The 57,671-nt window shown below is 46.8% G+C and carries 54 protein-coding genes and 2 riboswitches (1 of these 56 running past the window's edge); of the genes, 43 read left to right on the top strand and 11 right to left on the bottom strand.

From position 1 onward, the window contains the following. The 24 genes from ACMQ5W_RS08735 to ACMQ5W_RS08620 all read left to right on the top strand — a co-directional run. Positions 1-101, top strand: the end of a protein-coding gene (locus tag ACMQ5W_RS08735) for a Cna B-type domain-containing protein (protein ID WP_419024840.1). 2,935 nt of this gene lie to the left of the window's left edge; 101 of the gene's 3,036 nt are visible here — the last part of the coding sequence; the start codon falls outside the window, past its left edge; it ends in the stop codon at positions 99-101. A gap of 331 nt (positions 102-432) precedes the next feature. Then, positions 433-517, top strand: a riboswitch (cyclic di-GMP riboswitch). Positions 518-568: 51 nt separating this feature from the next. After that, complete coding sequence (locus ACMQ5W_RS08730; RefSeq protein WP_419024839.1) at positions 569-2,740, top strand: sortase B protein-sorting domain-containing protein; 2,172 nt, start codon at positions 569-571, stop codon at positions 2,738-2,740. 323 nt (positions 2,741-3,063) lie between these two features. Beyond that, the gene (locus tag ACMQ5W_RS08725) at positions 3,064-3,327 is read left to right on the top strand and encodes a YabP/YqfC family sporulation protein (RefSeq protein WP_148492639.1); all 264 of its coding nucleotides are present in this window, start codon (positions 3,064-3,066) and stop codon (positions 3,325-3,327) included. Next, entirely contained in the window at positions 3,269-4,297 is a 1,029-nt protein-coding gene (locus ACMQ5W_RS08720; protein ID WP_419024838.1) for a sporulation protein YqfD, read from the top strand. The genes ACMQ5W_RS08725 and ACMQ5W_RS08720 overlap by 59 nt, the downstream gene beginning before the upstream one ends. Continuing rightward, complete coding sequence (locus ACMQ5W_RS08715; protein ID WP_419024837.1) at positions 4,257-5,240, top strand: PhoH family protein; 984 nt, start codon at positions 4,257-4,259, stop codon at positions 5,238-5,240. Before ACMQ5W_RS08720 ends, ACMQ5W_RS08715 begins: the two co-directional genes overlap by 41 nt. Before the next feature lie 2 nt (positions 5,241-5,242). Beyond that, the gene (ybeY, locus tag ACMQ5W_RS08710) at positions 5,243-5,698 is read left to right on the top strand and encodes an rRNA maturation RNase YbeY (protein ID WP_419024836.1); all 456 of its coding nucleotides are present in this window, start codon (positions 5,243-5,245) and stop codon (positions 5,696-5,698) included. A 4-nt stretch (positions 5,699-5,702) separates the two neighbouring features. Then, the gene (gene cdd / locus ACMQ5W_RS08705) at positions 5,703-6,080 is read left to right on the top strand and encodes a cytidine deaminase (RefSeq protein WP_419024835.1); all 378 of its coding nucleotides are present in this window, start codon (positions 5,703-5,705) and stop codon (positions 6,078-6,080) included. Continuing rightward, complete coding sequence (gene era / locus ACMQ5W_RS08700) at positions 6,077-6,979, top strand: GTPase Era (RefSeq protein WP_419024834.1); 903 nt, start codon at positions 6,077-6,079, stop codon at positions 6,977-6,979. The genes cdd and era overlap by 4 nt, the downstream gene beginning before the upstream one ends. Positions 6,980-6,982: 3 nt before the next feature. Continuing rightward, positions 6,983-7,753: a DNA repair protein RecO gene (gene recO, locus ACMQ5W_RS08695; protein ID WP_419024833.1), complete on the top strand. Its 771-nt coding sequence runs from the start codon at positions 6,983-6,985 to the stop codon at positions 7,751-7,753. A 12-nt stretch (positions 7,754-7,765) separates the two neighbouring features. Next, positions 7,766-8,461 (top strand): DUF4342 domain-containing protein, encoded by a 696-nt coding sequence (locus tag ACMQ5W_RS08690; RefSeq protein WP_148492644.1) that lies wholly within the window; start codon positions 7,766-7,768, stop codon positions 8,459-8,461. A gap of 31 nt (positions 8,462-8,492) precedes the next feature. Then, the gene (locus ACMQ5W_RS08685; protein WP_419024832.1) at positions 8,493-9,896 is read left to right on the top strand and encodes a glycine--tRNA ligase; all 1,404 of its coding nucleotides are present in this window, start codon (positions 8,493-8,495) and stop codon (positions 9,894-9,896) included. Positions 9,897-9,908: 12 nt separating this feature from the next. Beyond that, entirely contained in the window at positions 9,909-12,536 is a 2,628-nt protein-coding gene (ppdK, locus tag ACMQ5W_RS08680) for a pyruvate, phosphate dikinase (protein ID WP_419024831.1), read from the top strand. 311 nt (positions 12,537-12,847) lie between these two features. Next, the gene (locus ACMQ5W_RS08675) at positions 12,848-13,183 is read left to right on the top strand and encodes an Hpt domain-containing protein (protein ID WP_419024921.1); all 336 of its coding nucleotides are present in this window, start codon (positions 12,848-12,850) and stop codon (positions 13,181-13,183) included. A gap of 11 nt (positions 13,184-13,194) precedes the next feature. Continuing rightward, positions 13,195-16,251, top strand: a complete 3,057-nt coding sequence (locus ACMQ5W_RS08670) for an EAL domain-containing protein (protein WP_419024830.1) — start codon at positions 13,195-13,197, stop codon at positions 16,249-16,251. Between the two features lie 83 nt (positions 16,252-16,334). Further along, complete coding sequence (locus ACMQ5W_RS08665) at positions 16,335-16,772, top strand: COG2426 family protein (protein ID WP_419024829.1); 438 nt, start codon at positions 16,335-16,337, stop codon at positions 16,770-16,772. Positions 16,773-16,807: 35 nt separating this feature from the next. Further along, complete coding sequence (locus ACMQ5W_RS08660) at positions 16,808-17,263, top strand: NfeD family protein (protein ID WP_419024828.1); 456 nt, start codon at positions 16,808-16,810, stop codon at positions 17,261-17,263. A gap of 13 nt (positions 17,264-17,276) precedes the next feature. Next, entirely contained in the window at positions 17,277-18,224 is a 948-nt protein-coding gene (locus tag ACMQ5W_RS08655; RefSeq protein WP_148492649.1) for an SPFH domain-containing protein, read from the top strand. 158 nt (positions 18,225-18,382) lie between these two features. Continuing rightward, positions 18,383-19,105, top strand: a complete 723-nt coding sequence (locus ACMQ5W_RS08650) for a polyphosphate polymerase domain-containing protein (RefSeq protein ID WP_419024827.1) — start codon at positions 18,383-18,385, stop codon at positions 19,103-19,105. Between the two features lie 17 nt (positions 19,106-19,122). Beyond that, a complete protein-coding gene (locus ACMQ5W_RS08645; RefSeq protein ID WP_419024826.1) occupies positions 19,123-19,791 on the top strand; it encodes a DUF4956 domain-containing protein in 669 nt (222 codons plus the stop codon). A gap of 12 nt (positions 19,792-19,803) precedes the next feature. Continuing rightward, positions 19,804-20,472, top strand: coding sequence for a DUF4956 domain-containing protein (locus ACMQ5W_RS08640; protein ID WP_419024825.1), 669 nt, complete (start codon positions 19,804-19,806; stop codon positions 20,470-20,472). Between the two features lie 83 nt (positions 20,473-20,555). Further along, a complete protein-coding gene (locus ACMQ5W_RS08635) occupies positions 20,556-21,227 on the top strand; it encodes an RNA polymerase subunit sigma (RefSeq protein WP_419024824.1) in 672 nt (223 codons plus the stop codon). Further along, the gene (locus tag ACMQ5W_RS08630; protein WP_419024823.1) at positions 21,217-22,242 is read left to right on the top strand and encodes an anti-sigma factor domain-containing protein; all 1,026 of its coding nucleotides are present in this window, start codon (positions 21,217-21,219) and stop codon (positions 22,240-22,242) included. The genes ACMQ5W_RS08635 and ACMQ5W_RS08630 overlap by 11 nt, the downstream gene beginning before the upstream one ends. A 167-nt stretch (positions 22,243-22,409) precedes the next feature. Beyond that, positions 22,410-22,766 (top strand): type II toxin-antitoxin system RelE/ParE family toxin, encoded by a 357-nt coding sequence (locus ACMQ5W_RS08625; protein WP_419024822.1) that lies wholly within the window; start codon positions 22,410-22,412, stop codon positions 22,764-22,766. Next, a complete protein-coding gene (locus tag ACMQ5W_RS08620) occupies positions 22,756-23,031 on the top strand; it encodes a helix-turn-helix domain-containing protein (protein ID WP_419024821.1) in 276 nt (91 codons plus the stop codon). Before ACMQ5W_RS08625 ends, ACMQ5W_RS08620 begins: the two co-directional genes overlap by 11 nt. A 60-nt stretch (positions 23,032-23,091) precedes the next feature. Here ACMQ5W_RS08620 and ACMQ5W_RS08615 read toward each other — a convergent pair whose 3' ends face one another. The 5 genes from ACMQ5W_RS08615 to ACMQ5W_RS08595 all read right to left on the bottom strand — a co-directional run bounded on the left by ACMQ5W_RS08615 (position 23,092) and on the right by ACMQ5W_RS08595 (position 27,916). Next, positions 23,092-24,084, bottom strand: coding sequence for an aldo/keto reductase (locus tag ACMQ5W_RS08615; RefSeq protein ID WP_419024820.1), 993 nt, complete (start codon positions 24,082-24,084; stop codon positions 23,092-23,094). Positions 24,085-24,125: 41 nt separating this feature from the next. Then, on the bottom strand, positions 24,126-25,484 hold the full coding sequence (locus ACMQ5W_RS08610) for a PFL family protein (protein WP_419024819.1): 1,359 nt from the start codon (positions 25,482-25,484) through the stop codon (positions 24,126-24,128). Positions 25,485-25,504: 20 nt separating this feature from the next. Beyond that, positions 25,505-25,780 carry an ACT domain-containing protein gene (locus tag ACMQ5W_RS08605; protein ID WP_148492658.1) on the bottom strand — a complete coding sequence of 92 codons (276 nt, stop codon included), beginning with the start codon at positions 25,778-25,780 and terminating at the stop codon, positions 25,505-25,507. Further along, positions 25,777-26,820: an elongator complex protein 3 gene (locus ACMQ5W_RS08600; protein ID WP_419024818.1), complete on the bottom strand. Its 1,044-nt coding sequence runs from the start codon at positions 26,818-26,820 to the stop codon at positions 25,777-25,779. Before ACMQ5W_RS08600 ends, ACMQ5W_RS08605 begins: the two co-directional genes overlap by 4 nt. Positions 26,821-27,268: 448 nt before the next feature. Continuing rightward, positions 27,269-27,916, bottom strand: coding sequence for a DUF6873 family GME fold protein (locus ACMQ5W_RS08595; protein ID WP_419024817.1), 648 nt, complete (start codon positions 27,914-27,916; stop codon positions 27,269-27,271). A gap of 238 nt (positions 27,917-28,154) precedes the next feature. Between ACMQ5W_RS08595 and ACMQ5W_RS08590 the strand changes: the two genes are divergently transcribed. The 6 genes from ACMQ5W_RS08590 to ACMQ5W_RS08565 all read left to right on the top strand — a co-directional run bounded on the left by ACMQ5W_RS08590 (position 28,155) and on the right by ACMQ5W_RS08565 (position 36,001). Continuing rightward, entirely contained in the window at positions 28,155-29,513 is a 1,359-nt protein-coding gene (locus ACMQ5W_RS08590) for an MATE family efflux transporter (RefSeq protein WP_148492661.1), read from the top strand. Positions 29,514-29,534: 21 nt separating this feature from the next. Continuing rightward, positions 29,535-30,206: a uracil-DNA glycosylase gene (locus ACMQ5W_RS08585; protein WP_419024816.1), complete on the top strand. Its 672-nt coding sequence runs from the start codon at positions 29,535-29,537 to the stop codon at positions 30,204-30,206. Positions 30,207-30,209: 3 nt separating this feature from the next. Then, complete coding sequence (locus ACMQ5W_RS08580) at positions 30,210-32,090, top strand: sigma 54-interacting transcriptional regulator (RefSeq protein ID WP_419024815.1); 1,881 nt, start codon at positions 30,210-30,212, stop codon at positions 32,088-32,090. 288 nt (positions 32,091-32,378) lie between these two features. Continuing rightward, a complete protein-coding gene (locus ACMQ5W_RS08575) occupies positions 32,379-33,581 on the top strand; it encodes a CaiB/BaiF CoA transferase family protein (protein ID WP_419024814.1) in 1,203 nt (400 codons plus the stop codon). Then, complete coding sequence (locus ACMQ5W_RS08570) at positions 33,581-34,486, top strand: hydroxymethylglutaryl-CoA lyase (protein ID WP_419024813.1); 906 nt, start codon at positions 33,581-33,583, stop codon at positions 34,484-34,486. Before ACMQ5W_RS08575 ends, ACMQ5W_RS08570 begins: the two co-directional genes overlap by 1 nt. Before the next feature lie 69 nt (positions 34,487-34,555). Beyond that, a complete protein-coding gene (locus ACMQ5W_RS08565) occupies positions 34,556-36,001 on the top strand; it encodes an SLC13 family permease (RefSeq protein ID WP_419024812.1) in 1,446 nt (481 codons plus the stop codon). 93 nt (positions 36,002-36,094) lie between these two features. Here the strand turns inward: ACMQ5W_RS08565 and ACMQ5W_RS08560 are convergent, their stop codons facing one another. After that, positions 36,095-37,108, bottom strand: a complete 1,014-nt coding sequence (locus ACMQ5W_RS08560; protein ID WP_148492667.1) for a LacI family DNA-binding transcriptional regulator — start codon at positions 37,106-37,108, stop codon at positions 36,095-36,097. 133 nt (positions 37,109-37,241) lie between these two features. Then, positions 37,242-38,069 carry an MBL fold metallo-hydrolase gene (locus tag ACMQ5W_RS08555; RefSeq protein ID WP_419024811.1) on the bottom strand — a complete coding sequence of 276 codons (828 nt, stop codon included), beginning with the start codon at positions 38,067-38,069 and terminating at the stop codon, positions 37,242-37,244. Between the two features lie 63 nt (positions 38,070-38,132). Between ACMQ5W_RS08555 and ACMQ5W_RS08550 the strand changes: the two genes are divergently transcribed. The 7 genes from ACMQ5W_RS08550 to ACMQ5W_RS08520 all read left to right on the top strand — a co-directional run bounded on the left by ACMQ5W_RS08550 (position 38,133) and on the right by ACMQ5W_RS08520 (position 46,614). Continuing rightward, positions 38,133-39,377 carry an SLC13 family permease gene (locus ACMQ5W_RS08550; RefSeq protein WP_419024810.1) on the top strand — a complete coding sequence of 415 codons (1,245 nt, stop codon included), beginning with the start codon at positions 38,133-38,135 and terminating at the stop codon, positions 39,375-39,377. Between the two features lie 240 nt (positions 39,378-39,617). Next, on the top strand, positions 39,618-40,172 hold the full coding sequence (locus ACMQ5W_RS08545; protein ID WP_419024809.1) for a LemA family protein: 555 nt from the start codon (positions 39,618-39,620) through the stop codon (positions 40,170-40,172). A gap of 1 nt (position 40,173) precedes the next feature. Further along, a complete protein-coding gene (locus ACMQ5W_RS08540; protein ID WP_419024808.1) occupies positions 40,174-42,066 on the top strand; it encodes a DUF2207 domain-containing protein in 1,893 nt (630 codons plus the stop codon). A gap of 167 nt (positions 42,067-42,233) precedes the next feature. Next, positions 42,234-43,133 carry a DMT family transporter gene (locus ACMQ5W_RS08535; RefSeq protein WP_419024807.1) on the top strand — a complete coding sequence of 300 codons (900 nt, stop codon included), beginning with the start codon at positions 42,234-42,236 and terminating at the stop codon, positions 43,131-43,133. Next, the gene (locus tag ACMQ5W_RS08530) at positions 43,114-43,704 is read left to right on the top strand and encodes a stage II sporulation protein M (RefSeq protein WP_419024806.1); all 591 of its coding nucleotides are present in this window, start codon (positions 43,114-43,116) and stop codon (positions 43,702-43,704) included. The genes ACMQ5W_RS08535 and ACMQ5W_RS08530 overlap by 20 nt, the downstream gene beginning before the upstream one ends. 215 nt (positions 43,705-43,919) lie before the next feature. Continuing rightward, on the top strand, positions 43,920-45,095 hold the full coding sequence (locus ACMQ5W_RS08525) for a pyridoxal phosphate-dependent aminotransferase (RefSeq protein WP_419024805.1): 1,176 nt from the start codon (positions 43,920-43,922) through the stop codon (positions 45,093-45,095). A gap of 112 nt (positions 45,096-45,207) precedes the next feature. Then, on the top strand, positions 45,208-46,614 hold the full coding sequence (locus tag ACMQ5W_RS08520) for a YjiH family protein (protein WP_419024804.1): 1,407 nt from the start codon (positions 45,208-45,210) through the stop codon (positions 46,612-46,614). Positions 46,615-46,681: 67 nt separating this feature from the next. Here ACMQ5W_RS08520 and ACMQ5W_RS08515 read toward each other — a convergent pair whose 3' ends face one another. Beyond that, on the bottom strand, positions 46,682-47,368 hold the full coding sequence (locus tag ACMQ5W_RS08515; protein ID WP_419024803.1) for a FadR/GntR family transcriptional regulator: 687 nt from the start codon (positions 47,366-47,368) through the stop codon (positions 46,682-46,684). A 204-nt stretch (positions 47,369-47,572) separates the two neighbouring features. On the opposite strand from ACMQ5W_RS08515, the gene ACMQ5W_RS08510 reads away from it, so the two are divergent. From ACMQ5W_RS08510 to ACMQ5W_RS08495, 4 genes are all read left to right on the top strand, one after another. Continuing rightward, positions 47,573-48,364: an electron transfer flavoprotein subunit beta/FixA family protein gene (locus tag ACMQ5W_RS08510; RefSeq protein ID WP_419024802.1), complete on the top strand. Its 792-nt coding sequence runs from the start codon at positions 47,573-47,575 to the stop codon at positions 48,362-48,364. A 2-nt stretch (positions 48,365-48,366) separates the two neighbouring features. After that, positions 48,367-49,374, top strand: a complete 1,008-nt coding sequence (locus ACMQ5W_RS08505; protein ID WP_419024801.1) for an electron transfer flavoprotein subunit alpha/FixB family protein — start codon at positions 48,367-48,369, stop codon at positions 49,372-49,374. Further along, the gene (locus tag ACMQ5W_RS08500) at positions 49,364-50,767 is read left to right on the top strand and encodes an FAD-binding oxidoreductase (protein ID WP_419024800.1); all 1,404 of its coding nucleotides are present in this window, start codon (positions 49,364-49,366) and stop codon (positions 50,765-50,767) included. The genes ACMQ5W_RS08505 and ACMQ5W_RS08500 overlap by 11 nt, the downstream gene beginning before the upstream one ends. Before the next feature lie 63 nt (positions 50,768-50,830). Further along, a riboswitch (Lysine riboswitch) is annotated at positions 50,831-50,993 on the top strand. A 110-nt stretch (positions 50,994-51,103) separates the two neighbouring features. Beyond that, the gene (locus tag ACMQ5W_RS08495; RefSeq protein ID WP_419024799.1) at positions 51,104-52,300 is read left to right on the top strand and encodes an ACT domain-containing protein; all 1,197 of its coding nucleotides are present in this window, start codon (positions 51,104-51,106) and stop codon (positions 52,298-52,300) included. A 59-nt stretch (positions 52,301-52,359) separates the two neighbouring features. Here the strand turns inward: ACMQ5W_RS08495 and ACMQ5W_RS08490 are convergent, their stop codons facing one another. After that, positions 52,360-53,505, bottom strand: a complete 1,146-nt coding sequence (locus tag ACMQ5W_RS08490) for a class I SAM-dependent methyltransferase (RefSeq protein ID WP_419024798.1) — start codon at positions 53,503-53,505, stop codon at positions 52,360-52,362. Between the two features lie 57 nt (positions 53,506-53,562). Beyond that, the gene (locus ACMQ5W_RS08485) at positions 53,563-54,105 is read right to left on the bottom strand and encodes an N-acetylmuramoyl-L-alanine amidase family protein (RefSeq protein WP_067539945.1); all 543 of its coding nucleotides are present in this window, start codon (positions 54,103-54,105) and stop codon (positions 53,563-53,565) included. A 550-nt stretch (positions 54,106-54,655) separates the two neighbouring features. Between ACMQ5W_RS08485 and typA the strand changes: the two genes are divergently transcribed. Both typA and ACMQ5W_RS08475 read left to right on the top strand, forming a co-directional pair. Next, positions 54,656-56,527: a translational GTPase TypA gene (typA, locus tag ACMQ5W_RS08480; protein WP_419024797.1), complete on the top strand. Its 1,872-nt coding sequence runs from the start codon at positions 54,656-54,658 to the stop codon at positions 56,525-56,527. 127 nt (positions 56,528-56,654) lie between these two features. Beyond that, entirely contained in the window at positions 56,655-57,491 is an 837-nt protein-coding gene (locus ACMQ5W_RS08475; protein WP_419024796.1) for a mechanosensitive ion channel family protein, read from the top strand. On the opposite strand, the gene ACMQ5W_RS08470 is transcribed toward ACMQ5W_RS08475, so the two are convergent. Beyond that, positions 57,461-57,671: hypothetical protein (locus ACMQ5W_RS08470; RefSeq protein ID WP_419024795.1), on the bottom strand; the 211-nt coding region annotated here is incomplete at its 5' end. The genes ACMQ5W_RS08475 and ACMQ5W_RS08470 overlap by 31 nt on opposite strands.

The following is a 57,671-nucleotide window of genomic DNA, read 5'->3' as shown; positions in this document are numbered from 1 at the left end:
AGACTGGAGACGAGTCATCACTAGCTCTTTATCTAATTCTTACTATAGGTGCGTGTGGCGCATTGACGATTACAGTGAGAAGAAAAAGAGGACAAAAATAATATTAAATATCATAACTTTAGATGCCGCCCTGTCTTACCGCAGTGCGGCATTTTTATGTTTAACAAAGTGCGCTGTAAGTTACTATGCCGTGAACAATATTACAGAATACAGATTCTAAATTAATATACTGGTTATTTTTAGGTGAGTTTTAGAAAAATAACTTAAAACAAAAAACAATTAGGAAGGAAGAACTTGTCAAAAATGCTCGGGGAGAGGTATAATATTTATAGAAAATAAAGCAGTGATGAAACTCGCAATGAGTCGATGAATCGTTGTGCTTTATTATCAAATGTCAGATGCGGCATGCTCGTATTAAAATCTGAAAGTAAGGAGGAATCTTGCCAAAGCCGGCGAAAACCGGTGACGGAAAACTAAAGGGCCTTACCATCCCCATGGTTGGCAGCCAGTTGTCCGGGTACAGACAGATACCCGGTAAAAGCGGGAGAACCCGTAAGATGGGGAATTTATGAAAAAAATGAAAAAGCTGATGACACTGGTACTAGCAGTGTCCATGGTCTGTATGACAGGTGTGACGTCCTTTGCAGACGTACAAGGACCCAATGGAGATGAGAATGGAAATGTTTCATGTCTGACTTGCAAAAATGAAGAAGAGGGACATGTTCACGATGCAAGCTGTTACAATCATACCTGGGATAATGGACAGGAGATGACACCTGCAACTTGTACAGAAGCTGGTGAGCGATTGTACACTTGTACAGTTCCTGACTGTGGTAAAACAAAGACAGAATTCATTCCAGCAGAGCACGCATGGGATGAAGGCGAAGTTACCATAGCGCCGACTTGTACAGAAAAAGGGGAAACGAAGTATACTTGTACCAGAGGAGGCTGTGCGGAGACGAAACTAGAAGCTGTGGAGGCATTGGGACACAACTGGGATGAAGGAACCGTTACGACACCAGCCACAGATACATCAAACGGCGAAAAGCTGTTTAAGTGTCAGCGCGAAGGTTGTGAAGCAACAAGAACCGAAGTGATTCCTGCGAAATATACTTATGTATCAGGGCAGAGCAAGTGGAAAACCAACGTAATTTCCTTTGCGCCGACAAGCGAAGGAATCACTTACGAAATTTCTTATCAAGATAGTAAGGAAAACGTATACACGCAGGAAGAAGTCAACAACATGAATCAAGCGGAAATCAAGTCACACCGTTTGTTCATCTCAAAAATCACGTATACTATTCCTAAAGATTACGAAGAAAAATCGGTAAATATCTTTGTTGGAGATGCCATTAACGACGCTGCAAATTATATGCTCTATGTTCCTGGCGATGCAGCACCGATTCAGTTTGCCATTGTGAACCTCTCTTCTCATGATTATGCTTATAAAAAGGGAAGTTTCGCAGTGACAACAGAGGAATATCAACAGTATTTCGATAAAGGTGGGGCAACACCAACTGATACTATTGGATTTGATGGACAGAGCATTCCTCGTGAGTACTTTGCATATCGAAGCGGAAACTGGGCAATTGCCAAACTTTATGATGCATTTAGCTTAAGCAGCATAAAAAATTCACAGTTGACTGATGAAGAACTAGGCAAAAAACTGGTTGAGGCTGGATATGAGAATGGCATTGCTGATCTGCATAAGTACTATCTGGACTACTACAATGATAAAAACGACACCTCTTATACGGCGCTTGAACAATTGCCTGATAAAGACATCGCAACTCTGGTAACTAGCGGATATACAGCTGATACAAAGGAAACAAATATTGAAGTATCAGAATTGCTGTATAACTATTATTATAATCATCTGTACAGTCTGGCACCAGTAGAGACTGGCTACCCAGGTAATACAAACAATGATTATACTATTGGCGAACATATGCGTAATTACAACAGTGGTAAACCTAGCCTATTTGATGGCTCAATTTCCGAAAGTTGGAGCGATATTGCCGCATCTTCTGATGGAAAATCCATGACATATGTATGGGACGGTTTTGAGGCCTGGATTAATGGGCCAGATACGCAAAATCCATATCAAAATTACAACTATGGTTTCACTGCAGGTTTTTCACTAGAGCGAACTGATACAACTTACAGTGTCATGACGAACTATTATACATCTACAGATGGAGGTGCTCCGGTTCTAGATGGCTCTGTGAACAGGGTAGAACAGATGGCGACTAATGTGGGAGAAACAGTTAGCGTAATCCCTGTGGATGAATGGAATTTGTATGACGAAAACAAGTACAAGCTTGAGGATTCAGCAAAGCTGAGTTTGACAGCTGTGGCTGATCCTGCTGCCAACGTAATAACACTTAACTATTATCGTAATGTGTCAGGTCAGGTGATTATTCCAACTCCACCAATTGTTCCGGTGGATCCGATTCCGCCGGTAGACCCGCCAGTGGATCCGGACAACCCGCAGCCGTTACCACCGGATGAAAACCTGGAGGATCCCGAGGAACCGGATAACCCGACAGACAATCCGAACCAGCAGCTTCCGCCGGACGAACATTTAGAAAAAGACGACAACGTAAAAGGGGCGAAGTCAGAGAATCCAGATCAGCCGAAAACCGGTGACCAATCACAGTTGGCTCTCTATCTGCTTCTGGCTGCAGGTGCCAGTGGTGCATTGACATTAAAAGTGAGAAGAAAAAGAGCGAGCAAATAAAATTTAAAACGATGTTTGATTTAGCCGTCGTACCGCTGATGCGGTGCGGCGGTTTTTTGCTGTCCTTTTTAAAACCGGGTTACGCGGGGTCAGCAGACCTGATCCAGGAACTTGGACTAAAGGGGGCAGTTACGCATAAGCTGGTGCCCAGCGGCAGACTGCTTAACGAAAGAGGCCAAATCAGCCGAAACTGCGTAACAGTGGCAGCTCAAGAACTCAAGAGCGCCCGGTCAACTAGTTGTTTTCACGGGTGCTGAATCAATCTGACGTCTTTTTACCCACTAACAAGTCATATCGGCTGGCCATACGGCATACATTCTAACATGAAACTGATAAACGAATTTACCTTTGACTTCGATATTACCGGACCAAAGGTTACGGCTTCTGCAAATGCAGCCATCATTGAAAATGTACTCAGAGTAGTTTTGATCAGCGATACTTCGGTGACAGTTGATACGGGACGCTTTTTTGTCACTGTCAAAGGAAGCAGATTTGTGATAAGCGAAATTTGGGAAGGACGAATGGAACTTGAAGGAAAAATCGAGGGAATCGAATTTTATAAGGCATTGGGTAAGGATCAGGCTTGAGGGGTTTAAGCCTGAACGGATTATTTCGGAGGCCATTGCCCGCGGCATTGCCATACGCCAAATAGATTACAAAGATGAGACGGAAGTCTGCATGACAATGGCAGAAGAGGATTTCCGAGTAGTCAAGAAAATCGCTAAGAGCAAGTACAAATTTACCATCATCGACGAGGGAGGTGCGCATCCTGTTGTCAAGAAAATCAAGGCAGGCAAGATGATGATTGCGGGAATGGCGATTTTCCTCCTCTTTTTTTGTGCCCAGAATCTTTTCGTGCGCGAAATCAACGTCATCGGCTGTAAAAGCATTACAGAGACCAGCGTCAGGGAATGCCTCAAAGAAGTAGGTCTCTACGAAGGCGGAAGAAAGAATTTTGACTGCGACGCAATCGAACGCAGACTTTTTAAGGAATTTGACAATATCGTATGGGCAAAGGTGGCCTATGAGGGAAATTATGTTGAGGTCAAAATCTCTGAAAGCAAACAAGTTCCCAGCGACAAAGTCGACAAAGACACGCCGTGCAATATCGTGGCGGAAAAAGACTGTTACATCGAAAGGATTTTATCCTATAGAGGAAGAAGTGTCGTAGCAAAGAATGATTTTGTGAGAAAAGGGGATATACTGATTACAGGAACCATTCCGATTGAACATCCTTCCTATGAGATGGGAAAGGATGATGCAGCGGAGCATTACGTCCACGCTGGAGGTAAAATTGTAGCCAGAGTACCTTATTATTATTCCTTCTACATGGAGGAAACAGATGATGTCAAAGCCAAAGCAGGATCCATGCTCAGAGAGTGGATTGCAGAAAATATCCCAGAAAATGCGCAAATTTTAAATAAAGACTTTCATTTTGACAAGAAAAAAAATATAATAAGAGTATATGGTACGGTAGAAACTCGCCAGCAGGTGGGGAAAGAAAAGGAGATTGTAATTGACAAACACAAACGAGGAACTAAAGAAGATACAGATTGAGGACGATGTCGATAGGATAGAATTATTCGGCAATATGGATGCCAACCTGAGTTTAATACAGGAAAGCACAGGCGTAGAGATTTTTCAAAGAGACGACTGCCTGCTGCTGCGCGGCGACAAGCTGGAACTGGCAGAAGGCATACTCAATGAACTGATGGACATTATCAGAGTAGGAGAAAAACTGGACGTTCAAAAGGTCAACTATATCATCAGCCTCAAGGAACAGGGCTTATCTTATCGTGAGAATAACGTGAGCAAGGATATCATCTGCTTTACTTGCAAGGGAAGACCGCTGAAGCCCAAGACCATCGGACAGAAAAATTATGTAAACAGCATCAGAAAGAGAGACATTGTCTTTGGCATCGGACCGGCAGGAACAGGGAAAACCTATATCGCCGTAGCCATGGCAATCAACGCTTTTAAAAATAAAGAAGTACAGAAGATCATTCTGGCAAGACCAGCAGTGGAAGCAGGGGAACGGTTAGGCTTTCTGCCTGGAGATCTGCAGGAGAAAGTAGATCCTTATCTGCGCCCCCTGTATGACGCCTTGTACGATATCCTGGGAAGGGACAATGCCTCCAGATTAAAGGAAAAAGAAGTGATAGAGGTCGTTCCTCTTGCATATATGAGAGGCCGGACTTTGGACAACTCTTTCATCATCCTTGACGAGGCGCAGAATACCACCAGGGAACAGATGAAAATGTTTCTCACCAGAATGGGATTTGGCTCAAAAGTAGTCGTCACCGGTGATATTACGCAGATCGACCTGCCGAGAGGGAAGAAAAGTGGTTTGATCGAGGCGGAAAGGGTACTAAAGAACGTAAAGGATATTGATTTCTGCTATCTGAAAGACGTGGACGTGGTCAGACATGAGCTGGTCAAACAGATTATCAACGCCTATGATCAGTTTTACAAGAAGTACCCAGAAGAAATCGAGGAATAAGTATGAATATCTATTTTGAAGATGGACAAGCGGTAGCGGATACGATTTTAGACACGATGATCAAAGCAGCGGAATACTGTCTGGATTTGGAACAGGTGGATAAGGAGCGCGCAGAAATCAGTGTGACATTCGTGGAAGCAGAAGAGATCAGAAATCTGAACCGAGAATATAGAAATACAGACAAGGTAACGGACGTTCTCTCTTTCCCTCAGTTCGACGACCTGAACGAGATTCCGGAGTTTGGAGAAATCTGCCTGGGAGACGTGGTCATCTGCAAGGATCGTGCTATGGAGCAGGCAGAAGAATTCGGACACTCATTTGAACGAGAGATCATCTATTTGTTTACCCACAGCATTCTCCATTTGCTGGGGTATGATCACATGGAAGAAGAAGAGAAGAAGGAAATGCGCCAGCGAGAGGAAGAAGTGATGGAGCATCTGGGGATATTGCGGAGGTAAGGTTATGGATTACAAAGAATTGTACAGAAAGGCTGTAGAAGTCATGCCAAATGCTTACACGCCTTTTTCGAAGTTTAACGTGGGCGCGGCGCTTTTGACCAAGACGGGGGAAGTCTTTACTGGCGTCAATGTGGAGAATAGCTCTTATGGAGCTACAATCTGTGCCGAGAGAACAGCTTGTGTCAAAGCAGTCTCGGAGGGGTTTCGTCAATTTGAGGCTCTGGCTGTTGCCTCCATCGGAGGAACGGCATACCCCTGCGGCATCTGCAGACAATTTCTCTACGAATTTGCACCGGATCTGACCGTCATCGTCGGAGAAGACGAAGACCACCTGAAGATATACAAACTCAATGAACTACTACTGGAAGGATTTAAATTATGATGAAATCAGGGTTTATCGGCATCATCGGCCGTCCCAATGTGGGAAAATCGACACTGCTCAACAGCATTTTAGGAGAAAAAATCGCCATCACTACGGACAAGCCGCAGACGACGCGAAACAGCATCAGAGGCATCTACACCAGATTCGATCAGGACGGCGATGCAGACGGCGTGCAGATGGTGTTTATCGATACGCCGGGCATTCACAAGGCCAGAAATAAGCTGGGAGCCGCTATGACGGACATGGCGTTAAGCACCTTCAAAGAAGTGGATGTGATCCTGTTCCTGGTGGACGGCAGCATCAAAAAGGGGCCGGGGGACAAGTACATCGTCGATCTGATCAAAGATTTAGACACGCCGAAGATTCTTGTCATCAACAAGATCGATACCATGGGACCAGAAGAATATAAAGAAATTTTTGACGAGTATCACGAACTTGGCGTCTTTGACAGTATTTTCGGCACGTCAGCCCTGGAGGGCAAAAACGTTCCTGCTTTGCTAGACAAGATTGAAGAATATATGGAAGAGGGACCGATGTTTTTCCCAGAAGACATGGTGACCGATCATCCGGAGCGCTTCATCGTCAGCGAAATTATCAGAGAAAAAGTGCTCAATTATCTAGAAGAAGAAGTTCCTCACGGTGTGGCCATCGAAATCGAATCCTATAAAGAAGAACCGAACATCACCCGCATCGGAGCAGTGATTTATTGTGAGAAGAAATCTCACAAAGGTATCATCATCGGCAAGCAGGGCAAGAAACTGAAAGGAATCGGCAAAGCGGCACGCCTGGAGATCGAAGCGCTGCTGGGAACAAAAGTCTATATAGAATTATGGGTCAAAGTAAAGGAAAACTGGAGAGACAGTGATTTTGCGCTGTCCAATTTTGGTTATAAGGAATAGACTATGTACATTAATTCAGAGGGAATCATCTTTAGACAGGTCAAAGCGACAGGCGGAAGAAGGATGATTCTTTTGTTTACAAAGAAATACGGGAAAATCAGTGCAGGCAGCAATATCAACGAGAAGGGGCGGACAAAATCAGCCCTGGCCATGCGGCCCTTTACTTATGGTACCTATGAATTATACAAAAACAGGGAATACTACAATATCAACAGCGCAGATGTAAAGAAAAGCTTCTTTCGAATTGGAGAAGACGTGGACAAATATATGCAGGCTTCTTTCGTTCTCGAGCTGACAGAAAAGATGGTTCCGGAGGATTTGCCTCAGCCGAGGCTCTTCAACCTGCTCATCGATTTTCTGGATGCCATGGAGAGCAGAGAAAAGCGGCACGAGACGCTGGTGCTGGCTTATGAAGTCAAAGCGTTGGCCATTCTGGGCACATTTCCCCAGCTTGACCATTGTGCTGTTTGTGGCAGAAGTGAAGATCTGCGTTATTTCAGTATTGCCGATGGCGGTATGGTATGTGCAGGCTGCAGGGAAAAAAACCTGGAAAATACAGCAAATAAAGCCAATGACACATTGATTTATGAAGCGAAATTTGATATAGTAAATATATTGAAATATTTTTTTGATACGCCCCTCAAAGCGTTTGAGAAAATAGCGCTCGACGAGAAGGCTGCCAAGAGCTTGCAGGCAATATTGCGAAATTACATGTCATATTATCTAGACATCGGCACTCTGAAAAGTGAGAGTATTTTTGAAGGGAAATTTTAGGAGGTACATGAAATGGAGATTACGTTAGAAAAGATCGAATTAGTCAAAGACAGAACAGGCGTGACTTACAAGGAAGCAAAAGAAGCCTTAGAAGGGGCTGACGGAAATGTTGTCGATGCAATTATTGCCATCGAGGAAACTATCGATCAGAAATCCTCTAAGAAGATCGGCGCCCAGGGTGAAGCCTTGATCGCAAAGATGAAAGAGGTCGTAAAGAAAGGCAACATCTCAAAGATTCTCGTCACGAGAGACGGCGATACCATTATCAATATTCCACTGACGGTAGGTGTTTTGGGAACCGTGGTAGCTCCTTGGGGCATGATTGCCGGTGTTGTTGCGGCTTTTGGCTTTAAATGCAAGATCGAATTCGTCAAGGACGATGGTTCTGTCATCGATATTACCGAAAAAGCAGGTGATATTTATGAAGAGGCAAAAGAAAAGGGCACTGACATCTATGAGGACATCAGGGAAAAGGCACCTGGCGTTTACGAAGACCTGAAGGAAATGAGCGGTGAGGCTTTTGCAAAAGCAAAGGACGCTGCCAAAGATGCCAAAGAAAAAATCATGAAGGACAGAGATGATGACGATGACGACATGGATTTAGACAGTGTCAATCTCTGCGACAAGGATTGTGACGTATGCGAAGAGCCTTGTGAAGAAAAATGTGATGACTGCAGGTTTGACGAGGTACACAAAGAAGAACAATAAATAGATTAGAAATGGAAGGATATTAGCATCAATGAGTAAAGAAGTTACAATGGAGAAAATCGTTGCACTTGCCAAAAACAGAGGATTCGTCTATCCTGGTTCAGAAATCTACGGAGGACTGGCCAACACGTGGGATTACGGTCCTCTGGGCGTGGAATTCAAGAACAACGTCAAGAAAGCCTGGTGGAAAAAGTTCGTACAGGAATCAAAGTACAACGTCGGCCTTGACGCAGCGATTTTGATGAACCCGAGAACTTGGGAGGCGTCCGGCCATGTGGGTGGTTTCGCCGATCCGCTGATCGACTGTAAAGAATGCAAAGCCAGATTCAGAGCAGACAAACTGATCGAAGACTATATGCAGGAGAACGGCTTAGAAGTGGTTCCTGTTGACGGCTGGGCTAACGACAAGTTGGAAAGCTACATCGCCGAAAAAGCAATCAAATGCCCTGAGTGCGGAAAGAGCAATTTCACCAGCATCAGACAGTTTAACCTGATGTTCAAAACGTTTCAGGGTGTTACAGAAGATTCCAAATCAGAAATCTTCCTCAGACCAGAAACGGCACAGGGCATCTTTGTCAATTTCAAAAATGTGCAGAGAACATCCAGAAAGAAAGTTCCTTTCGGAATTGCACAGATTGGAAAATCTTTCAGAAATGAGATTACTCCTGGTAACTTTACTTTTAGAACCAGAGAATTTGAGCAGATGGAATTAGAGTTCTTCTGCAAGCCGGGAACAGACTTAGAGTGGTTCGATTACTGGAAGCAGTACGCCATCAAGTTCCTGGAATCCCTGAACATGAACATGGAGCATATCAGAACTAGGGATCACGAAAAAGAAGAGTTGTCTCACTACAGCAATGCGACGACAGACCTGGAGTATCTGTTCCCATTCGGATGGGGAGAACTTTGGGGCATTGCGGACAGAACAGACTTCGACCTCGCGCAGCACAGCGAATTCTCTGGTCAGGAGATGACTTACACTGATCCAGAGACCAATGAGAAATATATACCATATTGCATCGAACCATCTCTTGGGGCAGACAGAGTGGCTCTGGCGTTCCTGGTAGATGCTTATGAAGAAGAGACGTTAACTGATGGCAATGGAAAAGAAGACACGAGAGTCGTCATGAAATTCCATCCTGCCCTGGCGCCGTTCAAAGCAGCAGTTCTGCCTTTGGCCAAAAAACTGGCTCCTGTGGCAGAACCGATATTTGAAGAGCTTTCAAAATACTTCAATGTGGATTACGACGCAGCAGGTTCTATCGGTAAGAGATATAGAAGAGAAGATGAAATCGGCACGCCTTTCTGTATCTGTGTTGATTTTGACACAGAAACAGATGGCTGTGTAACAATTCGTGATAGAGATACCATGGAACAAGTTAGACTTCCAATCGACCAAGTTAAAGGATATATTGAGGAAAGATTGGTATTTTAAAGGAGATTAGATATGAAATTCGTTTATTCATTCAACGAAGGCTCAAAAGACATGAGAAGCCTTCTCGGCGGCAAAGGTGCCAATTTGGCAGAAATGACCAAGATCGGTCTGCCGGTCCCATTCGGTTTTACAGTAACGACAGAAGCATGTAACAAGTATTATGAAGAAAACAAGAAAATTGCAGATGAGATTGTAGAAGAAATCCACGAAAAGATGACTGAACTGGAAAATGTGACTGGGAAACGGTTTGGAGACACAGAAAATCCGCTCCTCGTATCAGTTCGTTCCGGTTCCGTCTTTTCCATGCCGGGTATGATGGACACCATTCTGAACCTGGGCCTCAACGATGAGACTGTCGTCAGCCTGAGCAATCTGACAGAAAATGAGAGATTCGCTTATGACAGCTACAGAAGATTCATTCAGATGTTCGGCGATGTGGTAATGGAGATTCCAAAGAGCGAGTTCGACGCGATTTTTGATGGTCAGAAGGAAAAAGTTGGCGCGCAGTTCGACGTCGATCTGACAGCAGAAGACTTGAAGGCCGTCATCGTAGAATACAAGGCGCTTGTCAAGAAGTTCATGGGCAGAGAATTCCCGCAGGAACCGGGTGAGCAGTTGATGGAAGCAATCCAGGCTGTATTCCGTTCCTGGAATAACGATAGAGCCATTTTGTACAGAAAATTGAATAATATCTCCGACAAACTGGGAACGGCTGTCAACGTGCAGGCTATGGTTTTCGGAAATATGGGAGATACCTCCGGTACTGGCGTAGCCTTTACAAGAGACCCTGCCACGGGAGAGAACACTTTGTTCGGCGAATTCCTCGTCAACGCACAGGGTGAAGACGTGGTTGCCGGAATCAGAACACCGAAACCAATTAAGGAGATGGCGGAGTCCTTCCCGGATGTATATAAAGATTTTGAACGGATTGCAGATGTGTTAGAAAAACACTACAAAGATATGCAGGACATGGAGTTCACTGTTGAACGCAACAAGCTATACATGTTACAGACCAGAGCGGCAAAGAGAACAGCCGTATCTGCTGTAAAGATTGCTGTCGAAATGGTAAATGAAGGTTTGATTTCTAAGGAAATCGCTGTCTCCCGCATCGATCCAAATCAGATTGACCAGCTGCTCCATCCGAACTTTGATGAAAAAGCAGAAGCTGAAGCAGAGGTTCTGGCAAAGGGACTCCCAGCATCGCCTGGTGCGGCAACTGGCAGAATTTATTTTACCGCTTCTGACGCAGAGAATGCAGTCGCAAATGGCGAGAAAGCGATTCTGGTAAGGCAGGAAACCTCCCCAGAAGACCTGGCTGGCATGGTAGCCGCAGAGGGCATCCTTACCGCAAGAGGCGGCATGACCTCTCACGCCGCAGTTGTGGCCAGAGGCATGGGCAAGTGCTGCGTAGCCGGCTGCAGTGAAATCGCTGTCAGCGAAAGTGAAAAGACACTGACCATAAAAGACGCGGTTTATAAAGAAGGCGATTACGTTTCCTTAAACGGGTCCAAGGGAATTGTCTACAAAGGCGAGATTAAAACCGTTGCGCCTGAGTTTTCTGGCGATTTCGGCACTGTGATGTCCTGGGCTGATGAAATTCGTGCCCTGAAAGTGAGAGCCAATGCCGATAATCCAAGAGACGCGAAACAAGCTGTAGAATTTGGCGCCCAGGGAATCGGTCTGTGCAGAACAGAGCACATGTTCTTTGAAGAAGAGCGAATTCCGGCAATCAGACAGATGATCATGGCAGAGACAGAAGAAGAGAGAAGAACAGCCCTTGCTAAACTTCTTCCGTTCCAGAAATCTGATTTTAAGGCAATCTACGAGGTTATGGAAGATAAGCCGGTCACCATCAGACTGCTTGATCCACCACTTCATGAGTTCCTGCCGCATACAGAAGAAGAAACGAAAGAACTGGCTGAACAGACAGGACTTTCTTATGCGAAACTAGCACAGATTGCAGAAGAGCTTTCTGAATTCAATCCGATGCTGGGACATAGAGGCTGCAGACTGGCAGTGACTTATCCTGAAATCGCCGAGATGCAGACCAGAGCTATCATAGAAGCTGCTGTAGAAGTGAAACAGGAGAAAGGCTTTGATATCATTCCGGAGATCATGATTCCGCTGGTAGGTATGGAATCAGAGATTGCAGACGTTAAGGCTACCGTAGAGAGAACGATAGAGACTTGCTTGAAGGAATCTGGCGCAGAGCTGGAATACCTCATCGGCACCATGATTGAAGTGCCGCGTGCGGCTCTGACTGCAGGCAGCATTGCAAAAGAAGCAGAGTTCTTCTCCTTCGGCACCAACGACTTGACACAGATGACCTTTGGTTTCTCCAGAGACGACACCGGCAAGATGATCAAAGAGTACATGGACAAAGGCATTTTAGCTGACGATCCGTTCCAGACCATCGATCAGGAAGGCGTCGGTTCCCTGATGGAACATGCCGTGAAACAGGGTAAGCAGACGAGACCGAACATCAAGCTGGGCATCTGCGGAGAACACGGAGGCGATCCGCGCAGCATAGAGTTCTGTCACAAAATCGGACTCCATTATGTATCCTGCTCGCCGTTCCGCGTGCCAATTGCGAGAATCGCAGCGGCACAGGCGGCTATCAAAGAGAAAATAGCAGAATAAGACACGAAGACGAACCCTGGAGCTGGCTCTTTATAGAGCCAGCTCCTTTTGACGTGAGCAAGGTAATGCTGTTACACTTTTTTTACAGAAAAAGGAAGCAGGGATTGAATTATGATTAGAGGAATGATATAATGAATCTTGTAGAAAATATGTGATAGAAGAAATGCATGGTATAGACAAAGCGTTCTCTTTTGAACCTGCAGAAGTACAGGTTGAGGCCAGCTTTGTCTTTTTTAAGAATAGAGAATGCCTGTTGCCAATTGAACTTACAAAAAAATTGGTATGGAAAGAAGGTGTACGTGTTGAATGAAGTGTTAATACGATTGAAGGAATGGAAGTGTGATGTAGATGGCGCACTGGAACGCTTTCTGGGCGATGAGGAGATGTATATGGACTTTCTGCATCAGATTGCAGAAGAAGAGTCCGTTGCGAAACTGGGCGCAGCCATTGAGGCAGGAGATGCACAGGCTGCTTTTGACTGTGCGCATACCCTGAAGGGAGTTCATGGCAATATGGGGCTGACGCCTCTGTATCTTTTGGATATAGAAATCGTGGAGCCTTTGAGAGCAGGATCTTTTGCCGGGGTTCAGGATCACTACGCAAAATTAGTTGCAGAAAACGATAAGCTAAAGGATATTTTGAAATAAAGAGGAACAGAATGGAAAGCGAAAAAAGTATTCTGATCGTTGATGATAATTTGATCAACAGAGAAGTACTCAAAGAAATTCTTACAACAGAATATTTGGTCAGAGAAGCAGAGAACGGAGCAGAAGCCCTTCGAATCATGAGAGAAATGCCAGACCGCATTCTTGCTGTCCTCAGTGATATCGTGATGCCAGTGGTAGACGGATTTCAGCTGTTAGAAGAGATTAACAGTGATGCGAAATTAGGGAACATCCCTATTATCGTGATGACTGCCAGCAGCGGGAACCAGGAGGAAATCAAAGCCCTTCGCATGGGCGCCTGGGATTTCATAACCAAACCATATAACCCGGAAGTGACCCTCTGCCGGCTGCGGAATGCCATTGCCAGAAGCGAAGTGGCGGCAGCAGAGCAGATACGGCATATGGCTTGCCACGATCAGTTGACAGGTATCTATAACAGAGACCATTTCATGAAAAAGACAGAGTCCATGATTCGGCGCAACGCAGATAAGCAGTTTGTGTTTATCTATTTTGATGTGGATCGGTTCCAGCTGATCAACACTTTTTATGGTGCGAAGGAAGCGGACAATCTGATCAAGTATCTGGCAAAGATTCTAAAAATATTTTCAGAGAAATACGATCTGTTCACTTATGGAAGAATGGAATCGGATGTGTTCTGTTTCTGCATGGAGTACGACAAGGAAGCTTTAGAGCCAATGATTGACGATACGAAGAATCTGCTCGAACAGTACGGCTCTGATTATGATATTGAGCCGAATTTTGGTCTCTATGTGGTAAAAGATAATAGCATGCCGGCAGAGGTGATGTACAGCAATGCCAGCGTAGCGGCAAAAGAAGGTGCTGGCAATTATCTGAAATATTTCACCTATTATACCGATGAAATGGATGCGAAGCTGAAAAAAGAGCAGGAGATTCTCAACGATATGCATAGAGCATTGGAGAATGAGGAATTCACCATCTATCTTCAGCCAAAGTATAACATCCACACCAATGCCATCGCTGGAGCAGAGGCTCTGGTCAGATGGATTCATCCAGAAAAGGGAATGATTTCTCCGGGGGATTTTATTCCGGTCTTTGAAAACAACGGTTTTATCACGAACCTGGATTATTACATGTGGGAAAAGACTTGCCAGCTTCTGCGGAACTGGATTGACGAGGGGCTGAACCCGCTGCCGATCTCCGTCAATGTTTCCAGGGTGGACATCTATAATTCCCGGCTGGCCGAATCCATCGTACAGCTGGTCGACAAGTATCAGCTCCCCCACGAGCTGTTGGAATTTGAAATTACCGAGAGTGCATACGCCTTTAACCCGATGATTTTAATCAAATTGGTCAATGATCTTCGAGAGAACGGTTTCACTATTTTGATGGACGATTTTGGCAATGGATATTCATCACTGAGTATTCTCAAAGATATAGAGGTGGACATCCTCAAATTGGACATGCTGTTCCTCTCAAATTCACAAGATACGGGAAGAGGGGAGAACATCCTGGCTTCTGTCATTCGCATGGCCAAATGGCTGAAGATTCCTGTCATCGTCGAGGGCGTTGAAACTGCCAGTCAGGTGAACTTTCTCAAATCTGTAGGCTGCGATTACGTACAGGGTTATTATTATGCAAAACCGATGCCAGTAGGGGAATACAAAGCGCTGCGGCTGAAAGCTGAAAGAATCGATGGCAGCCTGAGAAACAGCGATAATGACGATTTTGACGTGGACTCTCTGTTCCAGTCAAATCCACAGATGAAGGTACTGTTTGGGGATCTGCTCCAGGCATTGGCCATATTTGAATTCGACGGCGAAACTATGGAATTTGTCAGAATCAACGAAGGATATTATGACTTGTTTGGTTCTGACGATCCAGCTATCCGCATGGGAAACCCTATTGAAATCGTTGACAGACAGTATCGGGATATCGTCATGAATTCTTTCCGCATGGCAGTAAAGACCCACGGTACAGCCGAATGCGATTTTATCAGATATACTGCTACGGGGGCATCGATTTGGGTGAATTTGAAGCTGAGATACCTGAAAGAAATCGGAAACAAGCACTTGATTTTGGGTCTGCTCGACGATGTGACAGCACAGAAACGAATCGACTTTGAATTGACGAAGTACAGGCAGGCATTGATCGGCGAGGGTGGTGACGGAAACATCATGATGGTCGTTGACGATATGCCGGCTAACAGAGCGATTTTGAAAAAAATATTTTCAGATCAGTACACCATTATTGAAGCTGCAGACGGCGTGGATGCTCTTGAGAAGCTCAATGAAACGCCTAACGTCTCTGTCATCCTGCTGGATATCGTGATGCCGAGGATGAATGGCTGGGACTTCCTGCAGCATAAGCGCAATCTGCCCGCCATTGCCAACATCCCGGTAATCATCATTTCGGCAGAGGATAAGCTCAACGAGCAGGAAATTGCCTTAGATATGGGCATCAACGATTATATCATCAAGCCTTTTGTGCCAGAGATAGTGAAGAAGAGAGTCAGCAATGCGATGGATTCCATCAAATTCATGCAGGAAGCTGTCCGAAAGTATGATTCTGCAGCGCAGATGGCAAGAATCGACAGGGCTACAGGGCTATATCATCTGGATGCGGCGACGAAAATCGTCGATGAATATCTGGAGGACTTCTCTGACGATCTCAACGTGATGGTTACTTTCGGCGTCGACCATTTTGAAGAAGCGAGCAAACAGTATCTCGAACACTATGAAGAAAGCCTGGTGAAGAAAATCAGCAGGATCATCAAAGACTTGTTCAGACAGGATGATATCGGTTTTCGAACAAAGTGTGACATTTTCGGCGTCTTTGCTAAGAATTATAAGGATCTGGAAAAGCTGAAGGAGCGCCTTGACGAGTTTATAGAACTGGTTACAGCAGATAACAGCCAGGGTCATGTAGAACTTGTCTGCTCCATCGGAGCGGCTTTTTCTCCAGAGGCGGGAAAATCTTTTGATCAGTTATATCAGAAGGCTGAAATCGCAAGATTAAATGCAAAAATTACTGGGGAAAACACAAGTAGTATTTACAACGAGTTAAAATAATTGTATAATTAAGAAAACTAGGAATTGGGGTGAAAATATAATAGATGATTGGCCTTTGGGGAACTTATATAGGGAATATCATAATGACGGTTATTATATCCATGGTACCAATCATTGAGCTGCGAGGAGCTATTCCGATCGGCGTTGCCAATGGTCTCAGTGTGCGGACTGCACTTTTCGCATCGATTATCGGCAATTTGATCCCTGTACCTATTATCATATTGTTCGTGCGTAAAGTATTCGCTTTCATCAGAACGAAAAGCCAGAAGCTGAATCAGCTGGTCTGCCGTTTTGAGCAGAAAGCGGAGAAACAATCAGGCATGGTTGAAAAGTACGAATGGTTCGGCCTCGTGCTTCTGGTGGCGATTCCGCTTCCAGGAACTGGAGCATGGACGGGAGCGCTTGTTGCTGCTATGCTGGATATGAGGATGAAAAGAGCTTTTCCTGCAATCATGATCGGGGTGATCATCGCAGGAATCGTAGTTTCGTATATCACATACGGAGCGAGCATGTTGTTCTAATGAACAATGGAATCTAACAAAAGGAGGTAAGCGTGATGATTTTTGGATTATCGTGGTTCAGTATGCCGGTTTTCTGGCTGGCTGCCGCAGTCATCTTTGTCATCATCGAAGGACTGACCATGGGGCTTACGACCATTTGGTTTGCTGGCGGCGCTGTCGTAGCGCTGATTGCAGCCTTATTGGGCGCGAATATTGTAGTTCAGATTGTCTTGTTCTTTGTGGTTTCAATCGTTCTTCTGTTCAGCACCAGAAAGCTGTTTGTGAAAAAGCTACATACTGGTCAGGAGAAGACCAATGTAGATGCCTTGATTGGCAGAGAAGCAGTTGTGACTTCGATTATCAAGCCTTTGGAGCCTGGTATTATCAGGCTTGGAAGCCAGGATTGGACTGCTGTCTGCAAAACGGAAGATACCGTCATTGCAGAAGGGACAAAAGTTAAAGTAATGGCGATCGAAGGGGTAAAGGCTGTTGTCGTCCCTTTGACTGAATAGAAAGGAGATTCTTATGGGAACTGATTTAGGTGAAATAATAAAAATAATAGTAATCATCGTCTTGATTATCGTGGCGATTGGTCTGATTGCAACGAATATCAGAATTGTGCCGCAGGCGAGGGCTTATGTCATAGAGAGATTGGGTGCGTACAAAGGCACATGGCAGGTAGGTCTGCATTTCAAAGTGCCTCTCATCGATAAGATTTCGAGAAAAGTATCTTTGAAAGAAAAAGTCATCGACTTCCCGCCGCAGCCGGTTATCACCAAGGATAACGTTACCATGGAAATCGACACTGTCGTCTATTTCCAGATTACAGATCCAAAGCTGTATACCTACGGCGTTGAAAGCCCGATGGATGCAATAGAGAATTTGACCGCAACTACTTTGAGAAATATCATCGGTGAGTTGGAACTGGATGAATCCCTGACAAGCCGTGAACACATCAATACAAAAATCAGATTGGTTCTGGATGAGGCCACTGACCCGTGGGGCATCAAAATCAATCGTGTGGAAGTAAAGAACATCACACCGCCGAGAGATATACAGATGGCGATGGAAAAGCAGATGCGTGCTGAGCGTGAAAGAAGAGAATCCATCCTCAGAGCTGAGGGTGAAAAGAAATCCGCAGTGCTCATCGCAGAAGGTCACAAAGAAGCAGTCATTCTGGAAGCAGAGGCTAATAAGGAATCTCAGATTCTGGCGGCTGAAGCCAAGAAGGAAGCACAGATCAGAGAAGCAGAAGGTGAAGCGCAGGCAATCAGAATGGTAAAACAGGCGACTGCCGATGGTATCAAGATGCTGGTTGAGTCAAATCCGAACAGAGAAGTCATCGCTTTGCAGGGCTTGAACTCTTTCGAAAAGGCAGCCGACGGCCAGGCGACAAAGATCATCATTCCTTCAGAAATCGCAGGCCTTGCAGGTCTGGCAACTTCTCTGAAAGAACTGATCAAAGAAGACTAATTGCAATAAACCGAACATTGGAAGCACCCCGCTGCGGCGGGGTGCTTTTTGCCGCCCAAAATAATGTGAAAAAAATCTCTGAATAGATATAAAATGGTACCCAAAAAAGAGGCCTCTGTTGTATTCTGTAGTGAAAACAAAAACGGAGGTCTTTTAAAATGGAAAGAAGACAAACAAAGACACAGCTATTATCGGTATCCAGAAGAGAGGTGAAGTATCTGATTTCTCTTGAAGACAGACTCTTTCTTCTTGACGCTTTGAATCAGCTGCTGACGCCGGACACTTATGGCGGATATAACGGGTACACAGTCAGAAGTGTCTACTTTGACAGTGTGGCTAACGACGACTATCTGGATAAAAGAGAAGGTGTACCGGAAAAAAAGCGAATCCGCATGAGAGTCTATCATCCCGACGATGAAAAAGTGAAATTTGAATTGAAACGAAAAAGTTATGGACGAGAGCTGAAGGAAAGCCAGGTCATCAGCAGAGCGGACGGGAAGGAGCTTCTGAGGGGCAACTACCGCGTACTTCTGACATATGACAGCGCAGTGGCCAGATTCGCTTACGATTTGATGACGACCAGGCTTTACCGGCCGGTATCTTTGATTGAATATGATCGTAGAGCCTACACCCACCACAACTTCAATACCCGGGTGACCATGGATCATCATCTTCGCTACTGCGATTTCTGTTACGACTTATTCTCTCATAGGTTGAATTTTAAAGAGGCCATGCCAAAGGAGGATACGATTCTAGAAATCAAATATGATCGGTTTCTGTTCAAACAGATACAGGAACTACTGGGAAAATGCGATTTAACTCGCAGACCGCCTAGCAAATTCGGGACTTCGCGCAGTATTTTAAAACAATATTACTATTAGAGAAAGAAGGGGAAAAGATGAGTAAGTTAATCGATATCTTTGTTCAGGAAGGCATTGGTGCGGGAAGAGGAGATGCCCAATTGATCTTGATGGGCAGCCTGCTGTTTACGCTCTGCATGGCAGGAGCCATGGCTCTGACTTATCGGCTTTGCCACAATACACTGACCTACAATAGAAAATTCAACATCACCTTAGTGATGCTGGCCTTTCTATCTACAGTGCTCATGACCTTGATTCAGAGCAATCCTCTGTTTTCTTTGGGTGTATTGGGTTCGCTTTCTATCTGCAGAATCAGATTGAACACCAAAGATCCGAGGGATTTGGGTTTTGTCTTCTGGGCTATATCCATCGGAATTGCCTCTTCTATGGGGGCCTACTTTGCCAGCCTGGTCAGTTCAGCCGTCTTGTGCCTGATTCTGGTAATCTCCAGTAAATTGACCAGAAAGACTAATGCCTCCATGATTGTGGTCAGAGGAGAAAAAGGACAGATGGACAACGTGCAAAAAATCTTCCACAGTCGGCGGGGCATCAGCGTGCAGTCGAAAAATATCTTTGAAGAATCTTTCGAATTAGTTTATGAACTGCACGTCAAAACAAAGGAAGAGGAGAAGCTCATTTCCCAGCTGGGAGCACTGGAAGGTATCCATGGCGTCAATGTTCTGGCGCCGGAAACCAAAGCAGCATAAGGAGGAGAAAAGATGAACCAGTTATTTGAAGAAAAGATGGATCAGCTCCTTGGAGCTGTTGCAAAAGATATTGGAACGAGCGAGATCATGATTACTCTGGGAATGGCAGCTTTGTTCGCAGCAATTCTCTGGATTGCCTATCGCTTTGCCCATACAAGAGACTCTTATGAACCGAAGTTTGCCGTCACATTGATTGTTCTGTCTTTCGTTTCTACCATTCTCATGGACTTGATACAGACGAATCTGGCCTTATCATTGGGAATGTTGGGTTCTCTGTCTATCGTCAGATTTCGTACAAACATCAAGGACCCGCGGGATATCGGATTTATCATCTGGAGCATGGCAATTGGCATTGCGGCGGCTACAGAGAGTCTTCTCATCGGCCTGGTTGGATCTGTCATTTTGGCGACCGTGATGATTTTGACCAAGGGAAGCGGGGCGAGAACCAATCAGATGCTGCTCATTGTCAGAGGCAGTGATGTGGATTTGAATCGGATACAGGCTATCGTAGATCACATGGAGGGAACAAATACGATCAAAGCGAAGAACATTCTCAGCGATTCTTTTGAGTTGGTTTACGAAGTGAACGTATCAGATGCGGAAAGCAATGATGTGATTGATAATATTTTTGAATTAGGCGGCATCGACTCTGTAAACCTTCTGGCGCCACATCTGTCATAATTGACTGTATCAAGAGAATAGCATATAATCAAATTACAGTATATTAACTCGAGAAAAGGCTGTTATACAAAGGAGAGAGAACATTGAGACCGGGTGAAAAAATTGAGATAGAGAATCTGGAACATTTAATTCAGCAGCATATGGCCTTTATCATCCGCACCGTCAGCAGTCTGACAGGACGATACGTAGCGGTGGAGAACGATGAAGAATTCAGCATTGCTCTGTCCGCCTTTGCGGAAGCAGTCGCCAAATATGATGAAAAGAGGGGCAGCTTTCTGGGGTTTGCTAAACTGGTCATGGAAAGCCGGCTCAAAACTTATTTAGCGAGGGAAAAGACACGGCCCAGGGAAGCGTCCCTAGACAGCTTATATGAAAACGGCCAGGATTTTCCTGATGAGAGAGAGGACGTCGGCAGAACAGATCACCTCCGAGAAGAAGTGATGCTATACAAAGAAGAACTGGCCCTCTTCGGGCTGACTCTGGAGATTTTGGCCGATGAAGCCCCGAAGCACAGAGATACCAGGGAAAATGCCCTTGACATCGCACAGATAGCCAGCAATGATCCACCCACAGTGAAGGCGACATATGAGAAGAAGCGCCTGCCTGTCCGCGCAGTGGCTCGTATCGCCCAGGTGACAGAGAAAGTGGTGAAGCGGAGCAGACACTTTATCTTGGCAGCGATGATCATCTTCGTCAAAGCGTTTCCCGAACTGAGCCGTTTTATCGGGAGAGCGAGGTGTTCCGATGTATTATAGAGTAATCATATTAGAGATAAAAGAAGACTACTGCCTCGCTCTGACGGAAGAGGGGACGGTCATCCGCATCAAAAAGAAGAACGGGCTGCGAGAGGGAGGTCAGATTTACGTATTGGACGAAGACTTTTATGCAGCGGAGTCTGACGCAAAAGAGCAAGTGGTCCTGCCCTTCACAAAAGGCAGGAAGATCAAGAAATCCTACTTGCAGAAGATGACCGCAGTAGCGGCTGCCCTCATGGTATGCCTTGCCTCTCTGATGATTCCACAGATGACTGCTCCGGCTTATGCCGCAATTTCCTTTGATGGGGAAAAGAGCGTACAAGTAGAGGTTGACAAAGACGGCAAGGTGGTCGATGCGGTTTCCTTTGATGATACCATGTCAGAAGGGGAGCTGAATGGGCTGATAGGAAAGAACATTGCCGATTTGCAGGAGATGGCGGCTGGCTTGAATAAAACAGATGACGACCTGCTGGTGGTCGCTTATGCCGGCCTGAAGGGAACCGTAGAAAAATCGTTAAAAGACGATGTACTGGGCATTACAAAGGGTAAGGATGCCGTATATCTGGAAGGCAGCAAGGATGATGTCAAGGCGGCAAAAAAGGAAGGAAAGAGCCTGGGCATGTACATGATTGAAAAGGCAGCCAGTGAAGACCGTCTGACGGATCTGCTGGACGGCGTACCTTTTGATCATGTGGCCAAGTTCCTTGCAAAGCATCGCGATTTGATTCCGGCAGCGAAGGCCGAAAAGATTCTGAACGAGAAGAAAAAAGGGAAAAAGAACGACAACAAGTACACAGCAGAGGATGAAGCTGACGAGGAAGACCAATGGGATGCTGACGATCAGGACGATGAAAATGATGACGATGACCGCATCACAACATCGGGGAAACACAGCAATGATGACGACGATGAGCAGTGGAAACCTGACGACAAAGAAGATGACGACGATGAGACAGAAGCTCCCGATGATGATGACGATGACGGCGGGGAAGAAGAGGAGGAGACAGAAGACTAGAAAATAATAGGATAACGATAGAAGACCCTGCCGGCTAGAAAAAACAGCCAGGCAGGGTTTTCTGTAAGATATTGACATATTTTCGCATCTGTGGTACGATTTATATGTAATAATATGTAAAACATATCAAAAAAGGAATATTGACAAAGACATAGAATGGAGGTAATATGGGAAAGGAGAGAGTTGAATTTTATGAAGAGGGAGGGGGGAAGGTTCCTGTCATAGAATTTCTTAATATCTTGAACGTGAAACAGAGAGCGAAAGCGTTGAAAAGTATAGAACTACTAGATGAGTATGGAAATCAACTCAGGGAACCGCATGCAAAGCATATCAAGGATGGAATTTTTGAACTAAGAATTCGTTTTTCCAACGATGTATGCAGAATATTTTTCTTTTTCTTTTATAACAATAAAATCATTATGACAAATGGGTTTATTAAAAAACAAAATAAGACACCAGGGAGAGAATTACAACTCGCTTTAAAATACAAAGCTGATTATGAGAGGAGGCATCATGATGAGTAATTATGAAAAGTATTTGGAAACACAATTACAGGATCTCGACTTTAAGGAGGAGTACGATAATCTTGAGGCAGAGTATCAGATTATTAAAGCGATTATAGATGCACGACTGGAGTTAAACTTGACGCAGCAGGAGTTATCAGCGAAAACCGGTATTAAACAATCCAACTTAAGTAGAATTGAAAATGGTAATTGCAGTCCTACCGTTCATACATTGTCAAAGATCGCGAGAGGTCTTGACAAACAATTGGTTATCAAGTTTGTGTGATCAAAAATTTAAAAAAGGCGAGTGCAGAGGAGCGATGCTCCGTCATACACTCGTTTTTTCTTACAATTTTTTCACCTGTTCCCGGTAGTCTGCCAGATTCTTTGCAAGCAGTGCCGGCGTATCCAGACCATAAGGACATTTCTCTCTGCACTGTCCGCAGTGCAGGCATTCTTCGATCAATTCCATGTCTTGCTGATGTTCTTCGTCCATGTAGACAGAGGTCGGAGCACGGCGGATCATCAGGGACATCCGCGCACAGTCGTTGATTTTGATGCCGACAGGACATGGCATGCAGTAACCGCAGCCTCGGCAGAATTCTCCAGAAAGCTCTTCACGCTCTCTCAAAATAAAGTTCTGCATTTCTTCGTCCATAGCAGGCGGGTTCTTTTCGCAGGCGATGTATTCCTGCAGCTCCGACATCTTCTGCACGCCCCAGATGGGCAGCACGTGGTCGTACTGCGCGCAGAAGGCGTAGGCGGCATCAGCTCTTGTAATCAGTCCGCCGCTCATGGCTTTCATGGCGATGAAGCCCATATCCGCCTGGGCACATTTTTCCACTAGGACCGCATCCTGTTCGCTGGCCAGATAGCAGAAGGGAAATTGCAGGGTTTCGTAGAGACCGGAGTCGATGGCTTCGTGAGCCACGGCAAGCCTGTGGTTGGTAATGCCGATGTGCTTGACTTTACCTTGTTCTTTCGCTTCTATCATGGCCTCATAGAGTCCCGTGCCGTCTCCAGGCTTCGGACAGAAGGACGGATTGTGGAACTGATACAGGTCCAGGTAGTCTGTCTGCAGATCGATCAGAGACTGCGACAACTGCGACCAGAATTCCTCCGTAGTATTGCACATGGTTTTGCTAGCTATATAGACCTTGTCTCTGATTCCGCGTTTTGCGATGGCACGGCCCAGCTTTTCTTCACTATCCGTATAGAAACGGGCAGTATCGTAAAAGGTCACGCCGTTGTCGTAAGCTTCGTAGATCAGGGCTTCAGTTTCTTCGTAGGAAATTCTCTGGATCGGCAGGGCACCAAAGCCGTTTTTGTTCGTTATCATTTCAGTTTTTCCAAGTCTGACTTGGGTCATAATCGTCACCTCTAATTTTTTAAACTCTGCAGCGGAGCAGGAATACGTCCGCCACGGTTGATCATCTTTGCCGGAGACTGGCTTCGCAGCGGCATGACCGGCCCGTAGCCCAAAAGTCCGCCAAAGTCCAGTTCTTCGCCTTCTTTGAGACCGATGGCAGGAATCACTCTTACTGCCGTCGTCTTGGAGTTGACCATGCCGATGGCCGCTTCGTCAGCGATGATAGCAGAGATGACCTCGCTAGTCGTATCTCCTGGAATGACAATCATGTCAAGACCTACAGAGCATACTGCGGTCATCGCTTCCAGCTTTTCAATAGAGAGAACACCGTTTCTGGCTGCTGCGATCATGCCGGCATCTTCACTGACCGGGATGAAAGCGCCTGAAAGTCCGCCAACACTGGAGGAGGCCATGACGCCGCCTTTTTTCACTGCGTCGTTGAGCATGGCAAGGGCAGCCGTCGTTCCGTGAGCGCCGCATTGCTCCAGACCGATTTCTTCCAAAATGTGTGCGACGGAGTCGCCTACAGCAGGAGTCGGTGCCAGGGAGAGGTCGACGATACCAAATTCCACGCCCAGCATGTCAGCAGCTTCGCGTCCGACCAGCTGACCGATGCGAGTGATCTTAAAAGCGGTCTTTTTGATAGCCTCAGCCACTACGTTGATTGGTGCGTCTGCTGGCATCTTGGAGAGTACGGATCTGACCACGCCGGGACCGGATACGCCCACACTGATGACGCAGTCAGCTTCACCTACGCCGTGGAATGCACCGGCCATAAACGGGTTATCCTCTACGGCATTGCAGAAGACGACCAGCTTGGCTGCACCGATGCACTGTCTGTCTTTGGTCAGTTCAGCAGTCTGACGGACGGTTTCGCCCATGATTTTGACAGCATCCATGTTGATACCAGCTTTGGTGGAACCTACATTGACAGAGGAGCAGACCAGTTCAGTTTCAGCCAGGGCGCGGGGAATGGATGCGATCAGTTCTCTGTCGCCGGCACTGAACCCCTTCTGAACCAGAGCAGAATAACCGCCGATGAAGTTGACCCCTACATCGTGGGCTACTCTGTCCAGTGTTTTAGCATATTTGATGGGATCGCCGCCAGATACGCCGGCCAGCATGGAAATCGGCGTAACTGCGATTCGTTTATTTACGATGGGAATGCCGTATTTTTTCTCGATGGATTCTCCCGTCTTTACCAGATCTTTGGCATGACTGTATATTTTGTTATAGACCTTTTCGCAGGATTTTTCAATGTCGCTGTCTGCACAGTCGATCAGAGAAATTCCCATAGTGATGGTTCTGATATCTAAGTTTTCTTCTTGTATCATGGTGATGGTTTCCATGATGTCGCTCATATTTAACATTGTGACTACCCTCCCGCTGACTATATTCTATGCATGGAATTAAAGATATTCTCATGCATGACGTGAACCTGCATGGCAGGGACTTTGTCTTCGATGGCTTTCTGGAGCTGGTCAATCTGCTTGTCTGATTCTGTGATATCGATAATCATAACCATGCAGAAAAAACTATCCAGAACGGACTGTGTCACTTCGATGACGTTTGTGTTTGCTTCTGCGCAGGCGGTAGAGACCTTTGCCAAGATGCCGACCATATCTTTTCCGATCACTGTTACTACAGCTTTTGATGTTTCTTTCATTTCTTTTCTCCTTTTATTTCAACTTGAAATTGATGATCATTGAGTAAGTCATTTACCTTATATAATATGTTAAGATAGGGGTACTTTTCAAGAAAAAATTTCTTGTTTCTGCCGGAATTTCCAATCATATTAGAAAAACTTTTCGAATTTGCATAGAAAGTGACCTTTGTACGGATGTTTTTATCGAAATCCATTTTGCGCAGCGCTTCCTCGATGCGTTCTCTGGCGATTTCACCCTCTACCAACTGACGAAAAGCGGGATGATAGGTATCACCGCAGATTTCTCCGTTTTCGTTGATGATATCCGTGCTTTTGAGACCGACACGGATGATGTTGATACCGGCGTTGTCCAGGAGCTTGTACATCTCCTTAGTGCGCAGAATCGCTTCCTCCTGGGTGAGCGGCACATATTCGCCGCGCAGATATTGATGGTGGAGTTCTGTATCGTTGATGACGATGGTAGGGTAGAGACGGGCGATTGCTGGAGCGATTTTAACGGTTTCTGTTGCCGAATGAAGACAGGTTTCCAACGTATCTCCGGGCAGGCCGATCATCAGCTGGATACCCAGTTCGAATCCGTAATCTTTGATCAGATCACAGGCTCTGTAGACCACCTTGCTGTCGTGGCCGCGATTTGAGAGTGCGAGCACACGGTCGTCGAAGGATTGCACGCCAAGTTCGATAGTGTCTGCGCCGTAGTGCTTCAGGTTATCGAGTATCTTCTCGTCGATGTAGTCCGGCCTGGTGGACATGTGGATTTTGTCGATTCTGCCCGCATCCTTGTATTTCCCTGCGATAGCCAGATAGGCAGACTGCTCTTCCAGGGGGATACCTGTAAAACTGCCGCCGAAAAAGGCGATTTCTATAGTATCCAGATGTCGGTTCTCTAAGGTGGATAACCAGGTTTCTATGGTATTTTCCACATCTTCGCCTGTGACAGCCTTCTGCCTGGCCGTGATTTTCTTCTGGTTGCAGAAGATGCAGTCGTTAGGGCAGCCTTTGTGGGGGATGAAGATGGGTATGATTGCATGTTTTTTCACTTGTCTTTTTATGCCCTAACCCGGTTTTGGTACAAAACCGCTGGTAGGGCAAACGCCAGAAAATCCAAAATCTCAGATTTTGTGATTTTTACGGCGCCTCCTTTCGTTACTATTGGTTTGCCCTTTGTCCATCTCGAATATAGGGTATAGGGGTATATCTCGGCTGTGTTGTACAATGAAGTTAAGCTTTTTGCAGGTGTTTGATCTATTTAGCGTAACTGTTTGGCGGTCAAGTGCCAGAAATCGGCAAAACTTCGTTATTTGCAGCCGGATTCTCGTATGAGTATGCAGGAGAGGGGGCTTACGGAGTCTGTATAACGTCCATGATATGTTTTTTACAGCTTTACAACGCATATCCCCCCCCTTATAAACGGTAAAAAGCAGTCAACAGTTATGCGAAGATGCGTAAAAGGGCACAAAAAGCATAACTGCATTGTAACTTTGTGATCTACAATATAGACCCGATATCGGTCAGCTTATAATCTGGGAACCATCTGCAGACCAAACCCCGCTTCTCAATGAAGGTGACGATGCGCTGAAAGTCGGGATGGGCAAATAGGTCGCCGTTGAAAAGAACCTCGTTTCCCACTCTGCCGCTGCAGCCACCGATGAACCCAGTATCATATCCGTCCAGGCGGACAAAGCCAGGGGAGACCTGGAGAACTTCCAGCTCCGGGTATTTACTGCATGCTTGCACAATCCCCTCATCATAGGTGATGATAGCATCTTCTGCTACTACGACGATACTGCACTTGGTATACCCCTGACGAACGTCAATCAAAGTCATTCCCATCTCCTTCGCCGCCAGCAGCAGCTTTTCGTTGGTATAAGACAGGTTATGAATGAAATATTTACCGGTGCAGGCCGCATTGAAGGCCACGTCAAAGGGATAATCTCTGCCCAAGTCTTCTTTTTCTGCAAAGAAAATAGGTGCGCCGTCTGCGGCTCCCATTTTGCACAAAAAAATATCGGGGTGGTTTGCAATCGCCGGATCGACGATATCGTTAGAAGTAATAAAAGACAGGTGGCAGCCCAGGCCTTCTAAATAGTCTGTCAGTATTCTGTTTGCATCCTTTGAAATGTATATCTTGTTCATAGCAATATTCTAACACGAATAGTCAGTGAAAAAAAGAAGTTATTGCAGATTACCCCTTGACTTCCTCCTTTGATATGTGTTTATACTATTATACGACAAAATCCATCCAATCGGGCGGCGCACCCACATGCTCGCCCTCTTGGGGATTTAAAGCATAAGGACTCCCATCAGTTTCCTTTGTAAACTGTGGCAAGTCCATTATACGACAAAATCCATCCAATAAGGAGCGATAGTTAAGATGAAGAACAACACGTTAATGACATCAGGGACGATTTGGAAGGAAATACTCCTTTTTTCGATTCCTTTAATTTTAGGTAACTTATTTCAACAATTATATAATATTGTCGATTCAATTATCGTCGGCAATGTAGTCGGCAGCAGTGCTCTTGCCGCAGTAGGAGCCAGCGGAGCGATCATTCAGCTTCTGGTCGGCTTCTGTATCGGTGCTTCTGCCGGAGCCGGCGTCGTCACCAGCCAGTATTACGGCGCTCGCGACGATGAAGGCGTGCGCAAAGCAGTCCATACGACCATCGCTATTTCCATCGCCGCTGGTGCCATCCTATCGGTGATTGGCGTTCTAACGGCGCCTCTGATCTTAGATATCATGGGAACACCGGAAGAAGTTTTCGATCAGGCCTCGGATTACCTGCGCGTATTCTTTGCCGGCATCATCTTCTCTGTCATCTACAACATGTCGGCAGGCATTCTCAACGCTGTAGGAAATTCACGCAGATCATTGATCTATCTGATTATTGCCGCCGTGTCAAATATTTTTCTGGATATTTTATTTGTAGCAGTGCTGAAGATGGGTGTCGTCGGCGCAGCTATCGCGACCGATATCAGTCAGCTGATTTCCTGTATCTTTATACTGCGTTTTATGAGACGCAGCAAAGAGTCCTACAAGATCAGGCTGCGGGACGTTCGCTTTTACGACAACCTTTTAGGAAAGATCGTCAAAATCGGTCTGCCGACGGGGGTACAGAATATCGTTATCTCGTTGTCAAATGTGGTGGTACAGTCCGGGGTCAACAGCTTTGGTGCAACAGTTATGGCCTCTTATGCAGCCTTTAACAAAATCGACGGTTTCATTCTGCTGCCGATTCTCAGTATGAGCATGGCTGCTACTACCTTTGCCGGTCAAAATTACGGTGCAAGGGAGTTTGATCGGGTTCACAAGGGCATGAAGGTCTCCATCGGTATGGGTGCCATCTATGCCGTCGTCGCAGGCGCTTTGATGCTGATCTTTGCTCCATATATCATCAGGATCTTTACCAGCGAGCAATCGGTCATCGACTACGGCATTTACATGATGAAGTATATGTATCCGTTCTACTGGATTATCGCTATTTTTCACATTGCAACGGGTACCATCAGAGGAGTGGGAAAGACCCTGCAGGCTATGATCATGTCCATCTGCTCTCTCTGTGCAGTTCGTATCCTTTGGATCTGGGGTTCTTTCCAATTTGCCCACAAGTTATATCTGCTCTTACTGGGTTACCCGATTACCTGGGTCATCGGCGCGATTATGATGCTGATTTACATCAAAAAAGGCAAGTGGCTGGTAGATCCAGAGGCCACAGAGCAAAAGGAATCGTAAGGAAAGGAAGGTAGAATAGAAGTGGTAAACATAGGAAACAAATGGGACGAAGTATTGGCTGGAGAATTCAAAAAAGAGTATTATTTGAAATTGCGGCAGTTTTTGATCGAGGAATATAAGACGCGGACGGTTTACCCGAGCATGCACGATATGTTCAACGCTCTCAAGTATACTTCCTATGAGGATGTCAAGGCTGTGATTTTGGGACAGGATCCTTATCATGGTCCCGGTCAGGCCCACGGCATGTCTTTTTCTGTGCAGAAGGGGGTGAAACAGCCGCCGTCACTGGTGAATATTTTCAAAGAAATGAAGGATGATCTTGGCATCGATCCACCGGATCACGGTTATTTGATGAAATGGGCGCAGGAGGGAGTGCTCCTTCTCAACACCTGCCTCACCGTCAGAGAGCATCAGGCCAATTCCCATAAGGGGAAAGGCTGGGAGATTTTTACCGATCGAGTAATTGAACTGCTCAACGAAAGAGAGAAACCCATTGTTTTCATTCTCTGGGGAGCTAATGCAAAGTCCAAGGTACAGCTGATTACAGGAAAACAACATTTGATTCTTACAGGTGCTCATCCGAGCCCATTCTCAGCTTACAATGGATTTTTTGGCGGTCAGTATTTTTCTAAAACCAACGAATTCCTGACAGAAAAAGGAGAAGGTCCGATCGACTGGGATTTAAAGGAGTAACCTATGGAAAAAATTGCCTATATCGTACCTTCGGAAAACATGATACCAGTAGTAGAAGAGATTCTGGCCAGCGATGTAGCCAGTGGCAGCGTCGTGGTACAGACCGTGGACGTCTATCATTCCGCCGCAGAATATCGCAGACTGGTGGCAGACGGCTACGGTGTCATTATTGCCAGAGGAGGCATTTATACTGATTTGGCTGCCGCAGCCGATTCTGTCCATGTGATGGAAGAAAAAATTCGTACCTCGGATATTCTCTATATGCTGACATCTGTCAGGGAAACCTACCGCGGGAAAATATATGTGGTACTGCGGGAACATGTGGCAAAAAAGTTCGAAGGCACGGTTTCTCTCTTTGATTTTCCCTTAGAGGTGAAACGATATACAGACCTGGAATCTCTGAAAGAACAGTTGGAGACGATTCCTGAGCGAGAGGTTGTCGTCCTTTCCAGCGGCGTGGCTTCTATGGTCTGCGACCGGGACGATCTGACCATGGTAGAATTGATGAATCGGGATACTACCATCAGAGAGACGGTGAGAGTGGCTAAAGAATTTCTCACTCAGCTGGCTGACAGCGCCAAGAGAGTCAATGTGCTGGAATCAATACTCAATAATGTAGACGAGGGCTTGTTGATCTTCGATGGTGATTACCGCATTCAAGAGGTTAACAGCAAAGCCGAGGAGCTGCTTTCGCAGAGCGCGGAGAAGCTTCTTGCTGCTGACGTGCGGACAGTGATTCCAACGATGCCGGCCAGAAGAATGGATCATAGCTGCGAAAGCGCGCCACGCTCTTTCGTGCGAAAATTGAATCGCACCACCCTCAGCTTTACCATTCACCCTTTCCAATTCTATAAAGCAGAAAAACGATATTTGACTACGGTACAGGATGTAACTAAAATACAGGAACTGGAACATACGATTCGTATGAAATTGGCGCAGAAAGGGTTGGTGGCATCCTATCATTTTGATGATATCAAGACAGAAGACGCAGCTATGAAAACCCTGATTGAGAGAGCGGGCACCATAGCAGACTTCGAAGGATCGGTCTTAATCTATGGAGACAACGGAACGGGAAAGGAACTCTTTGCCCAGAGCATCCATAACGCCAGCAGGCGGAAAGAAGGGCCTTTCGTGGCAGTCAACTGTGCGGCCCTCAGCGAATCTCTTTTGGAAAGTGAGCTCTTTGGTTATGTTTCTGGCGCTTTCACCGGTGCGCGTAGTGAGGGCAAGGCGGGGCTTTTTGAGCTGGCGCATCAGGGGACCATCTTCTTAGATGAGATCAACAGCATGCCTTTGGGACTGCAGGCCAAGATTCTCAGGGTGATCGAGCAGCAGGAGGTCATGCGGGTAGGTTCTGATTATGTCATCCCTCTTGACGTGCGTTTTATTGCGGCCAGCAATAGGAATCTGACCAAAAGCATCCGGGAGAATCAGTTTCGAAAGGATCTTTATTTCCGGCTCAATACCTTTGAACTGAACATTCCGCCCATCAAAGAGCGGAAAGGGGATATCGTTTTACTCTTCAAATATTATCTGGCAGAATTGCGAGGAGAACGGGCAGAGGACGTTTTGCTGGATCCTTTTTTTGAAGAGGAACTGCTGACTCACGACTGGCTTGGCAACGTGCGTGAAATCAAAAGTGCCGCCCTGCGTTATCACGCTTTTGACGGCGATAATTCCTGCGGTGAAGTCATCCAGAATGGGCAGGCAGACGCAGGCCTTGTGGACGAAAATTTGAAAATTGACCTGGGGCAGCTGAACAAAGTGGTAGAAACCATGGTCATCGAGTCACTGCTGGCAAAAGGGATTTCCAAAAACGATATAGCCAAGGCCTTAGGTATCAGTCGTCAGGCCTTATACAAAAAACTCCATAAAGAAGAATGATGTAAACCGATGTAAAGAGAAGTTGACGTATGTGCAGCTTCTCTTTTTTCATGCGCGCAATTAAAACTGAGCAATTGCAAGGTTCAAAGGGGTTTCTATGACAATGGCACGAGAATTGCAATTAATAAAGGTAAATCCGGCACGGGATGATGGAGTCTCAGGTGCCGATAAAGAAGCGGTCATCGGTTTGACGTAGGCAGATCTTGCTATCAGTGGTCATTGATAAAGGGAAAATGATGAGCTTCTTAAATAATAACTTATCACTATATGTAAAAGAGGAAATTTGAAATGACAGAACAATTATTAGAAGGAATCCGGGTCTTGGATTTTACAGACTTTTTGGCTGGACCCTACTGCGGCATGTATTTTGCCGATATGGGGGCGGACGTGATCAAAGTGGAGAACCTGCGCAGCGGCGGCAATTTTGTTCGCGGCGCCAGACCTCTGGAGAAGACAACGGGCAGAAGCATGTATTTTCAGAACCTGAACAGGAACAAGAGGGGAGTGGCCGTGGATTTAAAAACGGACGACGGTAAAAAGCTCTTTGCCGACCTGGTAAAGTCTGCTGACGTTCTCCTGGAGAACAATCGCCCCGGCGTGATGGAGAAGCTGGGATTCGGCTGGGAAACCTGCCATGAACTGAACCCTGGGCTGATCTACGCATCCATTTCCGGGTATGGCCAGTGCGGAGCCAATGCGAAGAAACCAGGTTACGATTTGATTGCTCAGGCCATGGGCGGTTCCATGTCTATCACGGGCTGGCCCGGTATGGAACCGACTCGTGCAGGCATGGCTATCGGAGACCTCTTTGCGGGGCTCAATGCAGGCTTTGCCATCTTGGCATCTCTGCTGAAAAGAGAGGAGACAGGAGAGGGGCAGAGAATTGATGTGGCTCTGGTGGACAGCATCGTCAGCGGCATGGAAGCCAAGCTGATGCAGTATGTTTACGAAGGAAAGTCGCCGGAGATGACGGGAAACAAGTACATCTCATCAGCGCCTTATGACTCTTTCAAGGCCAAGGATGATTATTTTGTATTGGCCAGCGGTACTGATGTTCACTTCCGCAAACTGACGGAAGCCATGGGTATGAAGGAACTGGCAGAAAATCCGCTCTATCTTGACACAGAATTGAGAAAGAAAAACGCCGATGCCCTGAAAGAGATTATCGAAGAGTGGGCCAGTGACAAGACCGCAATGGAATGTGTAGAGATAATTGACAGCGTCGGAGTACCGGCAGGACCGATTTACAACTGTGAGCAGGTCTGTGCCGACAAAAACATCACCGAAACGAGGGAGATGCTGGTAAAAGTTCCCCACAAAGAGGCAGGGGATTTGACAGTCATCGGCAACCCGATCAAGATGAACGCGTATCCGTGTCAGTATAAAAAAGCCGCGCCAGATTTAGGGGAAGATAATTTCAGCATTTTTGCATCGCTGGGTTTCTCATCGGAAGAGCTGGAAAGATATAGAGAAGAAGGGGTGATCAACTGATGCTGAATTTACCAGAGCGAGTGGAAATCATGGAAGTCTGCCCTCGGGACGGCTGGCAGAACCACCAGACTATGATTCCCACTGAGACGAAAATAAAATATATCAAGAAGATGATAGATTGTGGAGCAAGGAAGATGGATGTCACTTCTTTTGTCAGCCCAAAAGCGGTGCCGCAGATGGCAGATGCCGTCGATGTAGTAGCGGGCGTTCAGGACTATGCCAATCAGCGGGGCTGCCTCTTGTCCGGCTTGGCACTCAATCAGAAGGGCGTAGAAAACGCGCGAAAAGCGGGGCTGACTGAGGTATCCTTTGTGCTCTCTGTCAGCGAGGAGCATAACCTGCGCAATTCAAAACGCTCCATCAAGGAGTCCCTCGATACCTTTCTGGCTTTGGCCGATGGTGCAGAAGGCCTGAATATCACGTTGGCTCTGCCCTGCGTTTTCGGTTCTCCCTTTGGTGATGAGATTCCGATGAAGCGGGTCACGGACATCATAGACAAAGCTTTCGCCGCCGGCGTCACGGAAATTGGGCTGGCGGACACGGCTGGCATCAGTACGCCGGGCCACACGAGGGAGGTGCTGCATCACCTGGCCGGTTTTGTGGATTTTGCCCATGTGAGCATCCACTTACACGACACGAGAGGCATGGGTCTGGCCAACGCCTATGTCGCTTTAGAAGAGGGAATGACTAAATTTGACGCATCCATGGGAGCGATGGGAGGCTGCCCGTTCGTACCCGGTGCAAAAGGAAATATAGGGACTGAGGATTTGATCAATATGTTTGAGCAGATGGGGGTGACGACTGGTTATGACCTGCAGATGGTCATCGAGACTGCCGTCTCGATGGGACGTGAGATTGATGCGAGACTTGTCAGCAGCATGACCAACCTCTGCATGAGAACATAGACTCGAATTTATTGCAAAAATATAGTATAGTAGAAAGTGGGAAAACTCCCGCTTCCTGAGGAGGGAAATATGGAATTCAAATTATCTCAGAAGATCGGTCTCTTCCTGGGACCTATCGCAGCAATCGTTTTATGTTTATTACCGGGAGGCATACCGGGTCTTGCCGCCATTGGTGTCAAAGCTTTGGCGCTGACCCTTTGGATGGTCATCTGGTGGGTGACTTCGGCTGTCCCTATCTGGGTGACGGCACTGCTGCCCATTGCCGGCTCCATCGTATTAAATCTGGCAGGCATGGAAGTGACGGAAGAAGGTGTCAACGCTTACGGTTCTTATGCTGCCCCTGTAACTATGATGTGCCTTGGCGTATTCGTCCTCGGCGCTGTCATTGAAAAGTGGAATCTCCACAGGCGGATCGCCCTCAACATCATCAATTTGGTCGGTGGCAGACCGTCCATGATTGTTTTCGGCTTTGGTCTTGCAACTGCAGTCATCTCCATGTTCATGTCCAATACCACGGCTGTAGCTATGCTGCTGCCCATCGCCATCGCTCTGATTTCTCAGCTGGGATTGACAAAAAAGGACGGGTTTTCTGTAGGTCTGATTTTGATTGTAGCTTATGCCGCCTCTATCGGCGGTATGGCCACCTTGATTGGTTCCGGCACCAATCTGTCCGCCGTGGGTCTGATCAAAGAACTGACTGGCGTCAATATGAGTTTTACGGATTGGCTGATGATCGGGCTGCCTTTTACCGTCGTGCTGCTGCCGCTTGCGACGCTGCTGATCTGCAAGATGTTCAAGGTGGGGCAGACGGATTTAGGCGATACACGAGTGATTAAAGAAGAGCTGAAAGCATTGGGCAAGATGAGTAAAGGGGAAAAAATCAGCACGGCCTATTTGATTGTGGCAATCTTGGGTTTTGCGTTTAATGACCAGGCAGCCAGGCTGCTGCCGTATATTTCTAACGAAGGCTTTGCAATCATCTTGCTGGTGGCATCCTTTGTGATTCCGGTAAACTGGAAAAAGGGGGAGTTCCTGATGGACTCCAAGACAGCTCTTGCGAAAACATCCTGGAGCACTTTCATTCTCCTGGGCGGTGCTTTGACCTTGGGCGGTATTTTTAAAAATGCCGGCATTGCTGCCTGGATTGCAGAAGGTCTGGGTTTCCTGGCCTCTTGGCCGCCAATTTTGGTCATCCTCTTCCTCTGCGTCGTCGTAGCGATTCTTACAGAAGTCGTGTCCAACTTTGTCGTCGTAGCGGCTTTCCTGCCAGCTATATCGGGCTTGGCTGTCACCATCGGCATGAATCCGATGTTCCTGATGATGGCCGTATCTCTTTCAGCCAGCTTTGCTTTTATGCTGCCGACGGGCACGCCGCCAAACGCTCTGGTCTTTGGCAGCGGATACATAGAAATGAAAGACTTGATGAAGGGCGGATTCGTGGTAAAGGTGCTGGGAATCATCCTCTTCCCGGTTATCATGTATGCCGTAGCTGCGCCGCTGTCACCGCTGTTTTAGATGATAACAACTCCTATTATCAAATAAATGCCTAATGGAAAAGATCGCATGATGTGCGGTCTTTTGCCATTCCTCGACTATTTTATGCGAGTGTTATTCTGGACAGCTTTCCCTGAGGATCAGCTTCGACGGAATTTGCCTATGACAAAGGGGGAAATCTGGTGTTTGGATGATTTGTCTGGCGATGTCGATACAGTTTTCTGCCATTTCGTGAGAAGGCATCTCAATCACAGAGAGAGAAGGATTGGCAAAGTGAGACAGGCTGGGATCGCCGATACCAAAGGCGATCAGTTCCACATCTGTCGGCATCACAAGTCCCTTGCGGCTAAAAATAGAAGATGCGCCGATGGCGATGGTGTCTGACATAGACAAAATCGCTCTTGGGGGATGATCCAGGCTGAGATATCTCCGGGCGGCGATTACCCCGCCATCGCAGCTGTCTTCTACGGAAAATATGGAATTCCTTTCTATAGAAAGCCCCGCCTCTTCTGCGAAGTGAAGGAGCATAGAAAGCCGTTTTCCCGATACTGTGTAGAGCGAATCGGGATGGAACAGGCAGGCGCGCATATGCCCTTTGGCAGTTAAAAGATTGACGGCATTGCGCAAAGGACTTTCGTCTTGTGAGCAGACGGTATGGTACTTTTCTAAATATCTATTGAAGAGGATGATGGGCAGGCGGGTTTTCAGTGTCTGCAGGTAGTTCATATCGGCTTCAGAGGGTGCACCGATGATGGCAGCGCTGTAGCGATAACTGTCCATCAGATCCTGCTCTTCATCCAGATGATCGTTGTGATAGGTACAGATGAGAAGTTCGCAGTCAAAGTGCAGCTTTTCGATTTCTGCACGCAGGCCGGTCAAAATGGAAGTCAAATAGTTGATCCGCAGGTCCATAGGCCAGTAGAATGCGATGGTCGGTTTCTCTGCTTTTGAGGCTTGTAGTTTTCTTGCAGAAGTATTTGGTTTGTAACCCAGTGTCTTGGCTGCGGTAAGAACTCGCTGCTGTGTTGCCTCTGCCACCTTCATTTCCTGCCCTCTGCCGTTCAGAACCAGGGAAACGGTAGCGGTAGATACGCCGGCCAGTGCGGCTACGTCTTTGATCGTTGCCATGAGTCATATCCTCTCTTTCTTTCTAAGTCTATTTTACATCAAAAGAAGCAGATGTCAAGAAATAATTAAAACGTTTTAATAAAATAATTGACTATTATAAATGGATGTAATATAATTAATTAAAACGTTTTAATTAATCGAATGGATATACGAGATAGAGACTTGAAACACCGGGAACATCTGTCAAAGGCACTTTGCGACGTAACGCTTTGTAGCCTTTCCGCGGATGAATAAAGAGCGTACTCCTGCCATCATCGCGCTGATCGACACACTGAATTACCGTATCGATTAATGAAGCGGGGTAGATGCCGCTGTAATGGGAGCCGAGAATCCCTTTGATTTCAAAATCGTCTTTGAGGCGGCAAAGGCAGCTGCGGTATTCCGCAAGAGATGCGCTCTGCTCGAACATGATCCAGATACTGTGACCCAGGTTATCGCCTGCGAGAAGCAGGCCGCTTTGATGATCGTAGAGAGCCACGCAGCCCCTGGTATGGCCTGGAAAGAAAATGGCTTCCACGATTCGCCCGCCCAAATCAAAGGTCTGCCCATCGGTTAAATCCACAAAGCTGCACGGTTTGTACGGGTAATAATCCTGACGGCTGAATTCTTCCGGCCACGGGCGAGACTTTTTCCCCTGCTGGTAGAGCGACCACATCCGATCCATGAGGCTTTCCTTTTCTGCCTGATAGAGGTCATAAACCTGGCGCTCATAGGGATGAATATAAATCTCCTGTGCAAATCGGAAGTTGCCGCCTGCGTGGTCCAGGTGGCCGTGACTGTTGACGATGGTCAGAGGCAGATCAGTCAAAGCAGTCACAGCCTCTTTGATGTCACAAAATCCGTAGCCTGTATCAAAAAGCAAAGCACGCTCTCGGCCTACAATTAAGGTGCAGTGGACATCGCCAGGCTCATAGATATGAAAGCGGGAGGGCGCTGTTTCGTAAGGGGTAAAGTAAATCATATCTCACATCTCCTATTCACAAAATCTTTCTATCATCATACCACATTTTAACGGAGGGAAATCATGAATTTAGCAGTTCTATCATTGATCGTGTTTATGATAACCGTTGTCATCGGCATTCTGCGCAAGGTCAACTGCGGCCTGGCAGCTATCTTGGCATCCTTTATCCTAATTCTCTTTTTTATTCCCGACATGGACCTGGCTGATCTTTATGGTCGGGGGTGGCCGGTGAGCACTTTTTTTATGATGCTTTCGGTTTTGCTGCTTTTCGGCATTGCAGGAACCAATGGAACTATGGAAATCGTGGCCAAAAGGATGCTGACTTTGGCTAAAGGCAGGGCCTCTCTGATGCCTTTTATCGTTTATTTTCTCTCTTTCTTGCTTTCTGCCAGCGGGGCAGGACCAGGTGTGACGCCGATGATTATGATGATTGCAATGGGCGTCTGCAAAGAGACGGGACTTAGCTGTTTCATGATGGGAATCATCGTGGAAATTGGCGCAGCCTCAGGCGGACTATCACCTGTAGCTACTTCTGGTATCATTGCCAAGGAACTGGCAGCAGAGGTGGGAGTTTACGATTACATGGAGTTGTTTCTGCCTTATGCTGTGGCCATGTTTGCAGAGGTGCTGGTGGTGTACTTCTTATTCGGCGGCGCCAAGGTCAAGACTGTTACTACGAAAAACCTGCGGCAAAGTATTCCGCAGATGAACTTGCACCAAAAAGAAACCTTGGTCGTAATCTTGCTCGTCATCAGCGGCATCATTTTTTTTGGCTTGGATGTTTCCGTGACGGCTTTTTCCGGCGCAGCCCTGTTAATCCTTTTGGGAGTCATGGAGGACAAAAAGGCGGTTTCCACAGTGAACTGGAACACCCTTCTGCTGGTAGCGGGGATGTACATGCTGATTACCGTAGTAGATCAGTGTGGTGGTATTGCGCTGATTTCTGATATCCTGCTCAAATGGATTACGCCAAAATCCGCCACGGGCATTATGACTTTGATCAGCGGTCTGCTGGCCACGGTGACCAGCTCCTCCGGCGTGGTCATGCCTACGTTGATTCCTGTAGGTGGTCATATTGCGGAAAGTCTTGCTGGCGTGTCCGCTGCCTCGCTGCTGTCCGGTGTCATCGCCGGGGCGAACTGCGCCCTGTTCTGCCCGTTTTCAGTTCTCGGTTCTATGACCATAGCCCTCTATCCAGAAGAGATAAATCGACAGCTGATTGAGAAACGCCATTTGCAGATGACGGCAGCATCTATTGCGTTCTTTACCCTGTTGGGATTCAGTGGATTTCTGAGTTTGTTGATTTAGTGATGTAGAGCAGAATATCGTGCCGGGCCGTGTGGTCGATTGTTTTTGCGGCTTAAAAAGTCCGCAATCGATGGACCCAGAAAAAAAGTGGCGGACATTGTTTGAGAAGCGGAGCAGTTGCGGACTGCGGAAGGAACTATTTAAAAAGCGACTTCGTGTTTTCACAAGACTTTGCAGCTTTCTTGAGTCTTTGGGTACAATAGTGTATAATGATAATCATCACATTTGGAGGTTAAGAAAATGATTGTAGGAATTATTATTGCGGCTGTCGTCGCAATTTTGGTAATCTGGGTGATTGCCAGTTACAACGGCTTTATCAAAGCGAAAAACAACGTGGAGGAGAGTTTCTCCACCATGGACGTTTACTTGAAGAAAAGATATGATCTGATTCCAAACTTGGTGGAGACGGTCAAAGGCTATGCCAAACATGAGGCAGAGACTTTGAATCAGGTGATTTCTGCCCGTAACATGGCAGAGGGAGCGGCAACGATGGAGGACAAAATTCAGGGAGAAAACATGCTGACTGGTACGCTCAGATCACTGTTTGCCGTGGCTGAAAACTATCCTGACCTGAAAGCAAATCAAAATTTCATGGACTTACAGGGACAACTCAGACAGGTGGAAGAAGACATCGCTAATGCGAGAAAATACTATAATGCGGTGGTAAAACTTTTCAACAACAAGTGCGAGATGTTCCCTACCAATATCCTTGCCGGGCTGTTCCACTTTGATCAGAAACCGATGTTTGAAGTAGAAACCGAAGCCGAGAGACAGAACGTGAAGGTGGAATTTTAAGATGAGAAAAGGTATCAAGAGACTCGTGATTTTAGGCACCCTTTTGACCATGATGCTGGCCATGTCGGCATCTGCGGTCTTTGCCTGGCAGGACTACGAGACCAACGTCTTCAACGTCAAGGTTGACGTCGGTGAAAATCACGTAATCCATGTTACAGAAACTATCCGTGTGGATTTTCACTCGGCAAAGCACGGGCTGTATAGGAACATTCCCTACCAGCCTAAGTTTTATAAGATCAAAAATATTCAGGTGCCGAAGAATGATTTTGACGTGTCTACAGAGACTGAGAACAACGTAGCCCAGAAAGTCATAAAAATCGGCAGTGCTGACAAAACTGTCACCGGCAGCAAAACTTATGAGATCAGTTACGATTTAGTGTGTTACCAAGATGAATCACCGAATCTGGACTATCTTTCCCTTGACGTGCTGCCCACCAACTGGGAGACATCCATAGATGCCGTCAATATTACGGTTAAGATGCCAAAGACCATGAACTGGGACAAACTAAAAGTCTATGCTGGATCGTATGGCTATCAGAATATCGTGAAAGATCGTTATATGGGAGTAGAGTATAGCATAGATAAAAATAAAAATGCCATCCGCATTGAAGGTCAGAATCTTATCCGCGGTGAAGGAATCACGTTGAGCGCCGATCTGCCGGAAGGCTACTGGGTTGATCCCGCCAATTACGACTGGCTCATGTACCTCTTGTATGGTATTTTGATTGGAATTCCGCTGCTGATGTGTCTGCTCTGGCTTCTGTTTGGACGGGATCCGCAGGTGATCAAAACGGTAGAATTCTATCCGCCGGAAGGAATGACACCGGCAGAAATCGGTTACGTCATCGACGGTGCTATCGACAATAAGGACATCGTATCCATGATTACTTATTACGCATCAAAGGGATACCTTTCTATTTCAGAATATGAAGCGATGAAGACCAGCAAGTTCATGGTGAAAAAATTGAAGGACATCGATCCAAGTGAGAAGCGTTTTGCAAAGACCTTTTTTCATGCGATTTTTGAAAGTGGCGACAAGATCAAGCTGGATGAACTGCCGGAAGATTTTGGCGATTTATACTGGGCGACAAGGGATCAGCTAAAGGGCTGGTATACAGGTGAAAAGAGTCTGTTTACGAAGAATTCCAGAATCTGTCGCGGGGCAGGTGCCGTTTTGATGTTTGTACCGCCGGTAGTATCCATATTGCTCAGTGCACTTTTATCCCTTGAGTTTTTGACGCTGATTGGCCTGATACCACTGCTGATTCTGCTCATGGCGGGACTGCTTATGGTTATGATTACGTTCGACCGGCGTGATTCCATGAAAAAAGGAAAACGAACGGCACTCTTTGTCATCGGTACCGTCTTGATCGCGCTGGGTATCTTAATTGCAGCCGGATTGACCGCTTATCAGCTCAAGAGCGAGATTCTGGCACTGCTAATCATCGCATCTACCATTGTAACTTATGCCTTTGTACTTTTGATGAAATCCCGTACCAAACAGAGTGCTCAGCTGCAGGGAAAAATACTCGGTTTCAAAGACTTTATCGAGGCTGCGGAGTTGGAAAAATTGAAAATGCTGGTGGAAGAAAATCCAGAGTATTTCTATGACATCATGCCATACGCTTATGTCATGGGACTGTCGGACAAGTGGGCGAAGAACTTTGAGAACATCCCGACCAATCCCCCTTCCTGGTATCATGGCGGAAACAGCAGCATGGTATTCAGCACCTTGTGGTACAGTCATATGATTACCAATTGCAGCCGTAATTTCTCCAGCGGCATTATGAACGTCACCAGTGTGGACACTGGCGGCGGCAGCATCGGAGGAGGCTTTGGCGGCGGTGGATTCTCCGGTGGCGGCTTCGGCGGAGGCGGAGGCGGTGCCTGGTAAGGACGCAATAGAAAATAGGCCATCGGATATAGAAATTTGAGCGATAGTTATGCAAATCCTGTTGTTCTGACAGAGATTTTAGAAAAATAGTCAAAAATTCGGTCATATGCATAACCTTCACCTGGACCGCACTTAGTACAGCAAAAGAATAGAGGAGCAACTTATTCATGAATCAACGATCAAAAGCATATATTAAACTGATAACCGCCATGCTGATCTGGGGCAGCGTCGGTCTCTTTGCAAAGATGATCCCCATGGAAAGCGCGCAGATCGTTTTGGGACGAGTTCTCCTGGGTGGTATTGTCCTGGGCATCGTCTACGCTGTCAGCGGGGAAAAGTCCTCCTTTGCACAGTTGAAGAAAAATATCCCTGTCTTGACCCTGTCAGGTGCAGCCATGGGCTTTAACTGGATTGCCCTCTTTGAAGCGTACAAGTTTACTACAGTCAGTTTGTCCACCATCGCATATTATTGTGCACCTATCGTGGTCATGGCCGTCTCTCCTTTTTTTCTGAAGGAGAGAATCACTAAGACAAAAGCCATTGGAATTCTGGCAGCTATGGCAGGCCTCTTGTGTATTACCGGAGAACTGGACGGTGGCAGCGATCCCAAGCGGGGATTCCTTTTCGGCCTTTTAGCGGCTGTGCTCTACGCTTCTGTTACGCTGCTGAACAAAAAAGCCAGCGGCATATCGGGGATGGAGATCACTTTGATGCAGCTGATCGCAGCAGGCATCGTCATTTTACCCTATGCGGTGATCAGCAACCAGTCGGGATGGGCGATGCCTCCTCTTTCGGGGATTGCGGCATTACTTGTGATCGGCATCGTACATACCGGTTTTGCTTTGTACTTGTACTTCTCATCCATTCAGCAGCTCCCAGGGCAGACAGTAGCGCTCTGCAGCTATATCGATCCCTGTTCGGCGCTGGTTTTTTCTGCTCTGTTCCTGGGAGAGCGGATGGCGGTGAAGGATTTTGCAGGAGCGGCTCTGATACTGGGCGGCGCTCTTTACGGCGAACTGGCACAAAATAGAAAGGGGAAAACAGAACTTGAAACGAAAGATTATTAAACTGACCTGGATTGTGGCACTGTGCTTAATCGTGCTGACGGCAGTCTTTGGCCTTTACTTTTATCAGAATGCAGAGAGTGCAGAAGAGGTCATCTCCATGTACCTTCCAAAAGCGCAGTCTGTTATGAATGAAGACGGGACTTTATCTTATCTCGGCATAGTAATGAACAATATCTTCGCCTGCGCCATGTGCATTGCCATGGGATGTGTTCCATTTCTCTTCCTGCCTGCGCTGTCAGTCTTGTCAAACAGTATGATCATCGGCGCGCTGCTGGGTTATGGAGCGGCGGCTGGCACCATGTTTCCGCTGCCGACGATTGTCTTTGGACTGCTGCCCCACGGCATCTTTGAACTGCCAGGTTTCTTTTTATCTATGGCTATGGGCATCTATCTCTGCAGAACCTTGACGATGAAACTCCTAGGGAAAGCAAAAGAGGAAAAAATTCTCACCATGCTCAATCATCTGGCCAAGACCTTTGTCCTGGTGGTGATTCCCCTGCTGATTGTAGCGGCAGTGATTGAATGCAATTTTACACCGATGATTCTGAAAGCTGCTGGCATCCACTCGTGATGTCAGTTTTTTATATGCAGGAGATATCGATGAAGTCGATATTGACGGAATATCAAAGAACGTACCTTGCGAAGAGTCGCCCCCCCTTGCCACACAGAACTGTTATTAGAAAATTACAAATCTTGCGTTTTCTTCTTGCAATTTTCGGTCAGATGTGCTTTAATAGTTGATAAGAGGTCTTACCACCTAGAATATATTAAAGGAGGCGGAAGGAAGTGAAGCATAAATTTATCGCTAAAAGATACTGGAAAGATCAAAGCACTGCAATGGGAAAATCCGATGAGATGGCTAGATCCTTCGATGACTGCATCAATTTGAGTCTGGGTGATCCTGATCTTATCACGGATCGCTTGATCATAGATAAGTCTTATGAGGACGCTCGAATTGGTCATACCAAGTATACGGATTTTCGCGGTGATCCACAGCTGCGAGAAGAAATCTGCAAATACTATAAAGAGGAATATGATATGGACGTAAAGGACGAGGAGGTATTCGTTTCGGCCTCTGCCTGCTTAGGAATGTACCTGGCTTTGGAAGCCATCCTTGACGATGGAGACGAAGTCATTTTGCAGGCTCCGTATTTTACGCCGTATCCTCAGCAAGTAGAGCTGGCGCGTGGAATTCCTATTGAGCTTGCGACTCTGGAGGAAGAGGATTTTCAGATCAATATAGAGCGGTTAGAGGATTTGATTACGGAGCGCACGAAGGCGTTGGTCATCAATTCTCCAAGCAATCCTACCGGTAACTGTCTCACGGTGGAAACTATGGAGAAGATTGCAGTCATCGCTGAGAAATACGATCTCGTGGTCATCAGTGATGACATCTATACTGCTTTCAGCTATGAACATCCGTTTGTACCATTTGCGACGATGCCGGGAATGAGAGAGAGAACCATTATCTTAAATTCTTTCTCTAAGAATTTTACGATGACAGGATGGAGAGTTGGCAACATTATCGCGCCAGATTACATTATCCGTACTATCCAGCAGATCAACGAGAACGTGGTATTTACCGCTCCATCTATATCCCAGCGGGCAGCCATTTACGCACTGCGTCATCGGAAAGAAATCCAGCCTGCCATGGTAGAGGAATACCGCAGCAGAATGTTTTATGCGGCGGAGCGAATCAATCAGATTCCTAATATGCATGTCCTCTATCCACCAAAGGGAAGTTTTTACCTGTTTATCAACATCAAAGATACCAGGTTGACTTCCACCGAAGTGACTGAAAAGATTTTGGAAGAGGCTCATGTACTGATGCTGCCTGGAAATGCTTTCGGCGATTGTGGGGAAGGATATATGCGCATCGCCTGCACTGTAGGAACGGACAAACTGAAAGAGGCTTTTGACAGAATCGCAAAGATGGGAATTTTTAATAAGATGTACGACTAAATTCTGCCAATCGAGCTGCACAGAGGCTTGCTCTCTTGGGAATTTAAAGCATAAGGAGTTCCTGTCAATTTGCGTCGCAAATTGAGGTGACTCCATCAGAAAGGAGAAACTTATGGAAGAAATGAAAAACAACGCACTTGCTGAAGAAGCGACGGCAGTAGAACTTGAGCCAGTAAAAAAGAAAAATATTTGGAAGTTCGTATTGGCGTCAGTCATCGGCGCGTTCTTGTTCCTGGTTCCAATTCCAAACGGCACCACCTTTACCATTCCAATCGGTATGGTCATCGACTGGGTTGCCTCATTGCTCGAACTTGAAACCATCAATCTGGCCAGCCTATTGGTGGTAGTATTCATTACGTTTTCAACAATTGTGACGATCATCAATATGATCTTCAAACCAGCTATTATTCAGAACAATGAGAGCATGAAAAAACTCTTCTCACCGACGCCCCTTTATTTTGTCAGCAGATTGATCGGATTGGTCGTCGTCTATATGGCTTACTTCAATGTCGGCCCGGAGATGATCAGGTCTGGCGCTACCGGCGGATCTATGCTGGGCGTATCGACGACGTTGATTTCAGTAGTCATGTGCATCGCCTTCCTGATGCCGCTGCTGACGGATTTCGGCATCATGGAATTTGTTGGCGTGTTGATTAGGAAAGTGGTAAAACCACTTTTCACTGTGCCGGGACGTTCTGCTATCGACCTGATGACTTCGTGGCTGGGCGCATCCAATGCGGCAGCAATCCTGACTACCCGTCAGTACGAAACAGGGTATTACAGCGCAAGAGAGGCAGCGACTATCTCTATGAACTTTTCTTTCGTATCCATCCCGTTCTGCTTCGTCATTGCCAAGCTCATCGGCGTGGATGAAAAGTTTACGGTGTTTTATCTGATCAACTTGATCTGCGGCGTGGTCATGGCGATGATCGTATCCAGAATCCCGCCTCTGTCCCGTATTCCGGATACATACGATGAGATTGCCGGCAAACAGATCAACGAGGAGATGCCGGCAGGCGTATCCAAGCTGAAATGGGCGCTGAACCTGGCAGGTCATAGAGCGGAAGGCGCTACCCTGAAAGGCGTTGCTAAATCCGGCCTCCACGTTTATTCCAGCATGTTCCTGGATTTGATCCCGGTCGTTATGGCATGGGGAACCATCGTGCTGATTCTCGTTGAATACACGCCGATCTTTGATTTCGTATCCATTCCTTTTGGCTGGTATATGGATCTGGTAGGCATTGAAGGTGCGAAAGAAGTGGCTCCGACTGCGCTGGTAGGATTTTCAGATATGTATATTCCGCCACTGATGCTTGCGGATTATGCCATTGAAAGAACCAGATTTATCATGGGATCGGTCTCTTTGCTGCAGATCATCTACATGACAGAAGTCGGTCTGATCGTACTCAAGTCCAGAGTACCGGTAAATGTGGGACACCTGTTCCTGGTTTTCATCGAAAGAACCATCATTGCAATTCCACTGGTTACACTGCTCACAAATCTGCTTGTGACGTTCTGATGGAAGTATCATAATAGAATAGAAAAAACGACCGGCTGAGGATTTCCCCAGCCGGTATTCTTTTTTTCTAAAGGTATGTAACCTTGATGTTGCCCAGATGTTTTTCCATGGCGGCTGTAGCAGCGGCAGCATCATGTCGCTGCAGGGCATCTATAATTTCCTCGTGTTCTTTGTAGATATTATCGATAGAATCACCTTTGAAATAAGAAAGCTGGACGCTTTTTTCGAAAAATCGGTCGATCAGATAGGAGACGTTTTCCATGATGTTGTACATCAGCATGTTACCAGTGATTCGCACGATTTCAAAATGGAGATCTCGGTCAAAGGCCGCCTTTTCGGAAGGCGTCTTGGCAGAAACCATCTGTTCAGCAATGGATCGCAGGTTGCGGATATCAGAAGGCGTTGCAATCTCTGCAGCTTTGCCCGCCGTATAGGTTTCCAGACAGCTGCGCATTTCGAAGATTTCATTGGGTGTTCCGTGGTTCAGCATAAAAGACAGAGAGAGAGGCTCAAAGTAACTGGCCTGTACGTTATTGATAATGTAATTTCCAAGGCCGTGGCGTCTCTCGACCAGACCCAGCATTTCCAGAGACTTTAGTCCTTCGCGAAGAGCAGGCCGCCCGATGCCCAGACGTATGGTCATCTCCCTTTCTGGCGGCAGTTTATCGCCCTCCTGCAGTTCGCCATTCAAAATCATTTCCTGTACCTTTCGAATTACAACATTTGAAAGATTTTTGTCATCTTGTTTTTCCATTATGTCCTCCTCTGACTTGTCAATACTTCTGTGAACATTGTAACTGAAATAGTGAGAAAAATCAATTAAATCTGTCATAATCTCTTGCAAGTCGGATAGATCCGTAGTATAATCTAAGTGGTAAGACCACTAGGGTAAGAATATTGTAAAATCAATGAATATGAAGGTAAAGAAGATAAAAAGAGAACTGATTTGGAGGAGAAAATGAGAATACTCGTATTGATAAAAGAAGTTCCCGATATGGAAAAGGTAAAGTTTGACAGCGAAAGAGGTGTGGTGGATCGGTCCTCCGCCCCTGCGGAGATCAATCCTTTCGACGAAAGTGCGCTGCAGGCAGCCCTTGACCTGAAGGAACGATATGGCGGCACGGTATGTGCCATGACGATGGGGCCGGCCAGAGCTGTCAAATCTCTGCAGGAGGCTTATGCCAGAGGTGCTGACGAAGGCATTTTGCTGACCGACAGAGCTTTTGGCGGTTCAGATACCATCGCCACGTCCAGGACTCTGGCAGCAGCAATTCAGGGGGAAGCGTACGACTTGATCCTATGCGGAGAAAAGTCAGTGGACGGGGATACTGCTCAGGTTGGCGCTGAGACTGCACAGCTCCTAGGCATTCCTCACGCATACTATGTGGACGCCATCGAAGATGCCGGGGATGGACAGATCAAAGTGGAAATTGAAAATCTCTGCGGCAACAGACAGATCAGATCCATGAAGCTGCCTGCGCTTGTAGGCGTGACGAAGAATATTGGAAAGCTGAAGCTTCCGACAGTAAACAGAAAGCTGGAATCTCTGAACGCATCGTGCCGGACGGTGACCATGGCCGACATCCAGGGACTTTCCAAGGACGATACCGGTTTTGCGGGTTCTCCGACCAAAGTGGCAAAGATTGAAGTCCCGAAGGTGCAGCAGCGGGAGAGTGAGATCTTCAGAGAAGACATGGAGAACTTCATGGAGAAACTGGAAACCGTATTTACAGAAAAGGGGGTCATCTGATCATGGAAGAGAAGAACTACAGCGGCGTTTTGATTTTGGCCGAAACAGAGCATGGCAAAGTACATAGAGTCGCATATGAATTGCTGAACAAAGGCCGAACGATTGCAGACGCATGCGGAGAAAGCCTATCCTGCCTTTTGCTTGCGCCGGACACCTTTGAGTCGTCTGCCTGCAGAGAACTCTGCCTGCGGGGAGCAGACCAGGTGTACGTGATGAAATCCGAGGCATTTCAACATCCTGAAGAGGTTTTGTTCGCCGAGAACATCATTTCCTTTATTGAAGAAAAAAAACCGGATACCGTTTTGGTCGGGGCAACCCATCTTGGCCGGTCCCTGGCGCCGAGAGTTGCAGCGGCTCTGGGAACTGGTCTGACGGCGGACTGCACAGATCTGCAGGTAGATGAAGATGGCAATCTGGAGCAAATCAGGCCGGCGTTCAGTGACAACATCCTGGCCCACATCAAAACCGTCACCAGACCGCAGATGGCGACAGTCAGATACAAAGAATTTCAGGAAGCTCCAGTCAGTGACAAGGCGCGGATTGAAATCAAAGAGATCGCTCCATACATAGAAGAAAATCGATCTGTGAAAATCGAGCAGGCCGTGTCCATCGGGGATATGGATATCACCGATGCAGAAGTCGTCGTGGCGGCAGGCCGCGGAGTCAGGAAAGAAGAGGACCTGGCTTTGCTGCAGGAGCTTGCTGACCTTCTTGGCGGACAGGTGGGCGTATCCCGCGCCCTGGTTGACGCAGGAATGGCACCTAGCAGCATTCAGGTGGGATATAGCGGAAACAGGGTGAAACCTAAAGTTTATATCGCCTGCGGTATATCTGGCGCACCCCAGCATCTGGCCGGCATGAAAGAAGCTGACGTGATTATTGCTGTCAATAATGATCCGTCCGCGCCAATTTTCAATATCGCCGATTACGGTTTTGTGGGGGATTTGTACGAGGTCCTGCCAGCGCTGACAGAACACTTTAGAAAGGATGGGCAAGCCGATGAAAGATAACAGGATTACTGAAGAACTGATTTTACAGCTGCAGAAGGTTGTTGGCAGCGACTATGTCATTACCGGGAAAGAGCGGACTGAAGCTTATCTGTATGACGAGGTGGAGAAGACCTATCGTCCGGAAGCCGCCAGAGGTTCTGTCGTCGTGAAACCAGCGAGTACAGAAGAAGTTTCTGACATTCTCAAAGCGGCAGATGCTGGTGTCGTGCCAGTAGTGGTCAGGGGCGGGGCGACTGGCCTTGCCGGAGGCTGTACGCCGCTAGTGAATAGTATCATCATTTCTACGGAGCGACTCAATCACATCGTTGAAATCGATCAGGAAAATATGGTGGCTGTACTGGAAGCAGGCGTCACGTTGATGGATTTACTAGAAGAACTTGAGAAATACGAAGGACTCAGTTTTCCTGTACACCCTGGAGACGAGGGTGCGCAGATGGGCGGCATGGCAGTGACCAATGCTGGAGGAGCCAGGGCCGTAAGACACGGCGTCATGAGAAAACACATCCTGGGTCTTACGGCAGTTCTGCCCAGCGGAGAAGTTCTGGAACTAGGCGGAAAGCTGGTTAAGAATAATGCCGGCTACAATCTGACCCAGCTGCTTCTCGGCAGCGAGGGCACTTTGGCTGTGGTCACGAAGATCATTTTAAAAATCTTTCCAAAAGAGAAGGCGTCGGCTACCATCGTAGCGCCTTTTGAAAAAATTGAAGATGCATGCCATGCTGTCACAGATATTCTGCGCAGCGGATATACGCCCCTGGCGGTGGAGTATATGGACAAGAGACTCTTTGTGGATACGGCAAAGATGCTGGGTCTCAAGTGGCAGGCAGAAAAGGGAAATGCAGATCTTCTGATCATTCTCTCAGAAAGAACCGAACAGCAGCTGTATGATGCAGTTACGGCAATCAACGATATCTGCGAGAAGAACGGCGCTTATCCGTGCCTCTATGCGGGCAAGAAAAAGGAAGAGGAAGAATTGCTTCTGGTCAGAAGCCAGCATTATGAACTGATTAAAGACGAAATCTGCGATTCCTTTGACATGGCAGTTCCCGTCTCTCATGTATCCCAGTTCATTCTGGGTCTGAAGGAACTGGTAGCTGAATATGGTACTGGCACCAACATCATCGCTCATATCGCGGACGGCAACGTTCACAATGACATTCTGTTCCTGCCTGACGGCAGCATTCCGCCGTACGCTGACGAGCTGAAACACAAGATGTACGATTTGTGCTACCGCTTTGACGGTACGGTTACTGGCGAACACGGCATCGGCAAAATCAGAGTGCAGGAACTGGCGCAGCAGAAAGACCCAGCAGAACTGGCACTGATGAAGGGGATTAAGGACGTTTTCGATCCAAAGGGAATTATGAATCCCGGCACCCTCTTTGCTTTATAAAATTTGTTTGAAGTACACAAAAAAGAACTTGATTTTCTGTAGTTTTAGTATTAAAATAAGCTGTATTATGATAGAGGCGCGGAGCAGAAGAAGATGTGCGAGCCGGCAGGCAATGACCGCATCGGAGGCAATCTCCGCCGAATCACAAAGGAGGGCAGACCTTTGTGGTGGGTCCATGGTCAACAGCCATGGAACTGTCTACGAAAGTAGTTGCGCTATCTGAACTTACAGTATATCATATTGTATTTTTTAGATCTGTGCATGAATTTGTACAGATCTTTTTTGTTAAGGAGTGGTATCGCCACTTTTCTGTAAGGGCGCAGAAGGGAGAAAAGAATGAATATCGTACAAAAATATGGCGGCTGTTATCTGAAAAACATGGAGGATGTGTCCGCCATCGCCAGCCATCTGGCCCAAAACAGAGAGAACTTTGATTCTCTGGTACTGGTGACAGCGGCCATGCAGGAGATTGCAGAGGCCATGAGTGCCAGGGCTGCAAAGCTGGATGTTGAGATTGGCAGCGACAAGCTGGATGCCATGTTCTCCGCAGCAGAACAGCAGACGGCGGCGTTGATGGCCGCGGCTCTGGAAAAAGAGGGTCTGCAGACGGAAGTCATCGAGGACATCCGAGGTACTTCCCTCAGCGAGGTGGAGGTCTTTGCCGGCAAACACGAGCTGCAGATAGACAAGGTGGAGAAAGCCCTGCGGAAGGGAGTCATTCCTGTAGTGGCGGGATTTCAGGGAATCGGGACCTACGGCAGTGAAAACGTCCAGGGCAGGTACGGTGCGGCGGCCACTGCTGTTGCCATCGCTGCTGGTCTGGGATGTGATTGCCAGCTCTATGGAAATACGAAGGGAATTTACACCAGAGAGCCGGCAGAGGAAGGCCGTGTCATAGAAAAAATCAGCTATGAAGAGGCCATGGAGTTGATCATGCTGGGCACAAGTGATCTGGAAAGCCGGGCGATAGAGCTGGCCAAGGCATTCGGCATCAAGGTTTATGTGGGGCCGGCAATGAAAGCAGAGAAGAGCGGAGGAACGTATATAATGGATAGAAGTTTAATTGTACAGGAAGCGGCTGTAACAGGACTTACCGTTTCTGATGACATTGTCGTTTACACCTTGAAGGGACTGCCGACAGACGGCGACAGAATTGCCGAGCTCTTTGAACTGCTCAGTGATCTTGCAGTCAACATCGATATGATTTCTCAGCAGACCTGTTCCGACCATTGCTGTGCTGTATCCTTCAGCTGCAGCAAAGACAAAGTCAGCGAAATCGACATGGCTTTTGAGGTGAATCAGCGCATGCGGGAACTGGAAATTTTTAAACAGGACGATCTCAGTCTGGTATCACTGGTAGGCGTAGGCATGGCCAGCCATGTGGGTGTTGCCGGCAGAGTCTTCAGTGTTCTGGCACAGCAGAATATCCACCATTACAATATCACGACTTCGGAGATTTCCATCTCTGTTGCCATCGACAGCGTACAAAAGGCAGCGGCGGTGGTATCTCTCAGCGAAGCGTTCAGCTTATGAACATCTCAGATTTCTATACACAAAAAAGCCGGATCAGTTCAAACCTGACCCGGCTTTGGTTATAATTTTTCGATAGTTGGATGTACATGGTAAAAGTCCCGCAAGGCTTCGTACTCGTCTTGCGCGCGGATAGCGCGCGGATTGTCAGAGGAACCGGTTTTGATTGCTTTGATCATGATGTTTCTGGCTGTGTGTTCCAGACTGGTGAACTCAATCATGGCGACTTCGTATCCGGCGGCTTCTAGTTTGAGACCGCGCAGGCCATCGGTCAGATATTCTGTGAGACGATCCTTTAAAATGCCGTATTTCAGCATCGGCTGATGGATATCGTTTTCAATCTGGCTGAACAACTCGTGTTGACAGCAAGGGACGGAAAGTATGACCTTGGTATTCCAGGAGACCGCATTGATGAGAGCATAATCCGTAGCTGTATCACAGGCATGGAGGGTGACGACCATGTCCGCATGATCACTGGTATAGTCGGCAATATCGCCCATGAGGAACTCCAGACCGTCGTAATGAAGATCTGATGCGATTTTGTTGCAGAAACGGATGACGTCTTTCTTTAAATCCAGGCCGATGATTTTGACGTCTCTGTTTTTTACGATCTTCAGGTAATAATAAAGGGCAAAGGTGAGGTAGGCCTTTCCGCAGCCGAAATCGATTATTTTTAAGGTTCTATTCCCTGGCAGATAAGGGAAGACGTCTTCGACGATTTCCAGGTAGCGGTTGATCTGGCGGAACTTGCTGTAATGTTTCTGCAGCACTTTGCCCTCTTGATCCATGACGCCCAGGCGAATGAGAAAATCGCAGGGGACGCCGTCTGCAATGATGTAATTTCTTGTCTTGTTATGAGCAAGACTAGGCATGCCCTTTGTGGCGGGCTTTGTTGTAATTCTGGCCTTTTCGGGTTTAGAGGCAAGAATCTGAACATCTTCTGAAAGGGTAAAGGCATTGACCTGTTTAAAGTCTTCTGTCACCAGCTGCAAGGCTAGGGCAGCTGCTTCTCGACAGGAGAGGTTTTCATGGGTTACTTTCTTATCATAGGTATACTCAGCCTGTAACAGCACTTGGCCGGAAATCTCTACGGGCCGAATGGATACTTTGTTGTACTCGACAGATTTTTTTCTCTTACCTGAGAATATCATTCTGATTAATTCCCCGCCGCTGCACAGGTCGGCGAGGCGCTCTTCTAACTGGTTCATAAAATGTGATCTCCCATTTATATTAATATATATGGGAACATTTTAGCATAAATACTTTTAAGGTTCAACAAATGGTACGCCGAGAACATCTGCTACGGACAGGGCCAGGTTGCGGCCGATAGCTTCCACGTTATTCTTGATCCAGTTTGCATCGTCAATGTTGTCGTGATAGGCTACTTCCACCAGGACTGCTGGCGCTGATGTGCGGCGCAGTTCTGCCAGGGTCGTAGTAGGCACTGTTGTAACCAGCGATGGATTTGGATAAATCATCTTCAAATTGTTGGCAACAATGTCTGCATCTCGCTGTCCTTGGGTAGAATCTCTGTAGTAGTAGACGTCAGGCCCTTTAATCTGTCCTGCCAGATTGGGCGGAGCGGCATTGGAGTGAATCGCCAGGTGAAAGTCATAGTCTCCCGCATTAGAGGCGTTGATGGAGTCGGTGACTGTTCCGCCTGGATTGTTTCTCGAAAAGCTGATTCCGCTTGCGCGTAGATATGGCACCATGGCATCTGTAATTAGATTTGCATAATATTCTTCGGTGCCGCCGTTTACAAATTGATTATATTCCTGAGTCGATGGACTCAAAAAAACACTGGGCATAGTAATCCTCCAATCATGATTCATAATAACTATCTATATCCTATGCAGAAAGTGAAGAAAGTGTGCTAGTCCTGCGATTCTGCCTGAAAATGTAAAAAAGAGGGCAAATCGGGCAGATTGTATCAAGAGGGAGAGGGTATAAGTGATCAAAGGGCAGTGAACGGCATTAAAATCACAATTTTGTAAATCTATAATACGAATGTTCAATATAATTTCCATCAGTTGACGATGATTTTTGGCTTTCGGAAGGAGTTATTGTGAGTGTGATGAACCGTGACGTCTGAAAAAAGTGGATCAATATGCCTGAATTAGCGTAAATTTTGCCCTAATAAGGCATTTTTGCAGTTTTATAGTACACATATACCCCGTGAGAGTATATGGAATTATTTGATCAGGTGAAGTGAAAAAGCCTGCCGACATAGCACGTGCATTTTGGCTTGCTTTTCGTGTGACGGTCGTGCATATATTTGTACAAAGTGTTGAACAATTGGTAAGAATGTGGTATCATTAAGAGATATTTTGTAGTTTAAAACAAAAAAGAGGTAAATGAATGACAGAAAAACAGAAAATAATTAATATAGCCGTGATTGCCCACGTTGACGCGGGGAAATCCACCCTTGTAGACGCTTTCCTGAACCAGAGCGGCGTCTTTCGTGCTAACGAAGATGTTGCAGACTGTGTCATGGACAGCGATGATATAGAAAGAGAAAGAGGCATCACCATTTATTCGAAAAACTGTTCGATTATGCATGGCGATGTAAAGATAAATATCGTTGACACTCCGGGACATGCTGACTTTTCGTCGGAAGTAGAGCGTATCATGAAGACGGTAGACACCGTCATTCTTTTGGTCGATTCCAGCGAGGGACCGATGCCGCAGACCAGATTTGTGTTGAGTAAATCTCTGGAGCAGGGACTGAACCCAATCCTGTTTATCAACAAGATTGACAAGAAAGATGCCCGCATTGACGAGGTGGTGGACGAAGTTTATGAACTTTTCATGGACTTAAATGCCAACGATGAACAGCTGGACTTTCCGATTCTGTACGGCATTGCCAGACAGGGCATCGCAGTGAGAAATCCTCAGGACGCCCAAGGCCTTTCTGTAGAAGAAGGCGGCACAAAGATCAAACACACACCTGCCGGTTACGCAGGTCTCGATATCACGCCTCTTTTTGAGACAATTATAGAACACTGCCAGCCATATCCCGATTCTCGCGAAAAGGCGCTGCAGCTGCAGGTTTCTACTCTCGGCTACGATGATTATATCGGCAGGCTGGGTATTGGCAGAATCACCCAGGGAACCATCAGAGAAGGCCAGACCGTGGCAGTAGCCAAGGACGACGGCAAAATCGTACAGCGAAAGATCGGGCAGGTGTTCCTCTACAGAGGACTCAAGAGAACTGCTGTGGAGGAAGCGGAATGCGGCGATATCGTGGTCATTTCTGGTATCTCGGATATTTCCATCGGAGAGACCATCTGCGACCCATCTGATCCGCAGCCTATGGAGCTGATTCACATCGAAGAACCGACCCTTTCCATGAACTTCATGGTCAACAAATCGCCTTTTGCCGGCAAGGTAGGGAAGTTCGTGACTTCCAGGCATATCAAGGAAAGACTGGAAAAGGAGCTGGAGGTCAATGTGGGGCTCATGGTCGAAGAGACCGATTCCACGGACTGCTTCAAGGTATCGGGCAGAGGAGAACTCCACCTTTCTATCTTGATCGAGAACATGAGAAGAGAGGGCTATGAGCTGGCTGTATCCAAGCCGGAGGTCATCTTCAGAAGGGATGCCAACGGCAAGAAGCTGGAGCCTGTGGAAGAGGTGGTCATCAGTGTACCAGACGAGTATGCGGGCACCGTCATTTCCAAGCTGAATCTGCGCAAGGGCATCATGATACAGATGAACGGAGAAAACGGATACTCAAAATTGGAATATCACGTTCCGACCAGAGGACTTCTGGGCTATCGGTCTGAGTTCATCAACGATACCAGAGGTGAGGGAACCATGGAGAGAAGATTCCTCGACTTTGAACCATACAAAGGTGAAATTGGCGGCAGGACCAACGGCTCAGCCATCGCTATAGAAGAAGGGGTCTGCACCCCTTACGCTCTGTTCAACATCGGAGAGCGCGTCCAGCTCTTTGTGGATCCGGGAACAAAGGTCTACGAAGGGATGATCATCGGCATGAACTCCAGAAACGAGGACATGGAAGTCAACCCTTGCAAGGCGAAGAAGGTGAGCAACATGAGAGCGGCAGGAAGCGATGAATCCGTAAAGCTTTCACCGCCGAGAAGGTTCACCTTGGAAGAAGCCTTGGAATTTATCGACGACGACGAACTGGTAGAGATTACGCCAGATGACATCAGGCTGAGAAAAAAACTGCTGAAAGAAATTGAACGCAGAAGAGCCGGGAGGTAATGGAGTTGCCCAATTTCTGCAAGAAATTGCAGGGAACTCCTTATGCTTTAAATCCCCAAGAGAGCGAGCATTTGTGCGAAGCTCGATTGGCGGGATTTAGTCGTATAATTTCGTAAAAGGAGGAATTATGTCAGCGGATATCGTGAAATTATTGAAGGATGCTGGGATTGAAAGGAGTACCATAACCTTACTGTCTAACATCGGAAGTGCAGTGCTGACATTGCTTGTCGGCTGGATTGCCATCAGAATCGTTCTCCGCATAGAGAAAAAGGCTTTGGAGAAATCCAGGCTGGACGAGGCGCTGCACCTGTTCATTATCAAAGGAACCAAAGCGATACTCTGGATTGTGCTAGCTATCGCTACAGTTTCAAACCTGGGAATTAAAACGACGCCCCTTGTCACAATCCTCGGTGCCGGTGGCGCGGCCATCGCGTTGGCGCTAAAAGATAGTTTGGGAAATATTGCCGGGGGTATCATCATATTAATCAATAAACCCTTTAGCCGCGGAGATACCATTGAAGTAGCGGGAACGACAGGCTTGGTAGACAGCATTGACCTTCTGACCACCCAGTTGCATACCTTTGACAACAAGGTCGTGACCATTCCCAACGGGACGATCACGATGTCGGTTTTGACCAACTATTCGAGAGAAGAGACGAGAAGGGTTGACTGTGTGTTCAATATCAGCTATGAGTCCGATATACTGAAAGCAAAGGAAATCCTGTTAAACGTGGTATCCTGTAATTCAGATATTCTCGCAGAGCCGGCACCCATAGCCGGTGTCGCCTCCCACGGTGACAATGCGATTGCATTAGATTTAAAAGTTTGGTGTTCCACCGAAAGCTTTTTTGATGTAAAATACTACCTAGAAGAAAACGTGAAATTGGCTTTTGACGAGGCAGGGATTGGAATTCCCTACCCGCAGATGGACATTCATTTACGACGAAATCCATCCAAATCATAGATTTGGGGATTTCCAGCATAAATTCTGCCTTTTTGCCCCAAGCTTGCTTGGTTAGGCAAAACGGACAGCGCAGGGAACGCAGTTCCCGGAGGAGCGAAGCGTTGCCAAGCAAATCGCTTACAGCTCTTTGGGCAGAATGTCATAGTTAAATAATTTAATTTTTTTATAAGAGAATGGGAG

The sequence above is a fragment of the Emergencia sp. genome, from assembly GCF_048465375.1.
Classification (GTDB): domain Bacteria; phylum Bacillota; class Clostridia; order Peptostreptococcales; family Anaerovoracaceae; genus Senimuribacter.
The sequence above is the reverse complement of the archived record's forward strand: the minus strand, read 5'-3'. Positions and strand labels throughout refer to the sequence as shown.

Excerpts from the sequence above, each read along its gene's own strand:
- ACMQ5W_RS08640 (WP_419024825.1), top strand. The coding sequence starts at position 19,804 with ATGAACCAGTTATTTGAAGAAAAGATGGATCAGCTCCTTGGAGCTGTT.
- ACMQ5W_RS08605 (WP_148492658.1), bottom strand. The coding sequence starts at position 25,780 with ATGAAAGAAACATCAAAAGCTGTAGTAACAGTGATCGGAAAAGATATG.
- ACMQ5W_RS08485 (WP_067539945.1), bottom strand. The coding sequence starts at position 54,105 with ATGCCCAGTGTTTTTTTGAGTCCATCGACTCAGGAATATAATCAATTT.
- ACMQ5W_RS08565 (WP_419024812.1), top strand. The coding sequence starts at position 34,556 with ATGGAATTCAAATTATCTCAGAAGATCGGTCTCTTCCTGGGACCTATC.
- ACMQ5W_RS08725 (WP_148492639.1), top strand. The coding sequence starts at position 3,064 with ATGAAACTGATAAACGAATTTACCTTTGACTTCGATATTACCGGACCA.
- ACMQ5W_RS08650 (WP_419024827.1), top strand. The coding sequence starts at position 18,383 with ATGGAAAGAAGACAAACAAAGACACAGCTATTATCGGTATCCAGAAGA.
- ACMQ5W_RS08575 (WP_419024814.1), top strand. The coding sequence starts at position 32,379 with ATGACAGAACAATTATTAGAAGGAATCCGGGTCTTGGATTTTACAGAC.
- ACMQ5W_RS08515 (WP_419024803.1), bottom strand. The coding sequence starts at position 47,368 with ATGGAAAAACAAGATGACAAAAATCTTTCAAATGTTGTAATTCGAAAG.
- ACMQ5W_RS08630 (WP_419024823.1), top strand. The coding sequence starts at position 21,217 with ATGTATTATAGAGTAATCATATTAGAGATAAAAGAAGACTACTGCCTC.
- ACMQ5W_RS08645 (WP_419024826.1), top strand. The coding sequence starts at position 19,123 with ATGAGTAAGTTAATCGATATCTTTGTTCAGGAAGGCATTGGTGCGGGA.
- ACMQ5W_RS08560 (WP_148492667.1), bottom strand. The coding sequence starts at position 37,108 with ATGGCAACGATCAAAGACGTAGCCGCACTGGCCGGCGTATCTACCGCT.
- ACMQ5W_RS08580 (WP_419024815.1), top strand. The coding sequence starts at position 30,210 with ATGGAAAAAATTGCCTATATCGTACCTTCGGAAAACATGATACCAGTA.
- ACMQ5W_RS08500 (WP_419024800.1), top strand. The coding sequence starts at position 49,364 with ATGAAAGATAACAGGATTACTGAAGAACTGATTTTACAGCTGCAGAAG.
- ACMQ5W_RS08625 (WP_419024822.1), top strand. The coding sequence starts at position 22,410 with ATGGGAAAGGAGAGAGTTGAATTTTATGAAGAGGGAGGGGGGAAGGTT.
- ACMQ5W_RS08590 (WP_148492661.1), top strand. The coding sequence starts at position 28,155 with ATGAAGAACAACACGTTAATGACATCAGGGACGATTTGGAAGGAAATA.
- ACMQ5W_RS08615 (WP_419024820.1), bottom strand. The coding sequence starts at position 24,084 with ATGATAACGAACAAAAACGGCTTTGGTGCCCTGCCGATCCAGAGAATT.
- ACMQ5W_RS08495 (WP_419024799.1), top strand. The coding sequence starts at position 51,104 with ATGAATATCGTACAAAAATATGGCGGCTGTTATCTGAAAAACATGGAG.
- cdd (WP_419024835.1), top strand. The coding sequence starts at position 5,703 with ATGGATTACAAAGAATTGTACAGAAAGGCTGTAGAAGTCATGCCAAAT.
- ACMQ5W_RS08490 (WP_419024798.1), bottom strand. The coding sequence starts at position 53,505 with ATGAACCAGTTAGAAGAGCGCCTCGCCGACCTGTGCAGCGGCGGGGAA.
- ACMQ5W_RS08545 (WP_419024809.1), top strand. The coding sequence starts at position 39,618 with ATGATTGTAGGAATTATTATTGCGGCTGTCGTCGCAATTTTGGTAATC.
- ACMQ5W_RS08505 (WP_419024801.1), top strand. The coding sequence starts at position 48,367 with ATGGAAGAGAAGAACTACAGCGGCGTTTTGATTTTGGCCGAAACAGAG.
- ACMQ5W_RS08510 (WP_419024802.1), top strand. The coding sequence starts at position 47,573 with ATGAGAATACTCGTATTGATAAAAGAAGTTCCCGATATGGAAAAGGTA.
- ACMQ5W_RS08655 (WP_148492649.1), top strand. The coding sequence starts at position 17,277 with ATGGGAACTGATTTAGGTGAAATAATAAAAATAATAGTAATCATCGTC.
- ACMQ5W_RS08475 (WP_419024796.1), top strand. The coding sequence starts at position 56,655 with ATGTCAGCGGATATCGTGAAATTATTGAAGGATGCTGGGATTGAAAGG.
- ACMQ5W_RS08620 (WP_419024821.1), top strand. The coding sequence starts at position 22,756 with ATGATGAGTAATTATGAAAAGTATTTGGAAACACAATTACAGGATCTC.
- ACMQ5W_RS08595 (WP_419024817.1), bottom strand. The coding sequence starts at position 27,916 with ATGAACAAGATATACATTTCAAAGGATGCAAACAGAATACTGACAGAC.
- typA (WP_419024797.1), top strand. The coding sequence starts at position 54,656 with ATGACAGAAAAACAGAAAATAATTAATATAGCCGTGATTGCCCACGTT.
- recO (WP_419024833.1), top strand. The coding sequence starts at position 6,983 with ATGTACATTAATTCAGAGGGAATCATCTTTAGACAGGTCAAAGCGACA.
- ACMQ5W_RS08550 (WP_419024810.1), top strand. The coding sequence starts at position 38,133 with ATGAATTTAGCAGTTCTATCATTGATCGTGTTTATGATAACCGTTGTC.
- ACMQ5W_RS08520 (WP_419024804.1), top strand. The coding sequence starts at position 45,208 with ATGGAAGAAATGAAAAACAACGCACTTGCTGAAGAAGCGACGGCAGTA.
- ybeY (WP_419024836.1), top strand. The coding sequence starts at position 5,243 with ATGAATATCTATTTTGAAGATGGACAAGCGGTAGCGGATACGATTTTA.
- era (WP_419024834.1), top strand. The coding sequence starts at position 6,077 with ATGATGAAATCAGGGTTTATCGGCATCATCGGCCGTCCCAATGTGGGA.
- ACMQ5W_RS08670 (WP_419024830.1), top strand. The coding sequence starts at position 13,195 with ATGGAAAGCGAAAAAAGTATTCTGATCGTTGATGATAATTTGATCAAC.
- ACMQ5W_RS08555 (WP_419024811.1), bottom strand. The coding sequence starts at position 38,069 with ATGATTTACTTTACCCCTTACGAAACAGCGCCCTCCCGCTTTCATATC.
- ACMQ5W_RS08570 (WP_419024813.1), top strand. The coding sequence starts at position 33,581 with ATGCTGAATTTACCAGAGCGAGTGGAAATCATGGAAGTCTGCCCTCGG.
- ACMQ5W_RS08610 (WP_419024819.1), bottom strand. The coding sequence starts at position 25,484 with ATGTTAAATATGAGCGACATCATGGAAACCATCACCATGATACAAGAA.
- ACMQ5W_RS08660 (WP_419024828.1), top strand. The coding sequence starts at position 16,808 with ATGATTTTTGGATTATCGTGGTTCAGTATGCCGGTTTTCTGGCTGGCT.
- ACMQ5W_RS08690 (WP_148492644.1), top strand. The coding sequence starts at position 7,766 with ATGGAGATTACGTTAGAAAAGATCGAATTAGTCAAAGACAGAACAGGC.
- ACMQ5W_RS08730 (WP_419024839.1), top strand. The coding sequence starts at position 569 with ATGAAAAAAATGAAAAAGCTGATGACACTGGTACTAGCAGTGTCCATG.
- ACMQ5W_RS08535 (WP_419024807.1), top strand. The coding sequence starts at position 42,234 with ATGAATCAACGATCAAAAGCATATATTAAACTGATAACCGCCATGCTG.
- ACMQ5W_RS08540 (WP_419024808.1), top strand. The coding sequence starts at position 40,174 with ATGAGAAAAGGTATCAAGAGACTCGTGATTTTAGGCACCCTTTTGACC.
- ACMQ5W_RS08665 (WP_419024829.1), top strand. The coding sequence starts at position 16,335 with ATGACGGTTATTATATCCATGGTACCAATCATTGAGCTGCGAGGAGCT.
- ppdK (WP_419024831.1), top strand. The coding sequence starts at position 9,909 with ATGAAATTCGTTTATTCATTCAACGAAGGCTCAAAAGACATGAGAAGC.
- ACMQ5W_RS08685 (WP_419024832.1), top strand. The coding sequence starts at position 8,493 with ATGAGTAAAGAAGTTACAATGGAGAAAATCGTTGCACTTGCCAAAAAC.